Source organism: Shewanella japonica, from assembly GCF_002075795.1.
Lineage (GTDB): Bacteria > Pseudomonadota > Gammaproteobacteria > Enterobacterales > Shewanellaceae > Shewanella > Shewanella japonica.
In genome coordinates, this window is sequence record NZ_CP020472.1 from 3851317 (window position 1) to 3908987 (window position 57671).

50 protein-coding genes and 1 riboswitch (2 of these 51 only partly in view) are annotated in these 57671 nt (G+C 40.5%); of the genes, 25 read left to right on the plus strand and 25 right to left on the minus strand.

The genetic code is table 11. From position 1 onward, the window contains the following. From SJ2017_RS16540 to SJ2017_RS16545, 3 genes are all read right to left on the minus strand, one after another. Positions 1 to 788, minus strand: the 5' portion of a protein-coding gene (locus tag SJ2017_RS16540) for an ABC transporter ATP-binding protein (RefSeq protein ID WP_244899710.1). The gene continues 73 nt to the left of window position 1, outside the view; the window shows 788 of its 861 coding nt (coding positions 1–788); it begins with the start codon at positions 786 to 788; the stop codon falls past the left edge of the window. Beyond that, on the minus strand, positions 785 to 955 hold the full coding sequence (locus tag SJ2017_RS21515; protein ID WP_156003325.1) for a hypothetical protein: 171 nt from the start codon (positions 953 to 955) through the stop codon (positions 785 to 787). Before SJ2017_RS21515 ends, SJ2017_RS16540 begins: the two co-directional genes overlap by 4 nt. A 77-nt stretch (positions 956 to 1032) precedes the next feature. Continuing rightward, a riboswitch (cobalamin riboswitch) is annotated at positions 1033 to 1202 on the minus strand. A gap of 146 nt (positions 1203 to 1348) precedes the next feature. Further along, positions 1349 to 2122, minus strand: coding sequence for a histidine phosphatase family protein (locus tag SJ2017_RS16545; RefSeq protein ID WP_167692935.1), 774 nt, complete (start codon positions 2120 to 2122; stop codon positions 1349 to 1351). Positions 2123 to 2447: 325 nt separating this feature from the next. Here SJ2017_RS16545 and metH point away from each other — a divergent pair, with 325 nt between their 5' ends. Continuing rightward, complete coding sequence (gene metH, locus SJ2017_RS16550; RefSeq protein WP_080916471.1) at positions 2448 to 6164, plus strand: methionine synthase; 3717 nt, start codon at positions 2448 to 2450, stop codon at positions 6162 to 6164. 370 nt (positions 6165 to 6534) lie between these two features. On the opposite strand, the gene SJ2017_RS16555 is transcribed toward metH, so the two are convergent. The 6 genes from SJ2017_RS16555 to SJ2017_RS16575 form a co-directional block, all read right to left on the minus strand. Continuing rightward, positions 6535 to 8376, minus strand: a complete 1842-nt coding sequence (locus SJ2017_RS16555) for an AAA family ATPase (RefSeq protein ID WP_167692936.1) — start codon at positions 8374 to 8376, stop codon at positions 6535 to 6537. 467 nt (positions 8377 to 8843) lie between these two features. After that, entirely contained in the window at positions 8844 to 9470 is a 627-nt protein-coding gene (locus SJ2017_RS16560) for a glutathione S-transferase family protein (RefSeq protein ID WP_080916474.1), read from the minus strand. Positions 9471 to 9701: 231 nt separating this feature from the next. Then, complete coding sequence (locus SJ2017_RS16565; protein ID WP_080916475.1) at positions 9702 to 12839, minus strand: efflux RND transporter permease subunit; 3138 nt, start codon at positions 12837 to 12839, stop codon at positions 9702 to 9704. Beyond that, positions 12836 to 13723 (minus strand): efflux RND transporter periplasmic adaptor subunit, encoded by an 888-nt coding sequence (locus SJ2017_RS16570; RefSeq protein WP_244899711.1) that lies wholly within the window; start codon positions 13721 to 13723, stop codon positions 12836 to 12838. Before SJ2017_RS16570 ends, SJ2017_RS16565 begins: the two co-directional genes overlap by 4 nt. Continuing rightward, positions 13724 to 14092 (minus strand): efflux RND transporter periplasmic adaptor subunit, encoded by a 369-nt coding sequence (locus SJ2017_RS21750; RefSeq protein ID WP_244899712.1) that lies wholly within the window; start codon positions 14090 to 14092, stop codon positions 13724 to 13726. Between the two features lies 1 nt (position 14093). Continuing rightward, a complete protein-coding gene (locus SJ2017_RS16575; protein ID WP_167692937.1) occupies positions 14094 to 15476 on the minus strand; it encodes a TolC family protein in 1383 nt (460 codons plus the stop codon). 285 nt (positions 15477 to 15761) lie between these two features. On the opposite strand from SJ2017_RS16575, the gene SJ2017_RS16580 reads away from it, so the two are divergent. Next, positions 15762 to 16106 carry a TM2 domain-containing protein gene (locus SJ2017_RS16580; protein ID WP_080916478.1) on the plus strand — a complete coding sequence of 115 codons (345 nt, stop codon included), beginning with the start codon at positions 15762 to 15764 and terminating at the stop codon, positions 16104 to 16106. A 289-nt stretch (positions 16107 to 16395) separates the two neighbouring features. Further along, the gene (locus tag SJ2017_RS16585) at positions 16396 to 16692 is read left to right on the plus strand and encodes a hypothetical protein (protein WP_080916480.1); all 297 of its coding nucleotides are present in this window, start codon (positions 16396 to 16398) and stop codon (positions 16690 to 16692) included. 145 nt (positions 16693 to 16837) lie between these two features. On the opposite strand, the gene SJ2017_RS16590 is transcribed toward SJ2017_RS16585, so the two are convergent. Next, complete coding sequence (locus tag SJ2017_RS16590) at positions 16838 to 17056, minus strand: hypothetical protein (RefSeq protein ID WP_055026409.1); 219 nt, start codon at positions 17054 to 17056, stop codon at positions 16838 to 16840. Positions 17057 to 17153: 97 nt separating this feature from the next. After that, positions 17154 to 17924 (minus strand): outer membrane protein OmpK, encoded by a 771-nt coding sequence (locus SJ2017_RS16595; RefSeq protein ID WP_080916481.1) that lies wholly within the window; start codon positions 17922 to 17924, stop codon positions 17154 to 17156. Between the two features lie 367 nt (positions 17925 to 18291). On the opposite strand from SJ2017_RS16595, the gene SJ2017_RS16600 reads away from it, so the two are divergent. Beyond that, positions 18292 to 19203 carry a 2OG-Fe(II) oxygenase family protein gene (locus SJ2017_RS16600; protein ID WP_080916483.1) on the plus strand — a complete coding sequence of 304 codons (912 nt, stop codon included), beginning with the start codon at positions 18292 to 18294 and terminating at the stop codon, positions 19201 to 19203. Between the two features lie 463 nt (positions 19204 to 19666). Continuing rightward, positions 19667 to 20548 carry a TolB family protein gene (locus tag SJ2017_RS16605; protein WP_080916485.1) on the plus strand — a complete coding sequence of 294 codons (882 nt, stop codon included), beginning with the start codon at positions 19667 to 19669 and terminating at the stop codon, positions 20546 to 20548. Between the two features lie 129 nt (positions 20549 to 20677). On the opposite strand, the gene SJ2017_RS16610 is transcribed toward SJ2017_RS16605, so the two are convergent. Beyond that, the gene (locus SJ2017_RS16610; protein WP_080916486.1) at positions 20678 to 21523 is read right to left on the minus strand and encodes a delta-class carbonic anhydrase; all 846 of its coding nucleotides are present in this window, start codon (positions 21521 to 21523) and stop codon (positions 20678 to 20680) included. 380 nt (positions 21524 to 21903) lie between these two features. On the opposite strand from SJ2017_RS16610, the gene SJ2017_RS16615 reads away from it, so the two are divergent. After that, positions 21904 to 22491, plus strand: coding sequence for a NapC/NirT family cytochrome c (locus SJ2017_RS16615; protein WP_420876289.1), 588 nt, complete (start codon positions 21904 to 21906; stop codon positions 22489 to 22491). A 206-nt stretch (positions 22492 to 22697) separates the two neighbouring features. Here SJ2017_RS16615 and SJ2017_RS16620 read toward each other — a convergent pair whose 3' ends face one another. The 3 genes from SJ2017_RS16620 to SJ2017_RS16630 all read right to left on the minus strand — a co-directional run bounded on the left by SJ2017_RS16620 (position 22698) and on the right by SJ2017_RS16630 (position 25015). Beyond that, complete coding sequence (locus tag SJ2017_RS16620; protein ID WP_080916487.1) at positions 22698 to 23048, minus strand: HopJ type III effector protein; 351 nt, start codon at positions 23046 to 23048, stop codon at positions 22698 to 22700. Positions 23049 to 23146: 98 nt separating this feature from the next. Beyond that, on the minus strand, positions 23147 to 23809 hold the full coding sequence (locus SJ2017_RS16625; RefSeq protein WP_055026416.1) for a cupin domain-containing protein: 663 nt from the start codon (positions 23807 to 23809) through the stop codon (positions 23147 to 23149). Positions 23810 to 24025: 216 nt separating this feature from the next. Then, complete coding sequence (locus SJ2017_RS16630; RefSeq protein WP_080916488.1) at positions 24026 to 25015, minus strand: cytochrome-c peroxidase; 990 nt, start codon at positions 25013 to 25015, stop codon at positions 24026 to 24028. Positions 25016 to 25529: 514 nt separating this feature from the next. Between SJ2017_RS16630 and SJ2017_RS16635 the strand changes: the two genes are divergently transcribed. The 3 genes from SJ2017_RS16635 (at position 25530) to rpiA (ending at position 28456) form a co-directional block, all read left to right on the plus strand. After that, a complete protein-coding gene (locus SJ2017_RS16635; RefSeq protein WP_080916489.1) occupies positions 25530 to 26864 on the plus strand; it encodes an ATP-binding protein in 1335 nt (444 codons plus the stop codon). 11 nt (positions 26865 to 26875) lie between these two features. Continuing rightward, the gene (locus SJ2017_RS16640; RefSeq protein ID WP_080916491.1) at positions 26876 to 27700 is read left to right on the plus strand and encodes a mechanosensitive ion channel family protein; all 825 of its coding nucleotides are present in this window, start codon (positions 26876 to 26878) and stop codon (positions 27698 to 27700) included. 93 nt (positions 27701 to 27793) lie between these two features. Then, positions 27794 to 28456 carry a ribose-5-phosphate isomerase RpiA gene (rpiA, locus tag SJ2017_RS16645; RefSeq protein ID WP_080916492.1) on the plus strand — a complete coding sequence of 221 codons (663 nt, stop codon included), beginning with the start codon at positions 27794 to 27796 and terminating at the stop codon, positions 28454 to 28456. A gap of 121 nt (positions 28457 to 28577) precedes the next feature. On the opposite strand, the gene SJ2017_RS16650 is transcribed toward rpiA, so the two are convergent. After that, positions 28578 to 30443 (minus strand): methyl-accepting chemotaxis protein, encoded by a 1866-nt coding sequence (locus SJ2017_RS16650; RefSeq protein ID WP_080916494.1) that lies wholly within the window; start codon positions 30441 to 30443, stop codon positions 28578 to 28580. A gap of 198 nt (positions 30444 to 30641) precedes the next feature. On the opposite strand from SJ2017_RS16650, the gene SJ2017_RS16655 reads away from it, so the two are divergent. The 3 genes from SJ2017_RS16655 to SJ2017_RS16665 are packed head-to-tail and all read left to right on the plus strand — an operon-like array spanning position 30642 to position 32829. Beyond that, a complete protein-coding gene (locus SJ2017_RS16655; RefSeq protein WP_080916495.1) occupies positions 30642 to 31283 on the plus strand; it encodes an RNA polymerase sigma factor in 642 nt (213 codons plus the stop codon). Beyond that, positions 31280 to 31873: a hypothetical protein gene (locus tag SJ2017_RS16660; protein WP_080916496.1), complete on the plus strand. Its 594-nt coding sequence runs from the start codon at positions 31280 to 31282 to the stop codon at positions 31871 to 31873. Before SJ2017_RS16655 ends, SJ2017_RS16660 begins: the two co-directional genes overlap by 4 nt. After that, entirely contained in the window at positions 31870 to 32829 is a 960-nt protein-coding gene (locus tag SJ2017_RS16665; protein WP_080916498.1) for a DUF4097 family beta strand repeat-containing protein, read from the plus strand. The genes SJ2017_RS16660 and SJ2017_RS16665 overlap by 4 nt, the downstream gene beginning before the upstream one ends. A gap of 129 nt (positions 32830 to 32958) precedes the next feature. Here SJ2017_RS16665 and SJ2017_RS16670 read toward each other — a convergent pair whose 3' ends face one another. Continuing rightward, entirely contained in the window at positions 32959 to 33915 is a 957-nt protein-coding gene (locus SJ2017_RS16670) for a LysR family transcriptional regulator (RefSeq protein WP_065108726.1), read from the minus strand. Positions 33916 to 34301: 386 nt separating this feature from the next. Here SJ2017_RS16670 and SJ2017_RS16675 point away from each other — a divergent pair, with 386 nt between their 5' ends. Further along, on the plus strand, positions 34302 to 35087 hold the full coding sequence (locus SJ2017_RS16675; RefSeq protein WP_244899713.1) for a GlyGly-CTERM sorting domain-containing protein: 786 nt from the start codon (positions 34302 to 34304) through the stop codon (positions 35085 to 35087). 100 nt (positions 35088 to 35187) lie between these two features. On the opposite strand, the gene rsuA is transcribed toward SJ2017_RS16675, so the two are convergent. Further along, positions 35188 to 35877, minus strand: coding sequence for a 16S rRNA pseudouridine(516) synthase RsuA (gene rsuA / locus SJ2017_RS16680; RefSeq protein ID WP_080916499.1), 690 nt, complete (start codon positions 35875 to 35877; stop codon positions 35188 to 35190). A gap of 320 nt (positions 35878 to 36197) precedes the next feature. Between rsuA and SJ2017_RS16685 the strand changes: the two genes are divergently transcribed. The 4 genes from SJ2017_RS16685 (at position 36198) to SJ2017_RS16700 (ending at position 40470) form a co-directional block, all read left to right on the plus strand. Then, positions 36198 to 38267 carry a M13 family metallopeptidase gene (locus SJ2017_RS16685; RefSeq protein ID WP_080916501.1) on the plus strand — a complete coding sequence of 690 codons (2070 nt, stop codon included), beginning with the start codon at positions 36198 to 36200 and terminating at the stop codon, positions 38265 to 38267. A gap of 286 nt (positions 38268 to 38553) precedes the next feature. Beyond that, positions 38554 to 39348, plus strand: a complete 795-nt coding sequence (locus SJ2017_RS16690) for a RelA/SpoT domain-containing protein (protein ID WP_080916502.1) — start codon at positions 38554 to 38556, stop codon at positions 39346 to 39348. Positions 39349 to 39498: 150 nt separating this feature from the next. Then, positions 39499 to 39903: an SMI1/KNR4 family protein gene (locus tag SJ2017_RS16695; RefSeq protein WP_055026254.1), complete on the plus strand. Its 405-nt coding sequence runs from the start codon at positions 39499 to 39501 to the stop codon at positions 39901 to 39903. 66 nt (positions 39904 to 39969) lie between these two features. Further along, the gene (locus SJ2017_RS16700; RefSeq protein WP_080916504.1) at positions 39970 to 40470 is read left to right on the plus strand and encodes a DUF4447 family protein; all 501 of its coding nucleotides are present in this window, start codon (positions 39970 to 39972) and stop codon (positions 40468 to 40470) included. A gap of 67 nt (positions 40471 to 40537) precedes the next feature. Here the strand turns inward: SJ2017_RS16700 and SJ2017_RS16705 are convergent, their stop codons facing one another. Continuing rightward, positions 40538 to 41197, minus strand: a complete 660-nt coding sequence (locus SJ2017_RS16705) for a glutathione S-transferase family protein (RefSeq protein ID WP_080916505.1) — start codon at positions 41195 to 41197, stop codon at positions 40538 to 40540. Between the two features lie 545 nt (positions 41198 to 41742). On the opposite strand from SJ2017_RS16705, the gene SJ2017_RS16710 reads away from it, so the two are divergent. Continuing rightward, positions 41743 to 43011 carry an NRAMP family divalent metal transporter gene (locus SJ2017_RS16710; RefSeq protein WP_080916507.1) on the plus strand — a complete coding sequence of 423 codons (1269 nt, stop codon included), beginning with the start codon at positions 41743 to 41745 and terminating at the stop codon, positions 43009 to 43011. 160 nt (positions 43012 to 43171) lie between these two features. Then, entirely contained in the window at positions 43172 to 43636 is a 465-nt protein-coding gene (locus SJ2017_RS16715) for a YehS family protein (RefSeq protein WP_080916508.1), read from the plus strand. A gap of 60 nt (positions 43637 to 43696) precedes the next feature. Here the strand turns inward: SJ2017_RS16715 and SJ2017_RS16720 are convergent, their stop codons facing one another. Further along, positions 43697 to 44284: a C40 family peptidase gene (locus tag SJ2017_RS16720; protein WP_080916509.1), complete on the minus strand. Its 588-nt coding sequence runs from the start codon at positions 44282 to 44284 to the stop codon at positions 43697 to 43699. 318 nt (positions 44285 to 44602) lie between these two features. Here SJ2017_RS16720 and SJ2017_RS16725 point away from each other — a divergent pair, with 318 nt between their 5' ends. Beyond that, the gene (locus SJ2017_RS16725) at positions 44603 to 46291 is read left to right on the plus strand and encodes an NAD-dependent malic enzyme (protein ID WP_055026260.1); all 1689 of its coding nucleotides are present in this window, start codon (positions 44603 to 44605) and stop codon (positions 46289 to 46291) included. A 68-nt stretch (positions 46292 to 46359) separates the two neighbouring features. On the opposite strand, the gene SJ2017_RS16730 is transcribed toward SJ2017_RS16725, so the two are convergent. Together SJ2017_RS16730 and SJ2017_RS16735 are read right to left on the minus strand one after the other, a co-directional pair. Then, a complete protein-coding gene (locus tag SJ2017_RS16730) occupies positions 46360 to 47043 on the minus strand; it encodes a Crp/Fnr family transcriptional regulator (protein WP_055026261.1) in 684 nt (227 codons plus the stop codon). 30 nt (positions 47044 to 47073) lie between these two features. Beyond that, positions 47074 to 47508, minus strand: a complete 435-nt coding sequence (locus SJ2017_RS16735) for a DUF3069 domain-containing protein (protein WP_055026262.1) — start codon at positions 47506 to 47508, stop codon at positions 47074 to 47076. A gap of 404 nt (positions 47509 to 47912) precedes the next feature. Here SJ2017_RS16735 and SJ2017_RS16740 point away from each other — a divergent pair, with 404 nt between their 5' ends. Genes SJ2017_RS16740 through queG form a run of 4 tightly spaced genes read left to right on the plus strand, consistent with a single transcriptional unit; the run spans position 47913 to position 54892 of the window. After that, the gene (locus tag SJ2017_RS16740; RefSeq protein ID WP_080916510.1) at positions 47913 to 49748 is read left to right on the plus strand and encodes a sensor domain-containing diguanylate cyclase; all 1836 of its coding nucleotides are present in this window, start codon (positions 47913 to 47915) and stop codon (positions 49746 to 49748) included. Between the two features lie 46 nt (positions 49749 to 49794). Further along, positions 49795 to 51693 carry a diguanylate cyclase domain-containing protein gene (locus SJ2017_RS16745; protein ID WP_167692938.1) on the plus strand — a complete coding sequence of 633 codons (1899 nt, stop codon included), beginning with the start codon at positions 49795 to 49797 and terminating at the stop codon, positions 51691 to 51693. Further along, complete coding sequence (locus tag SJ2017_RS16750) at positions 51690 to 53603, plus strand: tetratricopeptide repeat-containing diguanylate cyclase (protein WP_080916513.1); 1914 nt, start codon at positions 51690 to 51692, stop codon at positions 53601 to 53603. Before SJ2017_RS16745 ends, SJ2017_RS16750 begins: the two co-directional genes overlap by 4 nt. 56 nt (positions 53604 to 53659) lie before the next feature. Then, positions 53660 to 54892, plus strand: coding sequence for a tRNA epoxyqueuosine(34) reductase QueG (queG, locus tag SJ2017_RS16755; protein WP_080916514.1), 1233 nt, complete (start codon positions 53660 to 53662; stop codon positions 54890 to 54892). A gap of 127 nt (positions 54893 to 55019) precedes the next feature. On the opposite strand, the gene SJ2017_RS16760 is transcribed toward queG, so the two are convergent. Next, complete coding sequence (locus tag SJ2017_RS16760; RefSeq protein ID WP_055026266.1) at positions 55020 to 55229, minus strand: dodecin; 210 nt, start codon at positions 55227 to 55229, stop codon at positions 55020 to 55022. Positions 55230 to 55676: 447 nt separating this feature from the next. Here SJ2017_RS16760 and SJ2017_RS16765 point away from each other — a divergent pair, with 447 nt between their 5' ends. Next, the gene (locus SJ2017_RS16765; RefSeq protein WP_080916516.1) at positions 55677 to 56588 is read left to right on the plus strand and encodes a LysR family transcriptional regulator; all 912 of its coding nucleotides are present in this window, start codon (positions 55677 to 55679) and stop codon (positions 56586 to 56588) included. A gap of 101 nt (positions 56589 to 56689) precedes the next feature. On the opposite strand, the gene SJ2017_RS16770 is transcribed toward SJ2017_RS16765, so the two are convergent. Together SJ2017_RS16770 and SJ2017_RS16775 are read right to left on the minus strand one after the other, a co-directional pair. Continuing rightward, entirely contained in the window at positions 56690 to 57445 is a 756-nt protein-coding gene (locus SJ2017_RS16770; RefSeq protein ID WP_080916517.1) for an HDOD domain-containing protein, read from the minus strand. Between the two features lie 182 nt (positions 57446 to 57627). Next, positions 57628 to 57671, minus strand: the 3' portion of a protein-coding gene (locus SJ2017_RS16775; RefSeq protein ID WP_080916519.1) for a TonB-dependent receptor. 1954 nt of this gene lie beyond the right edge of the window; the window shows 44 of its 1998 coding nt (coding positions 1955–1998); its start codon lies off the right edge, out of view; its stop codon occupies positions 57628 to 57630.

Genomic DNA, 57671 nt, shown 5'->3' on the forward strand with positions numbered 1-57671 from the left:
GTAATCAATGGCTTACCATGTTGGGGATGGCGATTAACTTGGCAGCAAACACCAAACACATCGCCGATAATCTGCTCGGTTAACACTTGATCTGGTAACCCTTGAGCTATACACGCGCCCTGATTTAACAATAACAACCTATCACACACTGCGCTGGCTAAGTTCAGATCGTGAATTGACGCTATAACACTGATCCCCAACTGGCGCACCAATTCTAAAATTTGGATCTGATAACGAATATCTAAATGATTAGTTGGCTCATCAAGGATTAACAACTGCGGTTTTTGTACAATAGCTCTGGCAATAAGTGCACGCTGCTTTTCGCCTCCAGAAAGCTGTTCATATTGTTGGCTTGCTTTTAACGCCAAACCGACTTTATCTAGCGCTTTCATCACATTATGTTTATCAGCTTGAGTATCTGTTTCAAATAGCCCTTTATGAGGCGTTAATCCCATTGCCACGATTTGTTCACAGCTCATTGCAAAATAATGCGGAGTCTCTTGTTGAACGACAGCAACTTTTGTCGCTAAATGCTTTTGGCTGATGCGGCTAATATCTTCACCAAACAAGGTGATCTGGCCTCTATCTGGTGAGATATAACGATACAAGCAGCGCAATAAACTGGACTTGCCTGCGCCATTTGGACCAATCAGTCCCAGCATTTCACCTTGTTGCAGTGAAAAGCTGACATTGGAAAGAATCGCCTGTTGTTGCACTGACCAATAAAGTCGAGTCACCTTAAGCGCCTCACCCATTGAGCCATCTCGTTGCTGCTGATTTTGAGTCATGAAGCCGTCGCCAGAAAAGCAGACTTAATACGTAAAGCACACACACTGACGCGTTGAGCATCTAATGCGACGTGACCTGACAAGCAATGACCTAATCTAGCTAGGTTCTGACACATAAGCGCAATACAATCTAATGCAGCGCCATGTATTACAGTGGTATAAAACATGAATTCTCCGCCTGAGTCACCCGCTCAGGTTGATTAAAGGCACTGGATAGTGAATAAATGCAGTGCGTAAAAGGCTGTGAACCATCATAAAAAAGCTAGGTATCTGACTTAGTTATTTGTAAAAAATAACATTACAGTTGCGGGTACAGTTCATGCTAATCAATCTGACCTTAAGTCAAGTTGAACCATGATTCCCTATTCATCCGTTAGTATGACAAAACAGATTAACTTTATTTATACTTAAACGATAGCGACAATAATCCATCTGCGATCGCGACCTATTTTATGCTTTCTTACAGATTTAGATAACACGTAAAAAAGTATGTAAAGATTGTACGCTAAATTAAGGGCTTGTTCAGCAAAAACGCGCTGATGTGCCCCCTATTATTGACTCTATGCAGACCAATGAAGTTGAAACTTAGGCTCGCTGCTTTCATCTGCCCAAAAAACTGAAATAGAAACCGTCGCGGCGTAATCAATGGATAAGGTGTTATATATGCCTTGGCATTGTTCAAGACCAAGCACCAAAGCAATAATGGTGCGTATGACACCACCATGAGTGACAATAATAGCCAACGGTTCAGGGGTATTTGTTGCTAACTCAGAACGATTTACGTTAAGCTCAGGGCTGTTACCTTTAAGCTCAGGGCTGTTCGCCACCTGACGTAATTGCTGACACACCTTGTTAAAACCAGATGCGACACGCGTTTCAAATTCACTCATCGACTCTGCATTCGGTGGTGTATGTTGCCAAGGATTGTCCCAGTATTGATTAATCTTATCGCCAAACTGTTCGTATAAAGAATCAAATGACACCCCATCCCAGTCACCAAAATCAATTTCGGCCAACTCAGGCATCAACTGCACCGCAGGTAATGGCGTGTTGACTGACTGATGAGCCTCATCATTCATTTCACTTAAGGCAGTGTTAGCAGTATTTAACTCAGTAAATAACCCATGAGTAAAATGCTGGCAGCGTTGTAAAGGTGAGCTTATCAAGCTTACTTTCGGAAAATGAGGCACAAAATCAATCTGCTTAATACGATTTAGCATCGTAGCCGCACCGAGTTCGCTCAAATTAACATCCGTTTTTCCACGCAATATATTGCCGCCTTCACATTGTCCGTGTCGCAGTAATACTATCTTAGCGTGTGATAATCTAGTCACTCTAGGCTCCCTTTTTATACATCCCTGCACGTTTACCGTTCACAAAACCTGTTATCTGCACCAAGTTCAGCATTATTCATCATACTGGACTGACTTAGTGCATTCTGACACTTGCTCTTGGAAACAAACTTCACGTATTATGGACGTCTATACGTTTAAATGTCCAAACAAATATTAATGCTGAATACTTTTACGAAGCGAGTTTGACTTAGGCCGCCTTTTATATAGTGCAAAACAAGGTATGCTAATTTCTCAAGTTTCGAATATTCACATAATAAGAAATAGCTAATAGCAACTGCTAGCATAGCAATAAAGGTACTCAAATATGGCGAAGTCGACTTCCTACAGTCAGGTTCTTGAACAACTTACCAATACGCTAAAAGAGCGTATCGTGATCCTCGATGGTGCCATGGGGACAATGATCCAAGACTATAAATTGGAAGAAGAAGATTACCGTGGCGAGCGCTTCAAAGACTGGCATTGCGATGTGAAAGGCAATAATGACATGCTGGTATTAAGCCAGCCTCAGATTATTAAAGATATTCACACTAAGTACATGTTAGCGGGCGCTGACATTATCGAAACCAACACCTTTAACGCCACAACTATTGCGATGGCTGATTACGACATGCAAAGCTTGTCGGCTGAAATCAACCTCGAAGGCGCTAGAGTTGCCCGCGCCGCCGCTGACGAAGTAGAAGCACAAACAGGCATTAAACGTTATGTTGCAGGTGTTCTCGGGCCAACCAACCGTACTTGTTCGATTAGCCCAGATGTGAATGATCCCAGTTTTCGTAATGTCAGTTTCGATGAGCTTGTTGATGCCTATGTCGAATCCACCACTGCATTAATTGAAGGTGGCGCAGATATCATTATGGTAGAAACCATCTTTGATACTCTCAATGCCAAAGCCGCCCTATTTGCCATTGAAACCGTGTTTGATACTTTAGGCGATCGCCTGCCAGTAATGATATCAGGCACGATTACCGATGCCTCAGGCCGGACATTAACCGGACAAACCACTGAAGGTTTTTATAACTCACTGCGCCACATCAAACCGATTTCTATTGGCCTTAACTGTGCATTAGGCCCTAAAGAGTTACGTCCATACGTAGAAGAATTATCTCGCATTGCAGAATGTCATGTCTCAGCGCATCCCAACGCCGGCCTGCCGAACGAATTTGGCGGTTACGATGAAACGCCAGAAGAGATGGCCGAGGTTATTATCGACTGGGCAGCAGAAGGCATGCTGAATATTGTTGGCGGTTGTTGTGGTAGCACACCAGCACATATCAGCGCGATTCGTGATGCCGTTATCACCCATGCACCTCGCACTATCCCTGACATCCCTGTTGCGTGTCGTTTATCTGGGCTTGAACCGTTAACCATCGATGGTGACTCATTATTTGTTAACGTTGGCGAGCGCGCGAACGTCACAGGCTCTGCTAAATTCTTACGTTTAATTAAAGAAGAAAAGTTTGAAGAAGCCTTAGATGTAGTACGCGAGCAAGTTGAAAACGGCGCGCAAATCATCGACGTCAACATGGATGAAGGCATGCTTGATGGCGCAGAGTCGATGAAAAAGTTCTTAAACTTAATCGCCTCAGAGCCAGACATTTCTCGTGTGCCTATTATGATTGACTCATCTAAATGGGATGTCATTGAAGCAGGCCTTAAATGCGTACAAGGCAAATCCATTGTTAACTCAATTTCAATGAAAGAAGGCGAAGAAGCCTTTATCAAACAAGCCACCTTAGTGAAACGCTATGGCGCTGCTGCTATTGTCATGGCCTTTGATGAAGACGGCCAGGCCGATACCCGAGCCCGTAAAACTGAAATTTGTACGCGTGCTTATCGTGTATTAGTTGATGTGGTTGGCTTTCCACCTGAAGACATTATTTTTGACCCTAATATTTTTGCGATTGCCACCGGAATTGAAGAGCACGACAATTACGCTGTCGACTTTATTGAGTCGATTAAAGACATCAAAGCCACGTTACCCTATGCGATGATCTCTGGCGGTGTATCGAATGTGTCTTTCTCGTTCCGTGGCAACAACCCAGTGCGTGAAGCCATTCATGCGGTGTTTTTATACCATGCGATTCAAGCAGGTATGGACATGGGGATTGTTAACGCGGGTCAATTAGCCATTTATGATGATATCGACCCTGAACTTAAAGAAAAAGTTGAAAACGTGGTGCAAAATTTACCTTGCCCCGTTGCTGATTCAACCAATACAGAACAACTGCTTGATGTCGCTGAAAAGTTTCGTGGTGACGGTAAACAAGTCGCGAAAAAAGAAGATTTAGCATGGCGAGGTTGGCCTGTTGAAGAGCGCTTATCCCACGCCTTAGTTAAAGGGATTACCGAATTTATTAACCAAGACACTGAAGAAGCACGCCTACAAGCAGTCCGTCCACTGGATGTGATTGAAGGGCCATTAATGAATGGCATGAATGTCGTCGGTGACTTATTCGGCGCAGGTAAAATGTTCTTGCCGCAAGTGGTGAAATCCGCCCGAGTGATGAAAAAAGCCGTGGCCTATTTAAATCCATTTATTAAAGCCGAAAAAGTGGAAGGTCAATCCAACGGTAAAATCCTCATGGTGACCGTTAAAGGTGATGTGCACGATATCGGTAAAAATATCGTTGGTGTGGTATTAGCTTGTAATGGTTATGAGGTGATTGATTTAGGCGTAATGGTACCCGTTGAGAAAATCATCGAAGTCGCCATTGCTGAAAACGTTGATATTATTGGCATGTCGGGACTGATTACCCCAAGCCTTGATGAAATGGTGCATAACGTTAAAGCCTTCCATAAAGCAGGTTTAACCATTCCATCCATCATTGGCGGCGCCACTTGCTCAAAAATTCATACCGCCGTAAAAATTGCCCCACACTCACCAACAGGGGCCATTTACATTGCCGATGCGTCTCGCGCCGTGCCAATGGTGTCAAAACTCATTAGTAATGACACACGCCAAGCCACCATTGATGAAGCGTATAACGAATACGACATGATGCGAGAAAAACGTTTATCACAGACTAAGCGTAAAACCATTGTGTCAATTGACGCTGCCCGTGAAAACCGCTGCCAGCATGATTGGGACAAGTACACACCATTCACACCTAATGTATTAGGTCGACAAGTATTTGATGACTACCCATTAGAAGACTTAGTTGATCGTATCGACTGGACCCCGTTTTTCCGAAGCTGGGAGCTACACGGCCGCTTCCCAGACATTCTTGATGATAAAGTCGTTGGTGAAGAAGCCCGTAAACTCTATAAAGATGGCAAAGCCATGCTTGAAACCATCATCAGTGAAAAATGGCTTACGGCCAAAGCCGTCATCGGCTTATTCCCAGCAAACACCGTCAATCATGACGACATTGAGCTTTACACAGACGAGACTCGCACCGAAGTTGAAATGACCACTCATCACTTACGCATGCAGCTTGAACGTGTGGGCAATGACAACTTCTGTTTGTCCGACTTTGTTGCGCCAAAAGACTCAGGTGTGGCCGATTACATGGGCGGCTTTGCGGTAACCGCAGGTCACGGTATCGACGAACATGTCGCACGCTTTGAAGCAAACCATGATGACTACAACGCGATTATGCTCAAATGTTTAGCTGACCGTTTAGCAGAAGCCTTTGCCGAACGTATGCATGAACGTGTACGTAAAGAATTTTGGGGTTATGCAGCAGATGAAGTGTTAGATAACGAAGCCCTCATCCGTGAAAAATACAAAGGCATTCGCCCAGCTCCAGGTTACCCAGCTTGCCCAGATCATACAGAAAAAGGCTTGCTGTGGGATTTACTCAAACCTGATGAAACTATTGGTTTGAACATCACAGAAAGCTACGCCATGTTCCCAACCGCAGCGGTATCAGGCTGGTACTTTGCCCACCCTAAATCACGCTATTTTGGTGTAACGAATGTAGGTAAAGATCAGGTTGAAGATTATGCTGCTCGTAAAGGCATGAGTATTGAAGAAACCGAACGTTGGTTAGCACCGGTTTTGGATTACGACCCTGAATAAGAGTGATCCAGAATAGAGAGTGATGTTGAGTAATCACTGATTACTCTGTTTCCAAACTTCGTTTGGATGATGGCGCTGCCATTTCAGCCTAACGGCTGGTTAACGTCGTGGCGCTTCGCCCACACCCGACGAAAGGGAAACAACAGCATTTCCCTTTTCGATATCCCTTGCCGCCCCAAGCAAGTTATTCTTTCAAAGCGAATAAGCCTCATACTCCAATAAAAATACCTAACGCCTCAGACGGGACATCCATGTCCCCCTGAGCCTTAGCCATCATCCATGATGGCTATACGGCATTTTTATCTGCGTATTTCAGCAACTTGGAATGGGGAATTAACTGTAGGCTGCAGCGAAGTTTGGACGTTCAGTATTAATAGTTACTTATTTCTATATGCTGCCATATAGCATTGCAAAGCTCACTTAATTCTTCAGTCAAATACCACTCCTCAGTTTTCATTAGCTCAACTGCTTTAAGGCAAAATTTAACTTTATCTTTAATCGTTCCACTTTTATCTTTAAAAAATTTTCGTTCAGGGTTTACGGCTTCTCCAATGACAAAGTTTTCTAGAAAGGTGCCTATACCAATATCTGATTTTTGATAATCACTTGAATTAATGGCGTCGATGATAAGCTTTGAGTCACCTCGTTCCTTGAAAGTATCCCAACGCTCTAAAGCTGTAGTTTCAAGAATCTTAGATGGTAAATAGTTTTCAATTTCTTTGAATTCTAGTAGGTAAAAGTTATCGCCTAGCTGGTCTGTAAGCTCTTTAACACGATCACCTTTATTTGCAATATCATTGTCGGCAATAAGAAGGATTTTAGAAGAAAATGCTGTGGCTGCAGTTTGAAGTTCACCTTTTATTATTTCCCTACCAAAGTTCCAATGAGTAATGTTACTTCCCTGGTACTCAGTAAATACAAAATGTAAATCCTCTTGGAAGCTTCTTAGCTTTTTTGATCGTGCAATATCATCAACTTCACTTGACTCAAGTTCTAACAGGTACTTTTCCATATATGCTTTTAGATATAACTTATCGGTAACACCTTCAACCCATATGGAACAATTAGCAAGAAGCACTGAAGATGCTCTGACGCCTAAATCTTCGAGCAACTGCACATTAGGTAAAATACTTTGAAAACGAGTTTTGTCTTCACCAGCCTGCCAAACTCGCTGAAGCCCAATCTCTTTCTTCTCGCGAGCGATATCAATGAAATGGTTTGAGTGTGTCGTCATGAAATACATATGTTGCTTATGTGAACTCATTAACTCTACCAAAGCACGCTGCATACCAGCATGAAGATGTTGCTCAGGCTCTTCAATACAAAACATCGTTGGCTTATCAGCCATAAAAATAGCGAAAGTGATAATAATTAATGCCTGTAGTCCATCTCCCAAATCATAAATAGGTCTCTCGTCTCTATCGCCTATTTTAAAATGCACAACATCATCATTGAATCTGGGGACAAGGGATAAATCAGTACCTTGAAAAAAACTGGTTGAAAGGTAATTTTCAAACCCCCTTACTTTCTCTCTTTCCGAGTAGCTACCTAACAACGCATTTTTTAAATCTTCATACAAAGAATGTCCAGTAAAAATTAACCCACCTTGCTCTTTCCCATCAAAGTAATCTTTCATCGTTCTAGCTTTATAGTGATCTTCATTTTCACTAAAATTTCTCAACCCTCGTAACATAGGAATATAGTACTTTTCGAAACTTCTATTTTCGAGAGCTACTAGTTTTGATAATGTTTCATTAGTAACCAGCTGATTCGAAATATACTCAATTGGAGCATCGACCATAACATTTCTATACCCGCCTTTTTTGGAAAATAGAGCCTCGAGCTCTCGCTTTAACTCTTCAATTAAAGCGGAATATTTAAACTCTCGACCTTCAGCTATCAATTTATCCAATATAGGTAAGACATGAGCATATTCTGTTGACTTAAAGTTCTTTCTCATTGATAAAATTAAGTCGCCGAAGCCATCAACGTCAGAATCAGCCTCTTGAAAATGATTCGAAAATATCTCTCTTAATAGCCTGCTTTTTCCTGAGTTATTAGACCCGATAAAAAAGTTAAGCGGTTTTAGATTATAAATGCACCACTGACTAGTATCTTCATCTACAACTTCAAAAGTTTCCGCCAAAGGTGTTCTGAACCTAAGTTTATTGATAATTTGAGCGTACTCGATATTTTTATTCGAAGAAGACATCCAATGGTCACTTATTAATACATGATTTTTAAATAAGTTAACCATAGAATTGTTGTACGTAAAGCAATATCAACAAGTTAAATAAATGGAGTCAAAACAAACTTATCCAAATTCCAAAAAATTGAAGCCAGACGCTGGATAACTCCCCGTTGGAAGTTGCTGAAGTGTATGCAGATAAATAGCGTAAACCTGACATAGATGTCAGGTTAGCTTTCGCGGGGCATGGATGCCCCATCGGAAGCGTTAGCTATTTTCAAAATACATAGAGGATAACTAGTACATCAGGGCAATGCGGGGGTGTTAAGGGGATTCGCACTATTTCCCTTAAACCCAGAGTGATTGAAGTATCACGGCTTTCTATAACAAGAAGCATCACGGCTTCTATTACAACAAGTGCGTGTCAGACAAGAAATGAGTGAAAATAATTCCTCATAGCACTCGCAAATGTCGTTTGAAATGAAATAGCCTTACTGGCTTTGCTCTATAGCTAAGCGACGCTGAAAGCTTGGCTTTGACTCTACTCTTTTTTGATGTGCTAAAAGCGCAGGAAAATCATCCAAAGAAAAACCGCCTCTTAACGCTCTTGTGTAGCACCAATGTAGATATACATCAACAATTGACCATTGTTCTCCGTACCACCAATTTGACGCTTTCAACCTTTTTTCAGCCTTCTCAAAATGACTGGTTAACATGTTACGACCACTGGCTACGACATCACAGACATCTTTACTAACGGTGTAATATGCGGGCATACAGACATGACGCACAGATGGGTGAACGGTACTGGAAAACCACATTAAATCTGAAGCATATACACACTTTTGATATTCATCTTCAGTTTCTGGCAGTAATTTAGAGCCTGGAACCAAACTATTTAAATACAGTAAAATAGCTGGGTTTTCAGTTAATAACTTACCTTCGATTACAAGCGCAGGCACCTTGCCGAAAGGGTTAATTTGTAAATACTCTGGCGACTTTTGTTCGCCAGAAGCAAGATTAATTCGCTTAAAATCACACTCTAGCCCCAATTCTTGGATCGCATTAATTGTGACACCAGAGCAAGCTCCTGGAGCATAAAATAACGTTAAAGCCATTGATATTACCTTTAATAAAATAAGCCGCGATGCTAATGGTTTAGATAAAGAACAACTGAATTAACCTAAGACACGGTTTTCAGTACATACATTACACAATTGATAAAATAAAACTAAATGGCAAAACCCATGCTTGTTAGCACCTAGGCATGGCCTTTCGCGATTGATAATCACATAAACAAAAAGGGTTAAAGCAATTGGCTTTAACCCTTCCCTGTATTCATTGCTTTATTAACTTTTAGCCATTCCAAAGGTGTCACCTAAGGACTTATCAAAGTGACTAATATCGACTTTGTTACCTTTTATACGTTCAACTACAAGGTAGTTTACTGGCACTAATATCAAGGTGATAAAGGTGGCGAATATAATCCCGAAACCTAATGAAATAGCCATTGGGATTAAGAACTGAGCCTGAGTCGATTTCTCTAGTAGCAAAGGCATTAACCCAATAAACGTGGTTAAACTGGTCAACATAACCGGTCTGAAACGTTTAGCTCCAGCGGTTAATACCGCCTCTGCGATTTCCATCCCTTGGGCACGTTTCTTATTAATAAAGTCCACCAGTACCAATGAGTCATTCACCACGACCCCAACCAGCGCCAACATACCTAATATACTGAAAATCGTCAGTGGTGAGCCCATAAACCAATGGCCTAACACTGCGCCAATCAAGCCAAATGGAATGACGCTCATAACAATTAGCGGCTGAATATATGACTTAAACGGTATCGCAAGTAAGCTATAAATCATAAACAACACAAATACTAAGCCCCATTGGAGCGAGCCAAAGCTGTCACGCTGCTCACGCGCTTCGCCTTCAAGTGAATGCCTTACGCCAGGGTACTGCTGCACTAAACCATCAAGAAACACTTTTAGGTCGGCTTGTAGTACGGTCATGTTGGTATTGTCTTTATCAACATCAGCAGTCACATTGAGCACGCGATAGCGATCGATACGTCTTATGCTAGAAGGACTTTTACCTGATGTCATTTTAGCCACGTGGCCAAGAGGAACCTGCGTACCTTGGCTTGTTGTAATCAATACTTTTTTCAAATCGTCTAGTGATTGGCGTTCATTTAATGGTAAACGTAGCATCACCCGAACATCATCACGACCACGCTGGATGCGTTGCACTTCAGAGCCAAAATAGAAACTTCTCACTTGGCTTGACACTTCTTGGCGAGTCAATCCGAGTGCTTTACCTTGCTCTGTTAGCTCAATTAACAGCTCTTCTTTACCGTTAGATAAACTATCTGCGATATCAAATACTGTTGGGTAGGTTTTGAGATGTTCTTTAACCTGATCTGCAATTTCGCTTAACGTCTCTAATGAGTTTGCACTGAGCTGTACATCAATTGGATCTGAACTACGGCCAATTTCAGCACGATAGGTCATCGACTCTGCCCCAGGGATTTCACCCACACTCTTTCGCCACTCGGTTAACAATTCTCGAGATGTGATATCAGACTCACGCTTTTCAGCAGGGGTCATTTCAAAACGAACACTACCCGCATTTGAAGCACCACCTCGGCCACCTGTTGTGGCTAAAATATTAATAATGACGCTTTCGCCGGTGTCTTCATCACGATACTTTTCCTGCAATGCCTCAGCTTTGGCGGCAATGCCAATAATATGCGCATTGGTCACTTCAAATGGCGTGCCTGCAGGCATCGTCAGACTCAATCGCACAGTTTCACTTGGAATACGTGGAAAGAAAGTAAACTTAGTCCAGCCCGTTGCTAACAAAGCAGCTATGACTAACAACACACTTAAAAACAAGCTCAAAGTTGCTGTCTTATGTTTTAGAGCAACACGCAAGAAGGGTTGATAAAATTGAATAATCGCACGCTCAAACCCATCGGCAAACTTCTGCTGAAAAATCTCAAATCGATTGTATTTTTCTTTCTCACTTCGCAACTTAATGTGTTTTAAATGAGCTGGTAATACAAACTTAGACTCAATTAATGAGAACATTAATACGGGGATCACCACGATGGCAATCTGCCCAAATATCGCCCCACGTGTGCCCTCAATAAACAACATAGGTAAAAAGGCGGTGACAGTGGTTAAAATCCCGAAGGTAACAGGCGCTGCAACTTCTTGAGTACCTAAAATAGCGGCCTGCTCGCCACTTGGTGCTGTCTTTAAGTGGGTATATATATTTTCACCAGTCACAATGGCGTCATCCACCACAATCCCCAGCACTAAAATAAACCCAAACAAGCTCATGACATTTAGAGATACACCAAAAAATGGCATAAAAATGAAGGCCCCCATAAATGACACTGGGATACCAATAAACACCCAAATGGCAATTGATGGACGTAAGAACAAGGTCAGTAATAACAGCACCAATATACCGCCTTGCAACGCACTGCCAGTTAAGGTTGCAATACGGTTTTTAACGATTTCAGAATCATCATCCCAGTAACTTAAGCCATAGCCTTCTGGCAATGTCGCTTGTCGTGAGTCAATGTACCCTTTGACTTTATCAGCCACATCAATAGCGCTTTGCTGGCCAATACGGTAAACATCAATAAATGCTGCTTGCTGGCCATTAAATCTTGTTCTTACTGGGGTTTCTTCAAAGCCATCATCCACATCAGCGACATCGCCTAAGCGGATAATCGTGCCATCGGCAGCTGATTTAATCGCAATATTGGCAAACTCATCTTTATAATAAGCTTGGCCTTTTGAGCGAAGTAAAATGTCACCGCCTTGGGTTTTTAGGTTACCAGCAGAGATATCGGTACTGGAGGCATTAATGGCTTTTGATACTTCGCTCAACGTTAGGTTGTATTGGCGTAACTTGTTTTGCGATAAGGCTAATGACACTTCATAGTTACGTACTCCGCTTAAATCTAGTTGGGTAACACCTTCAAGACGTAATAACTCATCACGCACGACTTCGGCAAATTCAAGGGTTTCTTTTTCACTGTATTTACCCGTTACCGTTACAGCAATCACTTCACGCTTACGTTGGGCCAACGCAATAACCGGCTTTTCTGCATCGGCAGGAAAAGTATTAATCGCATCGACTCGGCTTTTAATATCTGCCAACATCTCACGAGGATCATAACCACTTTCCACTTCGATGGTCACTTGCGAAGATGATTCTGATGAGCTTGAAGTAATTTTCTCGATACCTTCAAGATCTTGTACAGCTTCTTCAACTCGAATAGTAACGCCTTTCTCGACATCTTCAGGCGTTGCACCACGCAGCGAGATGCTGACCGAAACGCGTTCAGATTCAACCGTTGGAAATACTTCAAGAGGAATGCGAGTCGATAGTGAACCTAACCCCAATACCAGCAGCATCAGCATTAATAGGTTGGCTGCGACATGATTTTTAGCAAACCAAGCAATCATGGTTGTGCCCCCTCTTTCGCTGCTGGTTTGTTGTGTTTGCCGTCAGGTTTAGGGCGGCGCTTTCCATCAAGGTTAGCTTTAGGTCCACCTTGAGGGCGGCTTGTTGTTGGCTCAGACCCCATTATCGTAACAGGAGTACCAGAGCTGACTTGACCAAGTGAGGTAGTGACTAGTTCGTCGCCATTATTAAGCCCCGCTCTCACAACTGAGTCTTGACTATTTTGCCATCTGATTGAGACGTCTTTACGTAATAACACGCCATCATTGACGACATAAACATAAGAGCCCTGATAAATCGATTTCGTAGGAATAACTAATACCTGACTTAGCTTTTTACCCGCAATGTTTGCTGTTAGGTATTGGCCAATTTTCAATGGCATTTTTTGATTACTTTGATAATCGAATGGGTCATCGATTTGCGCTACAACATAAAGCTGCTGTGAGTTACTATCAATCGCACCTTCAGTGCGGATCAGCTGTCCTTCCCATTTTTGTAGTCCAATTAAATCAGACTCAAAAGAAACTTTAGCCACCGCAGACTTACCTTGCTCAGGCAATTCGACTAAGGCCAAATCGCTGTTATTGATCGGTAGGCGAATTTCTACATAATCGGTTGCATAAATTGTCGCAAGTTGGGCGTTGGTTGATACAACACGGCCGACATCGACATGCTTTTCTAAAATACGGCCAGAAAACGGTGCGACAACTTGGGTACGCTCAAGCGCAAGGTTGGCTTTTTCAAGTGATGCTTGGTTTGACAACATTGCGGCTCTTGCTGCGGCAAGTTGTGGCTCGCGCAACACCAATGCAGTTGGCTCACGGCCATTACTGAGACGTTGCCAATCGACTAAAGCTTGATTGGTTCGGGCTTGCTCTTCCAGCAATTACTGCCTTGCAAGTAGTAACCCTGCTTCGGCTATTTTCACTTCTGCTTGGTAATCTCGATCATCAAGTTGCACCAGCACTTCATCTTTTTCAAAAAAACCACCCTCACGGAAATTAGGGCTAATGGTCAGGATTTGCCCTGATGCTTGAGTAACCAAAGAGCTTTGAGTTCTAGGTTTAACCACACCAAAACTGCTCACCTGAATTTGATAATCTTGTGGTGTTAACGTTAATGTTTCAACCGACATCGGTGCTATTGCCATAGGCTTGCCACGTTTGGTTGAAGGCGGGTTAAATGTAATCGTCGCAATAGCAATCACAGCTACAGCAATTATGCCAACAGGGATAAGGTATTTCTTGTTCATCATATTATTCTTCTTCTGTAACACTCGCATCCAGATCGCCACCTAAAGCAAGGTGCAATCCAATACGGTTGGCAATGATTTGATTTTTTAAACTTATGACTGAGCTTTGCGCGACAAAAGCACGGTTCTGAGCGTCTAACACAGTCGTGTAGCTCACAAGTCCGCTTTGATATTGCTCAAAAGACAAAGTTTCAGCTTGTAGCGCATTCTCCTGAGCCTTTAACGTTGAGCGATATTGTTGCTGTAAACTTGCATCTAAATCTAAGTTATTTTCAACCACTTCGAAGGCGTTAAATAAGGTACTTAGATACTGCTGCTCTTGTTGCTTCAATTTCAGTTTTTGTTGTTCAGTTTGCGACGCTAATCGGCCCGCATTAAATATCGGCGCGGTAATGCCACCAAAGACTGACCACGAGCTGTAATCACCGCTCAGTAAGTTAGCAATGTCGCTGCTAGACGTGCCAATATCAGCACCTAAGCGAAGGGCTGGGTAACGTTGTTTTTGGGTATATGCCACTAAGGCGTCTTGAGATAACAGCTGATACCACGCAGCTTGTAATTCTGGCTTGCGTTTAACTAACTCACTTGGCACACCAATCTTGATCCCTTGAGGCAGTAATGGCAGCTTTTCATCAATGAGTAATTTACCCGCAGGATATCCGCCCAGTAACCTTTCTAGGGTTCGGATATCTTGGTTATGCTGGCTTCGTTGGGATAACAGATTGGATTTTTCACTGTGATATTCATTTTGCGTCAGGTAGACATCAAGAGATTCGTTCAATCCCTGTAAATATCCTGACTCAATAATCTCAAAGTTTAACTTGGCATTTTCAGTTCGGCGTTCAAATAACTTCACTAACTCAGCTGAGGTTACCACCTTGTAGTATGCAATAGCGACGTCAGCTACCAAGGCATCTCTTGCTTGTTGGTAATTGGCTTCCGCTGTAAGTAAATTGAGTTTAGAGGCTCTAGCATTGTCAGATAATTTGCCCCAAATATCCAACTCATAACTTAGGTCTAAGCTCAGGTTATTGAAACTGGTTGAGTCATCACTGTCACCACTACGACCACTATTAGCGGACAAATCAAGTTCTGGCCAAAAGCTGGAGTCACTGACATTGAGTTGCTGCTTTTTGACCTCAACTTCAAGTGCTAACTGCATCAATTCTTGGTTGGTATTTAGGCCAATACTGATAAATTCGAGTAATTGATCTGTTGCAATCGGCGTCACCCAGCTTTGATTATCTTTTAACGATTCAGCATCAGTGTGCCAAGACGCTGGAAGTTGCGGTGTCACCAAAGGTTCGTCCAGATATGAGGAAGAGCTGCAAGCAGATAAAATGACTATCGAAGTTGCCACAGCGACCTTGGTAAAACGTCTTTTCATTAATGGGAAGTCCATTTTCATTTATTATTTTGTCGAATTGTTACGTAATTGATTTTAAATAGTTCACTATTTAATTCAAATAGCCACGGGGCAACTTTGCACAGTTTTACACTAGAGTTGTGATGTCTCTCGGTTAAAGCATCATCCTTATGCATCCATTGGCGATATTTGTATCATTTTATGTATTTTTAGCTTTTATTTTAATTCTGTGAACTATGCACCTACTTTCAGCGAACACTTGTACCCATAATAAGCCAACAGCAATTTTGACTATTGGAGTTAGTGATGCAAGACGTAACCTGCCCTCAATGCAGTAACAATATTGACCTGAACATTATCACTTGTCCACATTGCCAAGCTGCTCAAGGATTAGATGCGCTTAGTGGAGTAGACCCAGATATTCGTATTAAAAATCAAAAACTCGCAATACTCTTTGGTTTTGTACTAGGTGGATTTGGCCTGCATAAGTTTTACTTAGGGCAGCACATAAAAGGAAGTGTATACCTTTTATTCTGTTGGACATTGGTGCCAATGGTCGTTGGTTGGGTGGATGCTATACGTACCTTAAAAATGAGCCCGTTTAATTTCCAGCAACGATACAGTCGTAAACCAAATCACAGCTATATTTAACATCTAAGTCATTACACGACTGTCGGCGCTGACTTAAATCACTCTAATAAACGTGGCTGCTCTGCCACGTTTATCTATTTTTCATAAAGACTAAGCCTATTCAATATTATCGAGTAAACGACTCAACCTGTTTATATTTGATCTCTCTTTTCGGCTAAGTTTAGCAAACCTATTGTTAACTTTTTATTTCAACAGACTAGACATCACCTGGTAACTCCCATAACCTAAGTGTGATATAGATCACATTTATATAAATGATATCAGTCATGATAATGAAAAGGAGATGTCTATGAATAAGTTACCTTTAAAGGCACTTGCCACAGTGATGTGTGTGTTCAGTGGAAGCGTATTAGCTGAAAGTAGCGTTATTGAATGTAATGACTGCACTGCTATGCAAAAAGTTAATGCTGTAGCAGGCTACGAAAATGGTGTGGTATTCGTCGCAGACTTTGTGAACTATAAACTGAATAAGTTTGTCATATCTGACGACAAGAAAATCAAACAGGCTCAGCTTACTGCCAGCGAAGTTCAACAAGTAAATCAGCAGTTTGATTACCGTAAAACCACACTTATTGCAGCAAAATAAAAAGCCGCAAACAAATAGAAGCAAAGTGGTTAATATTTCAGTCGTTAGCAAGCGACAAACGACTTAATAACAAAGTCACTTTTGTTGTTTTATAAAAAGCAGCCTGACTACAGTTTGGCTGCTTTTGGTTTAAATGAAGGCATGTTTACTTATTAAGGTGCTTGACTATGGTGTCTTGTGCTTGTTGCTGAGTCGCGACTTTTGCAGTGGTTTCAATTTTAGCTGTCGCCTTATGGCCTGTCATATCTTCAGCAATATGCAACCAATCAGGATGCCAATAAAAAGAATTACCCGAAACCGTATTCCAGTTATGTACGCCTGCTTTCTCACCTTGGTAGATGAGATCGCTCATTGAGTATTTCATCACGTCTCCTTATCAAACGAATAAAGCCATATATTCACTTGTTAATTGTTCATATCTACAAGCAGAAAAGTTGCTTATATTACGTTCAATTAAAGCATTAGAAGTGATACTTCACCAATAAATTAGTCACGCTTTGATCGGTATTAAATCCTGAACTGCTTTTAATGCCGTATTTATTCTTCCAATAGTCATACTCAATACCCACGAATAACGCGCTATCTCGCATGCCGACTTGTTTACCTAAATCATATTTAAGCTGCGGGTTAAAATGGATGTTTTTTTCGTAACTGCCATCAGAATCAACCACCCAATCAATAAAGCCATCAAACACAATCGTCGACTCGCCAACTGGCCAACTCATCTTCCAAACTGGGGTAATTTGCCAAGTGTCACCATCGCGCCCATCGGGCAAACGTTTGTACATATTGAGTTGGAAAAAATCGAACCCTGGAATGGCTAAATCTATCCCCGCACCAATTAAAAATGACTCAACATCACCTTCACCAAACTCTATAGTTGTTGCCAGTAAGACATCTTTAATCATGCCAGCTTCTACGGGTTTATCTAGCATTTTACTGAAGCTAAAACGCGGACTAAACTCGCCGTAATAGGTGTTTTTACCGTTTAGGAAATCTTCTTCACCGTTATATTTAGTGAAGTCGACAAACATAAATAAGTCACCAACATTCCAACCACTTGCGTGCTCATAAGTAATAGTTTGCTGAATTTGTGGGTTAACTTTAAAGTTATCGCCATAAAGGTAAGACAGGCTATTATCTTGCCAATGCACTATATCATTTGAAGTCATATCATTTGCTGCAACAACAGGAGCCTGACAAAGCAGTATCAGGGCAAGCAAGCGTTTCATATTCAGTCCTTGTAGGTATCATTGTTATTAATTATCAACGTAGCTGTTTCTTCAGAAGATAAAAAACGATGTAGATATTATTATCCCCATAACAAAACAGTGGTAACTATTATGACAGTTTGTTTACAGATAATTAAGGAATAGATAACGCCTAGGGCACGTTTTATTGTTTTATTGAAGCAATTATCTCAATGAGTACCCCTAGCCCATGAACAATTCCTTCCCTTCTGGCTCGTTTAGTTCTAAATAAGACAGCTTTCAACTATATACAAATCCTTGATTCTGTTTCATTGCTGATGATATTTATCTCAAAAACCAACTGTACTAGATTTGGACTCATGAAAGATTCACCCAAGGAATGAATATTATGCGACCTAATCAATTACAGCGCGCTCGCGCCACAAGCCTACCTTCTCGAGAAGACATGCTTCAACGTTCGCCTTCTGTACAGCAGTTTTGGGATGACAATACCGAATTGTTCAGTGAGGCTTGGCATGAATGGGAAGCGAGCGAACAGACTAATCTGTTACCGCTCAATGATGCTTTGCTCGATAGCAAACTGCGCGAGGCTGTTACTCAAGCATGGCAAGATCCCAACAAAGAAAAAGCCGTTCGTGAACTCCTGTATGAAGTAGCGCCAGGTGTGTTTAGCTTCCAGCTGTTTGCGCCTGAAAAACTTGCCATATTGCGCGACTTTTTAACTAAAGCGGCCGATGCTGAGATCCCATTACGACCTCCATATGGCATAGTGCTCAACCGCGGAGGAGCAATGTTAGATCCTCGCTCTGAAGGTTATCTCGCAGCGCCAGAATTTCAGCACTTTTATCGCAGTCTGTTAGATAACTACATGCGCCCTATTGCACGCTTGTTATTTCCAGAAGTCACTGGCTACGACACGCAAACATTTGGGTTTTCAATTCAGTATCAGCCCAATAAAGATACCTCGTTGCGTATGCATTCGGATGCATCTTCCGTCACACTGAATATCAACCTCAACTTGCCTGAGGAACATTTTACTGGATCTGGCGTGAATTTTTACGATGCCAATACTGGTAAAATGGTTGAACAAGTATTCGAGCCTGGCATAGCGTTGATCCATCGAGGTCATGTACCTCATGCAGCGCAGCCTATCATCAGTGGTGAACGTACTAATATGGTATTGTGGTTATACGGTGACAATGGCCAAATTCCCATGCAAGGTATCAATAATACCCAACACGATGCAAAACAGCGTTGGACTACGCCAACAACAAACTTTGATCGTTATGCGCCCTTTTAATCACAGTAAGCAGATGCTTAGGTGATCCCCCAAGCTCATGAATATTAAAAGCGCTAGAAGTTCTGGCTACTAGCGCTTTTTGATCAATGCCAGTTAATCGACAACTCAGTAGAGTGATTTAGCCAATTCAATTAGAGCAAGTCGGTTAAATTGATTTCAAGTAGACTCAAGTCGACAACAAGGTTCAATTAAGCGCACCCTATAAAAACCAGCTCTTTAGAACTGAAAAATCTAATCAAGTTTTGTGGCACAACCCCAAATATGAATAGATGCTCTGACATCTACAAACGACAAAGCAACAATAAAAGTGAATCTTAATTCACAAAAATGTAGATTAATAAATCAAAGCCTTGTATTCTCTTTGCCCAAAAGTAATCCGCTTACTCAAAAATCGCAGGTTACTCAAAAATAATAGCTAATTCAGCTACACATTTGCTTATAAAATGAATAACAAAGGCGAGTCATGATAAAACCAATAATAATCACAACTTGTTTAACCATAGTGTCCACCTCAGTATTTGCCAATCCAGCCTATCATAATGAAGCTGCAGCCAATAAAGCCGTGGAGTTCGCTCCAGGGGTGATTTCAACAACTGAGCACTTTGAAATTAATACCGTGTTTAATCAATCTGGCGATAATGTCATTTTTGCCCGTTGCAATGATGATTTTAGCCATTGCACTATGATGCAGTCTTCATTTGATTCAGGTAACTGGCAATCCCCTACACCACTAGCGATATCAGGCGAATACTTAGATGCCGATCCTTATTACAGTGCTGATTACTCACAGCTATACTTTGTGTCTAAAAGGCCATTAAAGGGTGAGAAAGAGGAAGCAAAAGAAGTCAATATATGGCGCTCAACGTGGAAAAATGATCAATGGCAGCAACCTGAGTATCTCGATATCAATTCAAATGCCGCCGATCTATATCCATCACTAACAGACAAAGGCGAGCTTTACTTTCCTTCATTTAGGGACAATGGCCGACATATGTTTGTTGCTCAGCCTAAGGGCAATGGATTTACGACACCAAAACCTTTACCAAGCCATATTTATGGCGTGAACGGTAATATTGGTGACTCAGCAGTCTCACGCGATGGAAAAACCATCGTATTCAGTATAAAAGATCGCCAAGACAGTTTAGGAAAAGGCGATCTTTATATATCACACCTCGTGGGCAATGAGTGGACAGTCGCTAAAAGCTTAGGCGATAAAGTTAACACAGCAGATCATGAGTTTACGCCGATTATTTCTCCCGATGGTAACTACTTATTTTTTACTCGTATTGAGAACGGTAAAGGCAATTTATATCAAATTCGTTTATCTGCATTAATGGCTGATTAGCCATCACAAGTTTTGATTTTATCAATCAATAATTAAGGCGCCATATGGCGCCTTAATTATCGCAAAAATCAGTTCACACGCATTAACCATATGGCGTGAATACGCTATATTTTATTTTTTATCAGAAACTTAGTTAATATTTGATAACAAAGCAGGATTAATAACCAAATTCCTCACGCCATGAGCATGGTCTTCTTTAAACTCATTCCCACGACACCATTGGCCCACAGAGTCGATATTGACCTTAGCCACCTTTGGCCTAACACGCCAAGAAACCTGCAATGGCGATCCTTTTTCGTTATAACCCGGCCCTGTTGTCGAACCGCTATATTCAATAGGATCGCCCATATTGTTGAGCATATTAATCGCTTGGTATTTACCTTGTGCTTGTTCAACTTTCGTCAACTGATTAAAGTCTAAACCTTGACCGCCGCCAACAAGCACAAAGACTTGGGTTTCAACTCTCAACTGCGGGTTAGCAATGGCTTCATTCATGCAAGCAGCCAAACTTTCTCCTGGAGTGACCTGTGCAGTTGAATGAACATAATGTAGCTCGATAGTATCACCTGCGTTTAACCCACCATTTTTACTTGGACATACAGCCATACGTGTTTGCATCATTTCTTTGTCAGTTAAAACACCATTATATTTATAACCTGACTGATACCCTTTGCCATCTCCATTACCCGCATAAGTCGTAAACTCGCCACCTGAATGCTCTGCATTTTTATGAAAATGAATATTACACAGATTCATCTTGCTATAACTTGGGGCTGCGCTAAAGTGAATGGGGTTATTGCCTTTGACTTGATTGAGATCTCTTGGCGATTGCGGACCAAATCCCTGCCCTTGAGTTTGACTTGCAAGTTTTGCTCTTTGATCGCTAATAACCTGATCTGATACTGCCGCTGTCACCCCACATGTATGTAGCAATAAACCACTCGCTGCGAGTGTGACAATTAACCTGTTGTTCATAGAATATCCTTTTCAATAATTAACCAAAATATCGAAGTCAGTTCTGCATCCATTTGTAGACTTTGGCCTCTGCAGCACTCGTCTAACAACCAAATTCAGCAATCACTAATTAAAGGTAATAATAGTCACAAGTTCAAAAAACGGTCAACTTTGGAAACATACTGCTCGATCTATTTTTAGCTTCACAACGTATGAAGATTAATCAATTAGGTAAAACATTCATGTCACCTAGTTAATTTTCACTTTACTGCTATCTTTACAACATCAAGCAGTAAACATGCACTGGTATTAACCAGTTGGTATCTCAGTCACTTTTATACTCAATCGTGATTCAACGTTCAGCTATATAGTGACACCGTCATTATCAACAGGGTGAAACCATGCAAAAACTCAAGATGTTACTTAACACCGTCTGGCAGACAATTAAAAAGCCCAGTGTGCATTTCAGTTTAGGTTTTTTAGTTATCGGTGGATTTATTGCAGGGATAATATTCTGGGGAGCTTTTAACACTGCCCTTGAAATGTCGAGCACTGAGGAGTTTTGTAGTAGCTGTCATCAAAATGTTTATGAAGAAATGAAGCTCACAATTCATTACACCAATCGTAGCGGCGTGCGAGCCACTTGTCATGATTGCCATGTCCCTCATAAATGGACCGATAAAATTGCCCGTAAAATGCAAGCATCTAAAGAGATTTGGGCACACCTTGTCGGCTCGATTAATACACCGGAGAAGTTTGAAGCTAAACGACGTGAACTTGCCGAACATGAGTGGCGCCGTTTAAAAGCAAATAATTCATTAGAATGCAGAAATTGTCATGAATTTGATTATATGGATTTCACCCGACAATCTGAGCGGGCAGCAAAAATGCATTCAACCTACTTAGAAAGTGGTGAGCAGACCTGTATTGATTGTCATAAAGGGATTGCGCATCATCTGCCTGACATGGCTGGAGTGGAAGGCTTTTAACTAGGCTGAGCAGTCAAAATGACTGATATAAAATAACTGGCATTATCTTGCGTTACTTTTACGTTAATCTATTAAGGCTCTAACTTTCAAAGTCTTAAATAGTTAAAGCCTTAAATAGTTAACGTCCTAAATAGTCAAAGCCTATTATGACTCAACAAAATTAGTTTTTAAACTAACAAGTTTTTCAGTAAATAGCTTTTCTATGATTAGCTTTTCAAAAGCAGCGGCGTTCCAGTAAAACGAATACCAGCCCATCCATGTTGCATAAACTGGCGAATATTCTGATGATCCGCACCTTGAGGCGTGGCTAACACATCTTGGTAGTATTGGCCAAAAAGCTTAAGCGTTTGCGATTCCGACAATTGATGTCGCATTGCAAATGAAAACACTTTGCAAGATCCTAAGTTTTGTTCTGCACTGTTTTGCTGCTGACCATTAGTAAATGCAGTCGGAGTAAACTCATAATACATGTCGATGATCGCCATTGTATCTTCAAAACGGCGCTCTTCTTGGCGATCAATACCGCTAATAAAACGGACTAACTCTGCTTGATGCATTAACGCTTCCTTATAAAGTAGGTTAACTTCATTGTATTCATCATTGAATTAACTGCAGCTTAAAAGGAGGCTATAACAAGGTCAACTGAAACATTTTCTTATTCATCAGCGTTTAAATGACCAACTTTAACTAGAATAACAGTGTCTTGTTCAACATACGGATTATGCTGGCTTAAATGCGGGCTTCTAATCCAACTTCCAGCAGGATACCGTCCATGCTCATCGATAAATTCACCGCTAATCACGTATATTTCTTCTCCGCCAAAATGACGGTGGGGCTGAAATTGACATCCAGCTGGCCAAAAGACTAAAGCGGTAGATTCAGTTAAATGTTGATGCAACGGCATGACCTGTAATTCGCCTTGGCCAGGCAGCCAATCAGTATTACGAGTATCAACTCTGACTTGCTCTTTATCACTTGGTAAAAATTGATGTAACTTTACTAATAACTCACAGCCTTGCTCGCTAAAAGGGGCATGACTAAAACCTTCAGGATTACGAATATACGTGCCAGCAGGATAGTCACCTGTTTCATCTGAAAATACCCCTGACAATACAAAGATTTCTTCACCTAATGGGTGTGGGTGAGATTTAAAACTTGCGCCAGCATCATACTTAACCACACTGGTAGCATGACCTCGCTCGGCTTCCTCGCGAGCCAAACGTTTACGCCAAACGCCTTTAGCTGGGCTTTTATCCCAATTCAGCTCATGAGTATTTACCACGACGCGTTGGCTAAAATCCATATTGATAGTGTTCATTTATAACCTATTAAACCTTGTATTGTATCTCTAGGGTTATCATAGGGGGATTAGCCAATAAAACCTAGTGGGCACAAAACCGTACGCTAGGTACTTTTTGGTACTATTTATTGATTAATAAGATAAAAAATAAAAAGCCTGTTCAATAAGTTGAACAGGCTTTGCTGGGGGAGTGCAACAATATTCAATTAGGCGATGAAACTAATTGAAAATTCCTTACTTAAACGGCACTGGGCGTGGCGTATTTTCATTTGAAGGCGGTAAAATCGGTAACATAATTTGTGGCTGTTCACCGGTTAAGCTCTTCAAGAAATCAACCATTTGCTTGGTTTCTTTTTCACTCATTTCCTGACCTAATTGGATATCAGCCATGGTGTTAACCGCTTCTTCAAGTGTCCAAACACTGCCATCGTGGAAGTATGGATAGGTCAGCTCAATATTACGTAGTGTTGGTACTTTAAAGACGAACTTATCCGCTTCTTTACCTGTTACGCCTTTACGGCCAACGGCTGGGTTATCGGTATGGAATGGTTTAACTAAGCCCATTTTCATGTACATAGTACCGCCAACAGCAGGACCGTTATGACAAGCTACACAGCCTTTATCTATAAATAATTGATAACCCGCTTGAGCGTCGGCTGTAATGGCTTTCTTATCGCCTTCTAAATACTTATCAAATGGGCTGTTTGGTGTTACTAACGTCTTTTCAAATACCGCAATGGCGTCTGTAATTCTGTCGATGTTAACTTCTTCAGAACCATAAATTGCTTTAAAACGTTCAACATAGCCAGGCATTGAAGCAATAGTACCAACAGCGAGTTCATGGGTATAACCCATTTCTTTAGGGTTATCGATAGGACCCGCAGCTTGCTCTTTTAAGTTTGCCGCACGACCATCCCAAAACTGCGCTAGCATGTAGTCAGCATTTAATACTGTAGGCGAGTTAATTGGACCTTCTTGCCACTCATGACCGATAGACGTTGGCAATGCATCCACACCACCTAACGATAAGTTATGGCAAGAGTTACAAGAAATAAAACCAGACATAGATAAACGTGGTTCAAAGAACAACATTTTACCTAATTCTACTTTTTCAGGTTCGGTGATAACAGCAGGTTTAATCACCTCAATTGGCTCACTTGCTTGAGCTGTAGAAATTGAACAAATTGAAGCAATAATAAAAGCAACAGAGGTTAGCTTGAACATAACGAATAACCTTTTAAAGTATGTGGTTTAATTGCAGCTATCTTATCCTCGCTTTTTTAAGAGATAAAATGACAAAATCCGATTGAGTCTATCGCAGATTTGGATAATAAAAACGAGACTTAAATCACTGTTATTTTTAGCAAATAAGGTAGGTTAACAACTAAATTGATTAGCATTGCTAATTAGGATTAAAATCTCGATTAGAATGGAATGAGATCACACTAATTTGTATCAAAAAAGTGACTCATTTAGCCCCAATTATGACAATTATCTTCTAACTTACAGCGCAAATACGCCCAGCCTTTCCAATTTCCGCCCCAATCAAGCTTGTTAAAGACGGTTTTCCAGCGTTAACTCCACCAGCATAGCTCAACTAAAAACAACATCATTGTGCATTTTGCTTTCAGCATATTAGCCACTTTAATGAAACAACTATGCTAGAGTTAAGAAGCCTTTAGAGACTAAATAAATGGAATAACTCGCTTTTATTAAGCGTGACGAGGTAAAACGTAAAATGGATGTGCAACTACCACAAATCACCCAGGCTTGGACCAAACTGAAAGCCCTGTTAATGGGTCAGCCTGCTATTATTGCTGATGCAGAAAGTGCTGAAGGAAAGTTGTCACTGAAGGATATCGCTAGAATTTACCCCCACCACCATCCAAAGGCGACAGTGGAAAAAACCTTACTGTATAACCCTATAAAAGCTGATCTGGCTATAAATTATCATGCAGCCGATAAAGACGTAGCGGCGCTACCTGAAGCAAAAAATGCTAAACATAGGATAAAACAACAAGTCGATATATCGACATTATCCGAGCACACTCGCTTTATTGGTCGCGAACATCAATTTATTCAATTAACCGACTCAGTTACTCGTTGGCAGCAAAATAAAGGCGAGTTAACTGCTGTTACAGGCCCTGCTGGTTCAGGTGTTAGCTCTTTTCTCAATCAGTTTCATCATTGGTTTTTAACCCAGCAAGCAACTCGCCAAACAGAAGCGGTACATATCACTTATCTTAGTTTTTACCATGCAGCATTAACCACAAAAGAAACCATTGCTAACCTTTGTTACTGTTTCAATATTAACGATGCTCCAGCATCGATTACCGCAGCGATAGCCTTAATAAACAAACAGCCTGCACATGTGATCATTATTGATGATCTGCATAAGCTAATGCTCAGAATGATGGGTAATTATCAAGCCTTAGTCACGTTTGCCACCATATTAATGGAAACCCGACAACGTCATTGCTGGGTACTGGGTTGCGAAACCTATGTTTGGCACCGCTTATCATCACAGTACGCGATTACCAATTTTGTAAAGTTCGTCATTAAGCTCGACTATTTTGGCCTGTCAGAATTTCGCGATGTGATACAAAGCAGGATTGCACAAATCGGACTGCACATTACTGATAATCAAGATGATGACGCTGAAAAGTTAGCATTTGAGCAACTCACAAAACAATTGCACCAAGCCACAGGTGGCCATAGTAAATTGGCTTGTGTATTGATATTTCATGCCTTGATTCAAGACGACAACCACCCGCTAACAATAGCCCCGCTTTGCCTGCCAGATTTAACCAGCTTAAAACAATGCAGCGACGACGATCTGTTTAGCCTTGCAGAATTATACGTTCACGGTGGGTTACGGATTTTTCAGCATGCTGAAATTTTTGCCTGTAGTATCGAGCAAAGTGCACTTAAGCTTGAGTATTTATGTCGCCAAGGATTGATAAAAGCGCATTATTCAAAACAAGATTTTGCCCAACATTATTATGTTATCACTCCCACTTTAACACGACTGATTGCCAGCCACTTAGTCAATCACAATAAGCTCTACCTGTAGGAGATAGTATCATGGAAGACTCACGTAAAGCCCTGCAAGCCATATTAGATATTATTTCATTCGATAAGTTATTCGCCTTTGCCTTGGTGTGTTTCTTTGCTTGGTTATTGCTCGTGGTTGTGCAAACTTTGCTGACTCATTTAACCGTAAAATTACCCAAATACCGCTTACTGTGGAGCCGCTTATACCCATTTGTAAGGCTATTTATTTGGGCTACAGTCATTATCTACACTATTGCCGAAATCATTAACCCACACGAAAACCTGGTACTCGCAGTGATTGGCTCCATTGGTATTGTGCTCGGTTTAGCAACCCAAGAACCAGCTAAAAACATGATTGCTGGGCTGATAATCATGATAACTCCACCCTATCGTGTAGGGGATATGGTGACGTTATCAGGCCATTACGGCGAAGTGATCCAACTCGATTGGAGCGTCACTTGGCTTAGAACTTTTGATGATAATACTGTGATGGTGCCTAACGCTGAGGCGCTTAAAACTGCCGTATCAAATGCCAATAGCGGCGCATTAGATGAAATGGTTGTCGTTAAATTCACTTTACCGATACAGGTTGATCATCAACAAGCGACTCGATTAGCAAAAGAAGCGACACAATGCTCACCTTATACTTTTTTAGACAAGCCTATTACGGTGAATGTTGCCACTCGCTATGAGTTTGGCGAGCACCTTATTAAGCTAACTGTCAAAGCCTATGTTATGGATATTCGCTTAGAACGTAAGTTTGCCAGCGACATTAATTTGCGCGTCATCAACGCCTTTAAACAGGAAAAATTCTATCCTATGTCAACTTCTGAGACCGCAGAGGTCATTAATTAAATCTCTGCCATATCTTGAACAGCTTGGCATTTGCTATACTCTTGCCAATTTTACTACTTATCATTGCAAAAATAGCCAGCTTAGGATGTTGATATGACTCAAGATGAAATGAAAAAAGCCGCCGGTTGGGCAGCACTAGAGTACGTTGAAGAAAACAGTATTGTTGGTGTAGGTACTGGCTCAACGGTTAATCACTTTATTGATGCATTAGCGACAATGAAACACGACATTCAAGGTGCGGTTTCTAGCTCTGAAGCGTCAACTCAAAAGCTAAAGCAATTAGGCATTGAAGTATTTGATTTGAATAGCGTGTCTGATTTATCAGTGTACGTTGATGGTGCTGATGAAATTAACGCCCACATGGACATGATCAAAGGCGGCGGCGCAGCATTAACACGCGAAAAAATTGTTGCGGCAGTTGCAAAGAAATTTGTCTGTATTGTCGATAACACTAAGCAAGTTGACGTATTAGGCGAGTTCCCACTTCCAATTGAAGTGATCCCTATGGCACGTTCTTATGTGGCACGTGAATTAGTAAAATTGGGCGGCGACCCTGTGTACCGTGAAGGTGTAGTAACGGATAACGGCAACGTTATTTTAGATATGTACAACTACAAAATTCTTGACCCTAAAGCGCTTGAAACTCAACTAAACGCTATTGTAGGTGTGGTGACTAACGGCTTGTTCGCAAACCGTGGCGCTGACGTATTGCTTGTTGGTTCACCAGATGGTGTTAAAACCGTTTTGCCAGAATAAGTCGTCTGAAAGCAAACAGTGTAAACAAATGCGTTTTTAAACAAATACGTTTATTAAACAAAAGCCCAATCTTTGATTGGGCTTTTTTAAATGCATTTTATTAAAGCAGCTTAACGTTAAACTAGCCCACTTTAAATAGGCTCACCGCCTCATGCAGCGCCTCTGCTCGTTGCCTGACATCTTGAGTTGCTGCAGAGTTTTCTTCAGTTGCATTGGCTGTTTCATCGGCAATATCACGGATAATAACCACATTCTTGTTCACCTCTGCAGCCACCATACTTTGCTCTTCAATGGCGGTAGCAATTTGTGTACTCATATCTGAAATAGTTTGCACATCTTGAGTAATAGAATGCAATAACTGCCCAGCACCACCAGCTTGCTCAACACTGTCTGTTCCTTTTTGCTGACTAGTGTCCATTAACTGCACAATCGAATGTGTACGGGACTGTAGTGTGGTAATAATTTTTGAAATTTCCTCGGTGGACTCTTGCGTACGCATGGCTAAACTTCGGACTTCATCAGCTACAACAGCAAAGCCTCGCCCTTGTTCCCCTGCCCTTGCAGCTTCAATGGCTGCGTTCAATGCCAGTAAGTTAGTTTGTTCTGCAATCCCTCTGATCACATCAAGCACACTACCAATCGTTTCACTGTCTCGCTCTAATTCACCGACCACTTCAGACGAGTCACTAAGTTGACTTGCCAAGGTTTGAATTTTTTCAATAGTTTGCTCAACACTCACTAACCCTTGTTGTGCATGTTCATTGGTTTCGTTAGCCTTTAGCGCTGCTTGTTCAGTATTGCTGGCAATTTCTTCAATCGTTGCGCCCATCTCAGTAATCGCTGTAGCAACCATATCGGTTTCGCTGAGTTGCCTTGATACGCCATCAGAAGCGACCACGGCATTTTGAGTCAGTTCTTCACAGGAAATATTCATTGCTTCGACAGACTCATTAACTTGCTCAATTAAGGTCTGAAAACTGAGCACCATGGCGTTAAAATGTTTTGCAATTCTGGCGAGTTCATCATTTCTGGTTTCATCACAACGCAAAGTAAGATCTTTATTTTTCTCAACCTCGGATATCACTTTATTAATGTCATTAATCGGCACCACAATACTGCGTAAAATCAGGTAAGCAAATACGCATAAAATGAGGGTGATTAACACAAAAATAGTAGCGCCTAATATGAGTGCATTATTTTCAGCTTGGCTAATTTCTTGGTGAGTTTGCTGTTGAAGCGTAGATAAATCAATCGCGGTTTTCTTAATCGCTTCTCGCAATATCAACATGTCGCCATCGTAAGCACTTAAGCCAAACTCTTTTTCTTTATCTGTCAGTTGTACAAAACTGCGTTGATAAGCATTCACCAATTCAGTAATCTGCTTTTTTGTTTGATAATCTAATGTGGATGCGTTTAATTGCGTTTTAAACAAGCTAATATTTTTATCAAACCTATCTAAATAACTTTGAGTGCGTCTGAGCATAAAGTCTTTTTCATTTCGACGAAGCTGCAGCATAGTGACCGACAATAGATTTTGATTTTGCTGCTTTAATATGGTTTCAACATTATGGACAGATTGTCTTAAGTCGCCATACAAACCAGTTTTTGGTGTTAAGCCTATCTCAGTTTGTAATGTCACCAATTCGGCAAACAGCCCTTTATATGTTCGTAAACTCTGATTAAAACTAGACAGGCTTTGGGTAGGTAAGCCACGTTCAATTAAAGTCTGATCAAGTTCAGCAATGATGTTATTGATGTCGTTGTAGATATCATCGTGATCTTGAATGTATTTAGTATCTAAACGGGCAAAAAAATCTTTTTCAATCACTCTCAGGTTTAATACTTCTCGCTCAATTTCGGTCACATGATTAGCTGCGCTGGCTAATCGAGACTTCACTTCGCTAGTATAAAGTTGTAAGCCAAACATTGCGGTAAAAGCCACTAAAGACACCACCACGCTCAATATTAACTTGGTACGAATTAACATATAAATCCCTAATAACCTTAAGGTACATTAAAAATATAGATGCACATTTGCTCTTTAGACAATGTTTGCACAAACTAATTTTTCCCAATCAAATTAAGCGATAACTACATTAGCCAACATCGCTATAAATATTTATCGGCTCAAATAGCACGAACTTAATTTATTTTATTGTGCAGTAAACCTTTTGCTAACTTGCTAATGTCTAATCTAGTAACTCACACCCAAACGGATAAAACGGTGAACTTGAATACCAATAACATCACTGACATTGCACCAACGCTTCAAACAAATGCGAATGAAGTGAATGTTGCTATCGACGGGAATACACCCGACGAACAGTTAGTGGCGCAGGCATTGGATGGGAATAAAATTGCTTTTAAGCAACTTTATCAACGTCATCAAGGACGAGTGTATGCGATTTGTTTTCGTTTGAGTGGCAGTCACGATCATGCAGATGAAATTTGTCAGGATTGTTTTGTCAGACTGTGGCAAAAATTAGGACAGTTTAATGGTGAAAGCCAATTCAGCACTTGGTTACATAAATTATGTGTGCATCAAGCCATTAACAGCATGAAAGCTAAGCAACGTTTTTGGCATCGTTTTTTACCCGAAAGCAACTTAACTGAACATGCTGAACAGCAAACCAGCACCCATTATGAATACCATAGGTTAGACAAATTAATACTGACCTTACCTGAACGAACCAGAGTGGTGTTTGTGTTATCCGCAATTGAAGGGTATCAACACCAGGAAATAGCAGAGATGTTGAATATTGCCGTGGGAACCAGCAAAGCGCAGTACCACAGAGCAAAGCAAATGTTACAGGATATGCTGGTATGAAGAATTTATCTCCACAACAAAGCAAAGCAGAAAAACAACTTGATGAGTTGCTCACAAGCTTACCGACTGAGATCAATCCACGCGTAGATCTTTGGCAATGCATTGATGATCAAATCAGTGGTAAAACAACTCATAAATCTTCCTCGGATCAGCAGCAATGGAAAACACTTGCTATCGCTGCAAGCCTCGCTTTTGTGATGGTACTAGGTTGGCAGTTATCTGCTCCAAATATGACTTCAGAACAAGAAACAATCACGGTTGATAACGCTTTATCAAATCAATCGACTGAAGACTTAATTACCTTGGTAGATCAAATTGCAACGACTCATCAGCAACAATTGGCCTCATTTGAAGACAATAAATTCACTGTTGGTATGCAGCTTGATAATCAAATTAACCCATTTAATAAAGGGTTTACTGAGCTTCAACGTGCATCAAAAGAAATCCAACAAGCATTAAAAAATGATCCCAATAACAAACAAGTCTGGGACTTATGGTTATGGGTAATGAAAAGAGAAATTGAATTGTTGCAACAACAGCAACGTACACCAACGAATTCGACTCCATCAACGCAAGGAAATGTAATATGAACACCAAACTTAATCACCTATTTAGCCGTATTGTAATCGGTTGCAGTGTGCTGCTCACTCCGTTGATGGCCCAAGCAATTGAGCAAATTGACCGTGAAATGACCGTGCCAGCGAATCCTCAAGTTGAGCTAAAAGTGCAACGTGGCAAAGTCGAAATTGTGGGCTGGGATAAAGATATCATCAGTGTTAAAGGCCATTTAGATGAACTGTCACAAGGTTTTATATTTGAGCAGAAAGGTAATGAGATTGTCATTGAAGATAAACTACCAAGCAGTTATCGAGGTAATAATAAACAAGGTTCAAATCTTGTTATTCGAATTCCAACCAATTTAATGCTTGAAGCAGAAGGTGTATCTGCTGATTACGAAGTAGAAAAGCTCAACGGAAAAATTCAGTTATCTTTGGTCAGCGGCAGCATGGAAGTTGAAGAAACTGAAGGTGAAATCAAACTAAATACTGTCTCTGGCGACATTAAAGCAGATGAGCTCAACGGTAAAATTGAACTAGAAACAGTATCAGGTGACATTAAAGATAAAAATATCCAAGGCAAAGTACAATATCGCTTAGTCAGTGGCGAGCTTGAATCTGAAAATAACCGTGTAACAGATTTAGCAATTGACCAAGTCTCTGGCGATATTGAAGGTAGCTTTACCTCAGCGCAAAAAGTCAAAATTGTTACTGTGAGTGGTGATATTGAAGTCAAACTCAGTGACGCTGTTAGCAAAGTCGTATTCGATACCGTGAGTGGTGATATCGATGTGAGGTTTTCAGCGATGCCAAACTTATCGTTTGAAATTGATGGCGGCCCAGGTGGGAGAATTGATAACCGCCTAACAAGTGATAAACCAATGAAAACAAAATACACCTCAAGAGAGTCAATTCAATTTAAAACTCAGCAAGGTGATGGCAGCTTTAACGCAAGCACTGTGAGTGGCAAAGTCAGCTTAGAGAAATAGTCCAGCTAATTATAAGATGTATTAGATTTAAAGCCCTTCGTATCCAAATTTACGAAGGGCTTTATTGTTACTAAAACCAGTTATGTTTTTTATTATTAAGATTGATTGAGCAAAAACCTAAAGCAATCTCTAACCTAACGCCGCCTCTTGCTCAAGCTCATTATCTACCGGAGTAAGCCTAACATCCTCGGCTCGCTTAACCAGAAAATCAATAAAACCCTCTGCGGCATTAGAGTGAGACTTTTCCTTTAACGACACCACGCTAAATCGTGCATAAATCAGTGGCATGACATAGGGTGACAATTCAACCAGAACGCCTTTTTCAAGCTGGCTTCTTACCGAAATCTCAGGAGTTAACGCAACTAAATCACCATTAATGATGGACTCTTTAATGGGATGAAATTGATCGAAACGCACCATACCCGAAAAGTCTTCTCGTTGTTGCTTAAACAAGTCCTCAAACGCATCGGCAATAGATTGCGGCATATGACGCGGGATAGCTAATGGATAATCTCTAAATGAAGGCAAAAATAACCGTTGTAGTTGCGTTAATGGATGCTCGGGACGACAGCAAAAAATCACTTTAAATGGCGGTAATTCGGTGACCTTTAACAACTCACTTTTTTCGAGTTCAGTGACCTTGGTTTCAGAAACAAAAAAATCAATATCGCCATATATCAACTGTTGATATAAGTCTTCCCATGGGGCGACCTTTAACTCAACGCTCATATCTGCATAATGGCGTAAAAATTGACCGACAATTGGTCCAACAAGGCTGTTTGAGGGTATTGGACTGGCACCTACTCGTAGTTCTTTATCATCAAACCCTTGAAACAAGGTTACCTCTTGTTCCATTTCTTCGAATTCTTTTAAAATTTTCTGGCCATGTTTGAGTAAGACTTGCCCTAATGCAGTTACCGATACCGATTTGGAGTCTCGGTTAAGTAACTGTCCACCAATCAGAAGCTCCAAACGTTTAATGCTTTTTGATAAAGAAGGTTGAGTGATATTGAGTATTTCAGCCGCTTTATTAAAGTGTTTTACTTCAGCAAGCAATACAAAATGCTTAATATGCCTCAGCTCCATATGCTTGTTCTCCCCGATATTGAACCTCTAAAAATCATTAAATTCAGCTCTAATTTTCAAAATTCAAAACACATTAATTTATTGTTATTTGAGTAACACGACCTTAGCAAAAGCAAATAACTAATCAATCACAAACCAACCTCCAACCTGTGACCATTTGTATCATAAAGAACACCTTAAAATAAAAAACAACATTAACAACAAGTTTGTAACAACCCAAAAACCCTTAAATGCTGAGACAGTTAACTTATTCAAAAACATAATGTTAAACCTGAACAAATCAAATTAACAAGCAGTTAACAACCGTCATTTTGTATCTAGAATTCCATTTATGCATTCCTTGTGAGCATTTATGCATAGCCCAAAGACATTGGATGTGAATTGTTGTGAACGTTAAAAAAGAAACAACAGGATTGTGTTTGACCTGTTCAAACAACAATAATAGGGAAGATATCAATGCAACTAAAAACGACCACTTCGGCTCAATTGGTCTACACGGTTATTGGGGTGAACGTGGTGCATTTGGACCTTCGTTCGGTTACTTGAACGATGGCTTTGCATACAACGATGTTGATGAAAAAGTAAGTGAAGGTATGGTTGTATGTGCAGACTATCGCGGACCTGAGCAAACTGCGGTAACGCTTAAGTTCTCAGCTCGAGTGTCAGCCAATTCGATTGGTACAGACAATATGCTGTCTGTAGAAACACAATACGCTGACTCTGAGTTAGTGTCTGTTTCTCAAACTATCTCTACGCCAAGCAACATCACAATTGCAGATATGGCAGATATGATGATGGAAGAGAATACTACGCTTGAAGGTCTAACAGTGATGTATAACGATGTGAAAGGCACAGCAAATGGCATGATGGTTTCAGGTGAAAACATCACCGCTGAAGTAACGGGTGAAACCTTCTCTATTACACCGGATGCTGACTGGTACGGCACAACCGAAGTGACAGTGACGGTTCATGACATGGCCTACCCTTCAGATAGTGCATCAACCAGCTTTATGCTCACTGTAAACTCTGATGGTGTTGATTCAACTCCACCAGCAGAAGAAGTAGCGCCAGATGAAGCGCCAGCTAAATCTGACTCAGGCGGTAGCATGGGGATCTTTAGTCTGATTTTACTTGGTTTACTAGGCGCAAGTCGTCGCCGTAAACTACACTAAAATAGCGTTCCAAAACTAGTGTTTGGGCCTTCTTTAAAGAAGGCCCTTTTTTATGTTCGCGATTAAATTAGCGGAACCTGTTCAAACAAATCAACGTGGATTAAACTGATTTCACTTCTTCATCAGTAAGGTAACGCCACTCACCTTCTAACAGGTCATCTTCCATTTCAATTTTACCTATGGCTTCACGATGCAGATTAATCACCTTATTGCCCACAGCTGCAAACATACGTTTCACTTGGTGATACTTACCTTCACTTATAGTTAGTCTGGCATGAGTAGCATCAATAATGTCAAGTATCGCTGGTTTAGTTAGGCCATCTTCATTTCGTAATTGGACACCTTCAGCAAAAGTCTCAATTAACGCTTCATCCAGTGGTTCAGCGACTTCAACATAGTAGCGTTTGCCACAGTCTTTTTTAGGTGAGGTAATCTTGTGAGACCACAAGCCATCACTGGTAATTAATACAAGGCCAGTTGTGTCCACATCCAAACACCCAGCAATGTGTAACGTCTCAACTTTTTCGATATCCATTAAACTCAAAACAGACTGGTACTCTTCATCAATAGTTGAGCAAATCGTATCGACAGGCTTATTCATCATAATGTAGCGTTCGCCAATAACCTCGATTTTGCGTCCTTCAATGCAAACCTCAGTATCAGTGCCCACTTTAAAGCTGGCATCTTTAATCACGACGCCGTCACAGGTCACTTCACCTGACTTCAATACTCTTTTTGCTAATGAGCGAGTCAGCTCAGTACTTTCACAGATAAATTTATCTAAACGCATTACTACAACCAATTACCAAGTCTAATGGGTCACTATTATGAGGGCTCAATGAATAAATGAACATCAAATCTTCCACAACCTGTGTTGAGCGGTAATTTTTAGTTACATATCTCCCTGCTAAAAGCTCACATTTTATCAACAAAAGTGGCTAATCCACTTGTTAATTGCCCTTTTGAGCACTTAACATGGACTTCACAACTATAAAGACTGATTTTCTATTTGCACTTTCTTGTTTTAACTCCAATAAACAGAAAGGGTAAATGAAAAGTCAGCATTCAAAGTCCATGAAGGGCTTATTATTACAATGCAAAGGAAACAACATGAAAAAGCTTGTTACTGGAGGGCTTTGCGCCTCTTTGATCGCTGGACTCAGCGCATGTACAAATGAAGTTGAAAATACATCTAAAACGGCGACAGCAGAAGCTGTTCAAGCGGCGTTAACTTCAGGGATTGATTTTCAAAATATCGACAAGTCAGTTCGTCCTCAAGATGACTTTTATGAATACGTAAACGGAACCTGGTTAAAAACGGCTGAGATCCCAAGTGATCGTACTAATATTGGTGCGTTTTACGATTTACGTGAGAATGCCCGTGAAGACGTTAAAGCCATTATTGAAGAAGTAGCAGCAATGCCAACCCTTAAAGCGGGAACTGATGAGCAAAAAGTGGCTGATCTTTACCGTGCCTTTATGGACGTTGAAACCCTCAATAAATTAGGTGTAACACCAATTCAACCTGAGTTCGATAAAATCGCAGCGATTGATTCTAAAGCTGACTTAACCAACTACTTCGCATACAGTCAAGTCAATGGTTACGGCACTCCGCTTGCGTTTTACATCAATGTTGATGCAAAAGATTCAACTCGTTATGCCACACATATTTGGCAATATGGTTTAAGCCTGCCTGAAAAAGACTACTACTTTAATACCGAAGAGCGCTTCGTTAATATCCGTAATGAATTCGTCGCCCATATTGAGAAAATGTTCAATTTAGCAGGTCTTGAAAATGGTAAAGCGGCAGCTGAATCAATTTTAGCCCTTGAAACAGCCATTGCAGAAAAGCATTGGGATGTGGTTGAAACTCGTGACAGTACCAAAACATACAACAAAATGATGGTGTCTGAATTAGCTGAAATAGCACCAAACATTGACTGGAAGCAATACTTAGCCACTATGGGCGTTGCTGAGCAAAAAGATATCATTATCAACCAACCAAGCTATGTTAGCGGCCTAAGTGACGTGATTGGTGAAACTGATTTAGCAACACTTAAAACCTACATGACATGGAATGTGTTAACCCACGCAGCAAGTAACTTATCTGAAGAAATTGACGCCGAAAACTTTGCCTTTTTCTCTAAAACCTTAAATGGTCAAGAGCAACAAGAGCCTCGTTGGAAGCGCGGTGTAAATACCGTGAGCGGCACTTTAGGCGAAGTCGTTGGTAAAGTGTATGTTAAGCGTCACTTCACCTCTGCAGCTAAAGAGCGCATGAGTGAGTTAGTTGAAAACCTTCGCGGCGCATACGGCACAAGTATTGATTCACTGGATTGGATGAGTGCAGATACAAAAGTTGCAGCAAAAGACAAACTGGCCAAGTTTAACCCTAAAATTGGCTACCCTGATAAGTGGAAAGACTACAGTAAGTTAACCATTAAAGGTGATGATTTAGTAGGCAATGCACAACGTGCAAGCGTTGAAAGCCACAATAAAGATATCGCAAAATTGGGCGGCCCAATTGATAAAGGTGAGTGGCACATGACGCCGCAAACCGTTAATGCTTACTACAACCCAACCATGAATGAAATTGTATTCCCAGCGGCAATCTTACAACCGCCATTTTTCAATATGCAAGCTGATGATGCTGTTAACTACGGTGGTATTGGTGCAGTAATTGGTCACGAAATGGGTCATGGCTTTGACGATCAAGGTGCTAAGTTTGATGGCGAAGGCAACATGCGTGATTGGTGGACAGAATCTGATTTAGAAGCCTTCACTGCGAAAGGGAAAGCGTTAGTATCACAATACAACGGTTATCAAGTATTTGATGACTTACACGTGAACGGTGAACTCACCTTAGGCGAAAACATTGGGGATTTATCCGGTGTCACTATTGCCTATAAAGCTTACAAAATGTCGCTAGATGGCAAAGAAGCACCGGTCATTGACGGTCTAACAGGTGATGAGCGTTTCTTCATGGGCTTTACTCAAATTTGGCGAGTAAAAATGAAAGAAGAAGCATTACGTAACCGTGTTGCGACAGATCCTCATTCACCTGGTCATTTCCGTGCATTAGGTGCACTGTCAAACATGCCTGAGTTTTACAGCACTTATGACGTAAAAGAAGGCGATAAAATGTATATCGAACCTGCTAAACGCGTCAAAATTTGGTAATGCTATAGAGCAATTGTTATTCATAAAGGAATAGTAGAATATCTAAAGGACATCTTATAGATGTCCTTTTCTTTTTCTAGAAAATAGAAATTAGATCCCTACGAAAATCCTCCTTCACACTATTTACATTGACTTTGTAAAGAAGCGTAAACCATCCGAAACTCGGCAAAATATTCAGCATTGATTCAGCTTCAACCAGCTAAAGTAATCCCATATCTCAAAAGGGTTAGATGATTAACTCCGTTTACTGAATGCACTCAATGTTATCGAGTCTGTGGTATTGCAAATGAATAGAATTTTTCGAACTTTTTTTATCTTTTTATTATTACTAACAACCCGTAATGCTATTGCTGTAACGGTTGATACTAGCGCAGAAAAACCAATTTATGATGTTAGTCATGCTCTAGTCAATGATTTAGACAGTCTATTTAATTTAGCCAGCACAGCAGGTGCAGCCCCAATACAATATACCGATAACCTAGACCAACTGTATGAACGCGCTCCGCTAGCACAAAATGAACTTAGCCGTTTATTAAACGACATCAGCCAAACTTGCCATACACAAGTGATAATCCCTGAGATAAAAACCTATCAACGTGCGCAACAAAAGATTCAACGTAAATTTGAGGGTGATGCGAGTTATATTACCGATATTGCCAGAGCCACACTGGTTGCAGATGATGTCAGCACCCTGATGCGCAGTTATCACGCCCTTAACCAAAGCACTGAAGTTGTTCAGGTTAAAAACCGCTTTGCTGAGCCAAAAGCATCTGGTTACCGCGACGTAAACCTGCTGGTTAAACTGCCAGAGTCTGAAATGATCGTAGAAGTGCAATTACACTTAGCTAAAATTGCAGACATCAAAAGTGGTCCAGAACATCAGGTATATCAGCAAATTCAACAAATTGAGGATATTGCTCAAGCCGAGCACCGCCCATTGAATGACTTCGAAATGATGCAAATTGTGCATTTACGTCAGTCATCTCACAAGCTTTACCACAAAGCATGGCTTAGCTATAAACGCCAAAGTCTTGCTCAATTTGACCCAACTCATATAGGAGACCAACCCCAAGCGGCTTAAGCCCACTATTTTCCAGTTTCAACGTTTGCCCCCTTCCTTTCGCACCTTACTTTAAGGTGCATTTTTTTGCATTTTTGCCAGTGAGATAATTGGTTAACAGCGTTAATCAAGCTATACTCCCGCCATTATTGCCGATAACGGGAAAGACTGATGAATGACGTCATCGAAATGCTTCAAGAGTTAAGTGAAACGGTTCCTGTGCCACTTGAATTACCGACTTTCGAGCAACTGGTTGAAGTGGAAGAACAGATATTAATTTCACTACCAAATGATTTAAAAGAATACCTGCTTTTTGGCAGTGATGTGATTTATGGCGCCATTGAAATGGTGACAGCATCAGACCCTTACTCGCACACTTACTTACCAGAAGTCACGAGCTACGCATGGTCTGTAGGTATGCCAAGAGAATACATTGCTATCTGCCAGCAAGGGGATAACTTTTACTGTATCGACCAAGAAGCCAATATTCGTTTTTTCAAAAACGGACGTATGGCAGACATCATGTGGGAATCGTTATGGGATTGGATTCAAGACATCTGGCTTAAACGCAAATAGAGACTTGTTGGTGAATACTTTTCCCTTGCAAATTAAGACTGCAAAACAGATTAAATAGGAAATACCATGGCTAAATCAAACGCCCTAAACGCAATTGAAATGAAGTGTTTACGCTTATCATTGGGCTTAAACGTAGAACAAATTGCTGAGCTAACTAAAACTACAGCAGATGCTGTCACTGCATGGGAAGCGGGTGAAGCCGATGCGCCTGAAGTTGCGCAAAAGAAGTTGCTTGAAATCGAAGATACGATTGAAATGCAGGTCCTTAATACCACTGACGGTATTGAAGCTTTATTTAAAACTGAGCCTAAACGCCGTTTAGCGTTTGTGGTCTACCCAACACAAGCGATTTATACTCAGTATAATCCTGAGTTTTTAAGCTCACTGCCTTTCACAGAGCTTTATAATACTGCCGCTTGGCGCATCAAAAAAGAGTGCCAAATTGTACTTGAAGTAGAAGTGAGCCTCGTACCGCTTGAGGTTGAAGCTTACAAAAGCTACCGCACTGACAGCGGCATGAGTGAGTCTCGTGAAAGTCGAGCTAAATGGGCTGCAACGCAACTTTAGTCAGTCTGTGGCATGTAAAAAGGAAGCAATTGCTTCCTTTTTTGTTGTCATTTATTCATGTTAATCGCTACTCTTCTTGCGCAGCTTTAGCAATCTGTTCTGACTTTTCTAAAGCGGATGTCATTGCAGGGCGCTGCTTCACTCTATCGCGATAAGCTGCAAGTTTTGGCGGAATCGTTTGCTCAAATACGGTTGCCCACAATAAAGTTTGCGTCAGTAAAATATCCGCAATAGTTAATTCATCCCCACAAACATAACCAGTCTCTGGCACCCATAATTCGGCAATGTTGGCGGCTTTATCAAATTCAAATTTGGCCACGGGGAGCATCGCATCTAATCGCTGCTCTTCTGGCAATGCAAAACGGTGTTTACCCATACTCCATAACGGCTGTTCTAACTCACAAATCACAAAGCTCACCCACCGATGGTGCAGTCCAGCTTGTTTACTGCCGGGTTCAGGTAAAAATTTACCCTTGCCATATTTTTCAGCAAGATATTGCAAAATCGCAGCGGACTCAGTCATAACAAAGTCACCATCCGAAATAACCGGCATTTTGCCACTTGGATTAAGGCTTAAAAATGCTTCACTCCGATTATCACCTTTGGCAAAATTAAGGAATCTAAACTCCCATTCAACACCTAACTCTTCCAGTAACCATGATACTCTCAGCGCTCTACTTCGGGGCGTGCCATATAAGATGATGCCAGTGCTTACTTCTACGTTCATGTTTTATCTTCCTATGATGAGTTGTCGGTCCGCTTAACAAATGATTGAAAATCAGCTTTCATTAATAGTAAATAAAATAACAGTGCCAGATAGTCCACTTAAAGTAAAAGACGAGCCTGTGGCTCGTCTTACTATTTTCTAGTTTTAAGCTAGCATAAGATCATTAAGTTAAAACTGAAATGCGTTAAAACTGATACGTCACTTTACCGTACCATAAAGCCCCAATGGCCGAATGAGTCGCCTGTTCGTATCCCATGAAATCAGCTGCACTAAATAACGTTTGTAATGACTTGTTCGACCTTAACCAAACTGAGCTAAACCACTCCCATGTTTGTTTGCAATTATAGTTAAACTTTCCAGTAGACTATGCTTTATGATGCATTACTTCACAAGATACTAAACCCAATCGCGCCTCTCCATTTGTTGCGCAAGAGTTTCAAAATTATTTGTAAACATAATGTTACTTTTCCAGTTAAGGAAAATATGACATAGTCGTAAGCTAATATTTATTAACGTTTTATTTCTATTAATTAAAAAGAAAAATCATGCAAAAAAATAAAACCATAACCGATAGCCAATTTTCTACATCGACATTATTGGCCAGTTTAGGCCCTGGAATATTAATGGCGGCAGCAGCAATCGGCGCGTCACACTTGGTTTCTTCTACTCGAGCTGGCGCAGAGTTTGGCTGGCAATTGGCATGGGTGGTTTTACTGGTTAATCTGCTTAAATACCCGTTTTTTGCTGCTGGCGCCCGCTATACCGCAGCGACAAACGAAAGCCTACTACACGGCTATTTAAAACAAGGTCGTGGTTATTTATTGATGTTCACTTGCCTCAATACCATTGCAGCTATTGCCAGTACTGCAGGGGTGTGTATGTTAACCGCTGCCATGTTGACTCAATTTATTCCTTTACCCATCGATATCCTGGCATTTTTAGTTCTTATCAGTTCCCTTGCATTATTAATCCTTGGCCATTATCAACTCCTCGATAAATTGACCAAAGTCATTATGCTAGCACTAACTTTAACGACCTTAGTGGCAGTTGCACTGGCGTGGCAACACTATCAAGGCCCGATAGTCACAGAGCAAACGGTGAGCCCATGGCAATGGGCTTATGTGGGTTTTTTAGTGGCAATGATGGGTTGGATGCCTGCGCCAATTGAAGTCAGTGCGTGGAACTCCCTTTGGTTACTTGAAAAGAAAAAGACCCAAACTATTTCTAGTAAACAGGCTATATTTGACTTCAACTTAGGCTTTGTTGTCACTGCAATTTTAGCGATTATTTTCCTCGCATTAGGTGCGTTAGTCATGCATGGAAGCGGCGAAGTATTTTCAAGTTCTGGTGCTAAATTTGCCAGTCAGTTAGTGGATTTATATAGCGATGTCATGGGCGAAGAAACACGATATTTAATTGGTTTAGTCGCTTTTTTATGTATTTTCAGTACAACAGTGACCGTTATTGATGGTTATAGTCGCACCTTAGATATTGGTTGGCAGCTGTTAAATAACAAGCAGGATTGTACTAAAAGATTAACCAGAGTCATGTTATTGGTGTCCTCATTAGGGCTAGTATTGATTTGGTTCTTCAAAGGGGCACTATTGCCTTTACTTGAATTTGTCATGACATTGGCATTTCTAACCACAGTCATTTTTGCTTGGTTAAATTTAAGATTGATGACCAGTGAGACACTTCCCGAGCAACACAGGTACGGTACAAAAATGAAAATACTCGCTGGGTTAGGCTTAGTCTATCTCGTTGGGTTTTCGTGCCTATTTATATATTGGAAACTCGCCATCCAGTCGTCGTGACCACAATAAATTTTTGTCTATAATGAATGATGTCAATCTCATTGCAGATAATCTGAACTATTTGGCCTTTTTCAGGTATAATCCGCGTCCGATTTTTATTTAACGGCGAAATAACTAATTTTGCCGTTAAAAAACTGCGCAGCCGCGCCCAGAGACTTATATGATTAACAACGATATTATTCGCCGTCTACGTTTTGTATTTGATTATTCAAATGCAAAAATGATCAAAATTTTCGCTCAAGCCAATGTTGAAGTCAGCACAGATGAAATAATTAGCTTATTAAAAAAAGAAGCGGAAGAAGGCTACAAAGCCTGTAATGACAAGGTTATGTGTCAGTTCTTAGACGGACTAATTATCGAAAAGCGTGGTTTACGCCCGGGTAGTAAAGTCCCAGCACCAGTTAAAAACCTCACTAATAATTTAATTTTCAAAAAATTACGTATTGCACTAGAGCTTCGTGAAGATGATATTATTGAAATTTGTGGTTTAGCGGACTTTGTCATTGGCAAGTCAGAATTAGGGGCGTTATTCCGTAACCCTGACCACAAGAACTATAAGACATGTGGCGATCAGATCCTGCGTAATTTCTTACATGGCTTATCAATTAAACACCGTGGCGTGTAATCAAATTAGATAAACATTTACCTTGAAAGCACAGCATTGGCTGTGCTTTTTTGTGGCTTTTTACCTCTTGTTTAATGCCACTTCATCCCAATAAACAACTTGTTCAAATGCTTGAGCTAATAGCGTATTAAGTTGCTCAAAACTTCTCACTTCTGTTTCTTCACCGCTAATACATGACCAAACAAATCGATGACAGTTATTTGTAAATAAATCATAGTCCCGATATTGATAGATGGCTTGCTCTGCTCGAGCCAATGCTTTTGGCGCGACAAGGGGTTGATGTAAATGGTTACCCGCTTGAAAAATACAACTACCGGTTCGTCCTTGTAAAAATCGCTTAGCCGATATCACTCGAATCAAACCGCTTCCGTGCAATTCAACTAAATGGTCATCCCCCACCCAAATACCTGTATGCTCAATCACACCAAAGACGAAACAACATACAATAGCCCCAGGGGCGGCATCAACTTTGGCGTCACCTTTATGCCAAATACTAGGAGTTAACGGGCTCACTGACTTACCATTAGGCACTTTGGGCGCGCGCCCCATACGACGTTCATGCTGAATTGTTTTTCGCTGCTGACGATCATCTGCCAGCATGATTGCACCAATAGCGGCAGTACCGAGCCAAATAAGAGGAAGCGCCATTCTCACCCCATAAAGTTACCATCATGTCTATACACAGCATGGCACTTAACGACCATAATGTCAGAATCAAAAATGTTACGACATTTTGCAATCTTAATACTGCTGAATATGCCTATGCTTCATTTAACAAACACCAAGATGACTCTGACGTCACTATTTTGCTGAAAAAAAGTGTGAAATAGCTCACTTAACAGACCACAAAAAATCTTAGTTGTGTTAACCTTCATCGATAATTAAAAACGTCTATTTTTAGGCAGTCACAATTGGCTATTTATAGATAAAAATAACAGTCATTCGACACTGACAATAAGGTTTCCAATGGACGATAATAAACGCCCCCTCTATCTTCCTTTCGCAGGTCCAGCCATTCTTGAGTCTCCTTTGCTAAATAAAGGCACAGCCTTTAGTGAAGAAGAACGCATTTACTTTAACCTCGAAGGGCTTATTCCTTGGGTCATTGAAACCATTGAAGAACAAGCATCACGTGCTTACGAGCAATATAAAAGTTTTAGTAATGATTTGGATAAGCACATTTATTTGCGCAACATCCAAGACACTAACGAAACCTTGTTCTACCGATTAGTTCGTAACCATATCAGTGAGATGATGCCTATCATCTACACCCCAACTGTGGGGCTCGCCTGTGAGCGTTTTTCAAAAAACTATCGTCGTAACCGTGGATTATTTATCTCATACGATAACAAAGATCGTATTGATGACATTCTCAATAATTCGACTCGCCATAAAGTAAAAGTCATTGTGGTAACAGATGGTGAGCGAATTTTAGGCTTGGGTGACCAAGGCATTGGCGGCATGGGGATCCCTATCGGTAAGTTGTCGCTGTATACCAGCTGTGGCGGTATTAGTCCGGCTTATTGTCTCGCAATCACATTAGATGTGGGCACAGATAATCCTAATTTATTAGATGATCCTATGTACATGGGGTCGCGTCATCCTCGTATTGGTGGCGAAGAATACGCCGACTTTATTGAAGAATTTATGCAGGCGGTGAATCGTCGCTGGCCTGATGCACTGATCCAATTTGAGGATTTTGCGCAGAAAAATGCAATGCCGTTACTTGAGCGTTATAAAGACAGATTCTGTACTTTTAATGATGACATTCAAGGCACCGCTGCAGTTACCGTAGGCTCACTTCTCGCAGCATGTAAGGCAGCTGGAACCCAATTATGTCAACAGCGTGTTGCCTTTTTAGGGGCTGGCAGCGCAGGTTGCGGTATTGCCGAAGCCATCGTGGCGCAAATGGTGGCAGAAGGTATTTCTGACGAGCAAGCCCGTTCACAAGTGTTTATGGTCGACCGTTGGGGCTTGTTATTAGATAACATGCCTACTCTATTAGATTTCCAGAAAAAACTGGCTCAAAAAACGGTGAATGTTCAGCAATGGGATGGGTTTAGCGATCATATTTCATTATTGGATGTGGTTAATAACGCTAAACCAACTGTCTTGATTGGGGTTTCTGGCGCACCAGGTTTGTTCACTGAAGAAATCATTCGAGCAATGCACAGCCATTGCGAACGCCCAATTGTGTTCCCATTATCTAATCCAACAAGTCGTGTTGAAGCAACACCGAAAGACGTTTTGCATTGGACATCCGGTCAAGCACTCGTTGCCACAGGCAGTCCGTTTGAGCCTGTTGTCATCGAAGGTGAAACCTATGAGATTGCTCAATGTAATAATAGCTTTATTTTCCCAGGCATTGGCTTGGGTGTATTAGCCAGCGGAGCAACCCGGGTTTCAGATGAAATGCTTATGGCATCAAGCCGTGCGCTTTCTGAATGCTCTCCTCTAGGTAAAAACGGCACAGGTTCATTACTCCCCGCCCTTGAAGACATTCAAGAAGTGAGTAAATACATTGCTTTTGCAGTTGCTAAAAAAGCCATTGAACAAGAACTGGCATTACCTTGCCCTGATGAGCTATTAACGCAGAAAATTGATAGTAATTTCTGGGAGCCTGAGTACCGTCGCTACCGACGCACTTCTTTCTAGTGCTGCAAATCAGCCACAAAAAAGCCTAGCTAAATTAGCTAGGCTTTTTTATATCTTCAATGGTAAATTTACATCACCACTCTGTCTTCTAAAGACTGAGCTAAGGCTGCATAGTCATTGATATACAGCTTACCTCGAACCAATTCAATTAACCCTTCTTGAGCTAATTTATTCAATACTTCATTGACTCTTGGTCGGCTAACGTTAGCGATTTCGCTAAGTTGTTGCTGGGTAATTTTAATTTCGATTCTAGGAAGATTAGTCGACTTCTTACTTCGTACTAATTCCAATAAAAAGAACGCAATACGCTCTTCAATTCCATAGAAAGACAAATGCATACCTTGAACAATTTTGGGGCTATTTGTACGCATAATACTGTACAAAAGTTTATAAACCTCATTGTTTCTTTTAGCCAACTCATTAAGTTCACTTTTTGGAAAAAACAAACTTTTGAGCGGCTCAAGCTCACAGGTGTATAAATTGATTTTGGGGTATATCTCAATAGCAACAGCACCCACCCACATTTGCTTACCAAAAATAAAGCTCGCTAATGGTCGGTTATCAATACTTGTCGTTGCAAATGTTCCTAATCCTTGAACACAATAATAAATACCGCGTTGTTGGTCACCGTCGATCAAAGTGGAATAACGATCAATTCCATCAATTTCGATAGCCAGATCCATGATTTCAGCTTTAGTGATTTCACTTAACTCACAAGGCCACTGGATCTGCTTAGTTGATAATAAAGACATTTACACTCCCAAAATGCGTAATCACTTGTCTTAAATAGCCATCACTTGTTTAAAGCTATTTAATAAAGAACGGTCAGTTCTTGCTTTCTTTAATTTCTTAATACTTTCTTTGAGTGACTGTTCGGCTAATCGGCCAAACACCCCATCATATTCTTTTTCATCGATCGCTTCGTCTGAGTCTGCTTCATCAGCAATTTCTTGAGCAACACGACTCAACTGCATCCAAGCATTGGCAATATAAAACCCATGAAACTCAGCTTGCGGCATCAATTTTTGCGCACTTGCAGGCAAACTCTGCCAACTTTTTTCAAATAAGCCTGCATTGTCTTGGATCAGTTCTTTAAATAAGCCTTCATAAGCCTCTAAAAGAGTTTCTGGCAACTTATCCATAGGCAAAACTTTATTTGCCACATTAAACGAAATCGCTTTTGCAGTAGCTTGATATTCAGCAGTTCTTTCAATCATTAATTATTTCTCAAGTTAAGATTTTTATTGTATTGCCGAGTAAAAATTCATCTTGCCACCCCAAATTCATCTAAAAAAATCTACTACCATTATTTTATTTTGGTATTTTTTCACAATTATTTAAATGATGTTTGAGAAGGTTAACAAAGTGAATAGACACCTGACTAGTACATTTGTTTTAGTTTATAATAATTTAACTATTATAACCAAAACAAATGTTATTAAAGTAACACTAAGCAACTAATTTAATTAGTTTTAAACACAAACGACATACACTGCATTTACTTTTAGCCACTTGATTGAACAATTATAATTATATGCCATAATGGAATAATATTTATAAACAATATGAGAAAAACCTAATCAACACTCTGCTTAAATATGCACTCGCTTTCGCTATTAGCGTGTCTTTACTAACTCAAGTAGCAACAGCCAGCAGCACCCCTCAACAACGCATAGATCAGTTATTTGAGATATTTTTTTTGGGAGAAGAAGGCGATCTTGAGTTATTAAACAAGTATCTTGCAGAGCTTGATCAATTAATCCCAGCTGACGATATAAAGCAACGTGAAAAGCTTATCCCACTCCAATGTTGGTACCATCCTTCTGAAACGACCGAGGAGTTTCAAAAAGCCATCAAGCATGCCGAAGTATTAATGGAGGCGCATCAAAAAAGCTATCCTTCAGAGCTGCATGCAGATTTATTATTATGTCGCGGTTCACATTACCAATATTCAGGTAAACCGGAACAAGCGAAATTGGATTATGACGCAGCAATTAAAGAAGCGTATTTGATTGAAAATATGCGCTTAATAGCAGATGGCAGAAGCATGAGAGGCACCATGTTATCTTATGAAGGTGACTACACTGGTGCCCTTGAAGACCTAATCCCTGCTCAATCCATGTATGAACAACTCAACCTAGCTTACTGGGCACGGGTTAATTTAAGTGAAATAGCCAATAGCTATCGCCGTTTTGGCGACCCGCAAATGGCACTGACATATCAACTCAAACTTGAAAAAGCATACCTAGACAATAATCAGCTAGTAGAAGCGTTTGATACCAATACGCAAATAGCGTACTCCTATGAGGCATTAGGTGATAATCAATTGGCTTTAGAGCGACATCAAAAAAGTTACCAATATTGGCACCAACAAAAGAATTCACTTTCAGCTGCTGCTTCTGCTGTAGATATGGCAGGAATATTAATCAAGTTGAATCAAGTAGATGAAGCTGTTGAAATTTTAGAGCAAGCAGAAAATACAGTCACAATTGAATTTGATGGCCTTTTTAGTTTCATGAAATTATTCAGTGCTCAAGCTGCACTGATTAAACAACATCCCGAAAAAGCGCTGGAATATGCTGAAGAAGCTGAATCAGGATTTAATGTTAGCAATAACGATCGTGGGTTAAGCCAGCTATACACTCTACGAAATCAAATCTATTTATCCATTAAAGATTACCAATCTGCTCATCAAGCACTAACAGATTATCTCAACGTTCATCATAAGCTTGATCAACTCAGTCTAACGAGTCGAAATAGTGAAATGAGAGCACGGTTTAACACCGATAAAATTGAAGCTGAAAATCAAAACTTACTCTCAATACAGCTCATAAAGGAAAAAGAATTAGCAGCGCTTGAGCAAAACAAACGATTGCAAAACATTATCATTATATTGGTCGCGATCATTTTAATCATCGTGACCATATATGCGGTAAAACAAGTCAAGCGCAAACAAAAATTCAAAGATCTTGCATTGACTGATGAGCTCACGAAACTGGCTAACCGACGCCATACCTACGCGTTAGCTAAAACATATATTAACCAAGCAAAAACCGAGCATAGCCAATTTTCGGTTATTTCTTTTGATGCGGATCATTTCAAGAAAGTCAACGATACGCTAGGACATGACATTGGCGACAAAGTGTTGATAAAACTTGCTAAAATAGCAAAAGAGTTGATGCGTAAATCCGATACTGTTGGTAGAGTCGGAGGGGAAGAGTTCCTGATTTTATTACCTGGGGCAAATGAACAACAAGCTTATGATATCGCAAGTAGGCTTATTGTGAGAATTGCTGACGCTGATTGGGATACTATCGCGCCAGAGCTTAAACAAACGGTCAGTGCAGGCGTCACGCATTATCAAAATGGCGATAATTTTGAAAACATGCTTTTGCGTGTCGATAATGCACTTTATCAAGCAAAATCTGCAGGAAGAAACTGCGTTAAAACGGTATAACACATTGCTGTGTCAACGACATTATTGGCCTTTTATAAACAAGATTATGAGTCCAATTATTAAACTCACTTTTTGTCTATGTTTGATTTTATTAGGTTGTTTTACCCAACACGTTTTCGCTAACCCTATACAAAACCAAGCTGCAGACGATATTTTTAATCAGTTCAATAATGATGAACTGACAGGCACGTTATTCACCGATGAAAAATTGCTGGAGCTTAAAGCCCTTATTGCTCCTAATGACTTACCTCGCCTTCAAGCTCTTGAGACGTTTACATGTAAACAAATTCGTGCACATGAAACTGATAAGTTGCACGCCTTAATCAAATCAACAGACTCAATATCAAACGGTCATTATTATGCGAAAAGCACCCCGATATTATTGAACCTGTGCCGCTCTAAAGCACTACGTTACCTCGGTAAGCATAAGCAAGCTAAAGCAATCAACCTAGCAATGCTAGCCTCAGCGACAGAGCTTAACGATGAAAATGTATTAGCGAGTGTTCATAACTCTATTGGTCAACAGGCGTTATTTGAAAACCAGTTTTTTAATGCTATAGAAAGCATTAGCAAGTCCTATGAGCTTCACCAAAAAATCGGCCATACAAACTCGGCTAATTTGAATATTATCGAATTGGCGAGTGCTTACAGACGCTTAGGCGATAACGATAAAGCACTATATTATTATGGCATTGCCGAACAGCGTCTCATTGAAAACCAAAGTCACATTTTACTGGCGATTGTTCAGCATTCATTGGCTTACATAAAACTTGATAATGGTGAATATCAAACCGCTTTAGCGTATTTTCAAGATGTATTAAACGTCGCCAATAAATCGAACAACCAGCTGTATCAAACGCGTATTAAAGTCGATATGGCTGCACCGTTAATCAAACTGTCACGATTAGAAGAAGCGGATAGGATTCTGACTGATGCACAAACCATTATTGATGAAGAAATGTTCTCTCATTATGGCTATATGCATGCTTATCTATTTGAATTACGTTTCTTGCAATCACACAATGAGCAAGCATTACGTCATTTTTTAGAAGCTGAAAGAAGCTTTAAAAAATACAATAATAAAAAAGGGCTTTCCCTTATTTACCAACTCATTAGTGAATACTTTGCCCAACAACAGGATTACAAAACGGCTAATCATTGGCATCATCAATTTCTGACTATCCATCTTGAACTGGATAAAGCAACACAAGAAACCTATAACTCTGAAATGCGAATACGATTCGACTCTAAACAACTCGAAGATCAACAAGACCAATTATTGCAGTTTCAAGCATTGAAAGAACAACAACTTGAAGCTCTAAAAACAAAGCAGCGATTACAATACATAGCGTTAATGTTAACTGCGGTATTTTTTATTATTCTTGTGACGTTTTTAATAAAGCTAATAAAAAAATCAATTCAATACAAAAGTTTATCATTAACAGATCCCCTCACTGAGCTGCCCAATCGATTATTCGCTTATCAAGTGTTAAATAAGTTATTAGCACAAAAAAACCAATTTTCGATTTTACTTTTAGATGTTGACCACTTTAAATCAGTCAATGATCAATACGGTCATGATGTGGGAGATCGTGCTCTTCAACTCATTGCTAAGCAATGTTTAAGCATACTGAATAAAGATTACACCTTATCTCGTATTGGTGGCGAAGAGTTTTTAATCATCATGCCAAGTACCGATAAAGCGCAAGCTATTCGTTTTGCTGCCAACATTAACCAAAAAATAAAATTAATAGACACGACCTCCTTGGCAATGAATAAACCTTTTACCGCCAGTATTGGTATCAGTAGTGTGACGTCATCAACCACAATTTCAGCTCAGTTAAAGCAAGCCGATATTGCACTTTATAAAGCGAAAAATAACGGGCGTGATAATACGGTTCATTTTCAAGATTGCTCCTCTCATGAAAGGGAGGAACAGCAATGAAGCATTTTTTAAGGCTGCCCGCGTTGCTAATGAGTTGCTTGAGTTTATTAAGCTTATTGGTATCAATCACATCTTTGGCCAATACACTGGAAGCCAATGAATTCAGTAACCCTGAATTTGATGCGCTGTTTACCATCGTTGATCATGGCGATATCAATGATGAACGCTATCCACAAACCATAGAGCAACTCACGCAAATGATCACTAAAGGTGACATGGTTAGAACCCATAAACTGTTACCTAAACAATGCTTAGCTTTTAACTTTTTTGAGCCAGAACAAAATGAGCAGGCAGCAAGTTTCATTATCAATGCCTATGAAAATTACCCAGAAATGCCACACGCCATTCGCATTGAACTATCACTATGTGAAGCAACGCTCCTGCGCTACCGTGGTGAAATAAACAACGCAAATAAATTAATAAAACAAGCGCTAGCTGACGCTAAACAAATCGAACACTTACACTTAATAGCTGACGCTTACTCCATGCTAGGTCAAATTGCTTCTTATACTGGTGACTTTGCTATTGCGTTAGAAAACTTGCTGCAGTCTTATGAAATCTACCAAGGGCTTAACTTACCAACACTTGAACATTTAGGGTTACTTGATTTAGCGATTACCTACCGCAGATTAGGTGAAACTGACACAGCACTTAAATACTACCAGGAAGTTGAACGTCAATTTAGTTCAACAGGACAAACGGCCTTAGTCATGATCGTAAAAAACGATATGGCTTACGCCTATGAAGATTTGCAACAATATCAAAAGGCAGCAGACAACTATTTATCGATTTACAATTATTATCAAAAAGTGCATACCGACCCCACATTCGTCGCCCGGGTTGCTGTTGATATGTCATCGGCACTTATACACCTAGGTCAATATCAGCAAGCACTCAACTATTTAAATCAATACGAAAACATCGTCAGTCCAGCTGTTGATACCCACTATAGTTTCTTGCAACTACACCAAGCCCAAGCTAAACATGGACTCGGTCAAACACAAGCAGCATTACCCCATTTAGAAAAAGCCATTGCGGGATTTGATAAAAATAACAATAAACGTGGCCACGAGATGTTGCTCAAACTACAAGTTGAAATTTATGAATCACTTGAATGGTGGCAACAAGCGTACGAAGCACAGTTAGCCTTATACGACATTCATGTATTGTTAGATAAAGCCCTTAAAAACCAAGCTAGTATAGAGATGCGCGTTCGATTTGATAGCCAAAAATTAGAAGCAGAAAACGCAGAGTTAGTCGCCTTTCATCAACTTAAAGATGAGCAACTTGTTATCAGACAGGATAATGAACGCTTACAGGTTTTGGCATTGATGTTAGGAGTAGCATCAGTACTCACATTAGTGTTATTCAGCGTATTTCTCAATAAAAAGTCTAAGCAATTAAAGTATTTAGCGCTAACAGACTCATTGACTCAACTCCCCAATAGATTGAGCTTTTATCGTAGAGCCAACAGTTCATTTGATAAGCATATTCAAGATAAAACCCCTCTTTCTATTATTTCGATTGATATCGACCACTTTAAAAAGGTTAATGATAACCACGGTCATGTATGTGGTGATAGAGTATTAAAAGCTGTTGCTAATATTATTCGTAAACACATCAAAGAGGATGATATTGCAGGGCGTGTTGGAGGAGAAGAATTTATCATTTTGCTCCCCAAAGCCCGTTCTCAAGCTGCTGTTAGCTTAGCTCAGGAAATTTCAGCAAGTGTTAATTTATACCAATTCTCCAATTTTAGTGACAACCTTGAGGTCACAATCAGTGGTGGCGTCAGCACTAGCCACGGAGAAACCACCTTATCTCAGTTAGTCAAAAAAGCTGATTTGGCGCTTTACAGAGCAAAACACCAAGGTCGAAACCAAATCGTTTACTTTCATGATGATGACTAATGCATAAACACGTATAATATCGATATCATCACAGTTGCAAAGCGTGTTTATGTCATATGTCTAATCTACCTTCGGCTACGAACACTCAGCCTGTTCCAGATCCCCAAGCCACCAGCATACCGCCAGTGTTAAGCCGTGCCCTCACCACACAAGAATCAACCAGCCTTGCGCGGTTAATTAAAGCATGGGCTATCGAGTTAGGGTTTGCTCAATTAGGCATCACAGACACAGATTTAGCAGAACAAGAACCTAAACTACAACACTGGCTAGACCAAGGTTACCATGGTGAAATGAGCTATATGGCCAACCACGGAATGATGCGGGCAAGGCCCCATGAATTGCACCCAGGTACCGTTCGAGTATTGAGTGCTAGAATGGATTACCTTCCTCCGCAGGCCGGATTTGCAACCAATCTTGCTAACCCAAATCTAGGTTATATTTCTCGCTACGCTGGTGGTCGTGACTATCACAAACTCATTCGAAAACAGCTGAAAAAGCTTGGCGATAAAATTGTCGCTCATTGCCAAACACTTGGTGTTACAGGAGTCGACTTTCGACCTTTTGTCGACTCAGCACCTATCCTTGAGCGCCCACTCGCAGAGAAAGCAGGTTTAGGCTGGACCGGTAAGCATTCATTGTTGTTACATCCTGAAGCGGGCAGTTGGTTTTTCTTAGGTGAAGTGCTCACTAATGTGCCATTACCCATTGATATTCCAATAGAGCAAAGCTGCAATACCTGTGTTGCCTGTATTAAATCATGTCCAACCAATGCCATTTTGGACAATAATGTTGTTGATGGTAGTCGCTGTATCTCTTATTTAACCATCGAGCTTCAAGGCGCTATTCCGCTTGAGTTCCGTAAGGCCATCGGCAATCGCATTTATGGCTGCGATGACTGCCAACTAGTGTGCCCTATTAACGCAAGAGCACCGCTGACAGAACAAAGCGACTTTCACATTCGCCAGCAATTAATACAACCGGATTTATTAACTCTATTTTCTTGGAGCGAAAAGCAGTTTTTATCACTTACTGAAGGTAGCCCAATACGTCGTATAGGCCACAAAAATTGGTTACGTAATATCGCTATTGCCCTAGGCAACGCACCTTTAAGTGAGAATATTATTAGCGCACTTAATGCTAAAAAGCAGTCTGAAGAAGTTGATGAAATGGTCATTGAACACATTGAATGGGCACTTCAAGAGCAGCAACAAAACCATGAAAACGCGGTTAACCGTAAAACACAGCGAGTGGTGAGAAGTATCGAAAAAGGCTTACCAAGAGATGCATAGTCACCATTAATAATGGCGCAATATCATCACTGAAATGCATAGCCTCATTAAAGATGAGTAAACAAAATCAGCGACAAATGAGTATAAGATTACCATCCACATTTGCGCTGATTACAGATAAAAACCATTAACTTTGATCTAAGGTAAAGCCCACCTTAATTGTCACTTGCCAATGAGCAATTAACCCTTCTTCTAAATGCCCTCTTGTCTCTACGACCTGAAACCAACGCATATGCTTGATAGATTTATTCGCTGCAGCTATCGCATTTTTAATCGCATCATCTGAGCTAATGGGAGAAGATCCCGTTAATTCAATCAGTTTGTATGTATGGCTCATTATCACTCCGTTACTTAAATAAGAAGATTTATTCAGTATAGGTAATCTATTAAAGTCTGCTTAATTTCAGCATTATCAATGCTACTTCACTCAGCTTAATCAGCATTTGTCACCTACGACATTAGCTTCATAGAACTGTCCAAATTGCTCCCCCTATACAATTCAACCGTCAACAAGCTCAACCATCTGGGTGATGAAATTCATATCAAATGTTATTCAGTGCTCATCTCTTACTCAAAACGGCAAATTATTAAACATTGTAGGGACTTATAAACATTAATCTTGTAATTCTCATATCAAAAACGCCATTTAATTAACAAAAAACACACATTTCTGTAAATTAATTACACAGGCGTCTGGACGTCTAGAAGTTTATTGTGATAGTCTGTCATTAAGCAATCGAATTGATTTCACCCGTAAGTTGAGCAAAATTCATGTGAGGATAATATGATAGAGCTGAGACATCTTCGTACTTTGATGGCACTAAAAGAGAGTGGTAGCCTTGCTGGTGCTGCCAAAAAACGGTTCGTTACCCAATCAGCGCTATCACACCAAATTAAAGAATTGGAAACCCGTATTAATTCAGCCATCTTTATCCGTAAAAGTAAGCCATTATCGTTTACCCAAGAAGGGGCAAGATTACTGAACCTTGCCGAAGAAATTTTACCTAAAGTGATGGTCACCGAATCTGATTTGAAAAAAGGTTTAGATGCAGAATCTCAGTCATTAAAATTGGGGATTGAATGCCACAGTTGTTTTCGTTGGTTAATGCCTGTCACTGAAGCATTTAAACAATTAGCACCTGATGGTCGTATCGATTTGTCGAGCCGTCACTTATTTGATTCTTTAAATGCTTTAGAGCTAGGCGAACTCGATATTGTGCTCACCTCAGATCCTGTGCCAGGACATGCATTAGCGTACCAACACTTATTTGATTTTGAGGTAAAGTTGGTTGTTGCTAACGATAATCCATTAGCAAAAGAAACGTTTATTAAACCTGAACAACTGGCTAAACAAACCCTAATTTCATACCCAGTACCGCTGCAACGCTTAGATATTTATAAGCACTTTTTAGAGCCTGCTGGTGTTGAAGCGGGTGAGCAGAAACAATGTGATTTAACCGCAATGCTGTTACAACGAGTTGCATGCAATGACGGTATTGCCGCATTACCAAGTTGGTCAATTAACGAAAGCCATGGGCTAAACCTATCCTCTGTGAGACTAGGAGCAGAAGGCCTTAAACGGCCATTATTTGCGGCTTACCATCGTAACGCCGCTAACACCAACTTAATTCAAAAGTGGTTGACCCTAGTTGCTGCTGAAGGGTTAAAGTTGCAAAGGTTAGCTCAACAACACTAAAGCAAGAAAGTGTTAGAGACACCATAAAAAATGCCACTGATACAGTGGCATTTTGTTATTTAATAATTGATATTTAAAAACCAGTTGATGAACGAGTTACATCACGAATCGATATCAGATAGTGGATTTATCAAAACATTACGTTTCGCTAAAACATGCCTTAACACCATGCCCGCAGAGTTTGCGTTATCTGTCTGCTTGATATTATGAGCAACCATAAACTCATTACGTAAATCATCATCAAGCCCTAATGCTTCAAATGCTTCTATAGACAGACTTTGTTGTTGAGTATCAATGAGGGTTTTAATCACTTGTAGTGAGATAGCTTTTTCTGATGCGGCATTTAAAAACGCAAATGCACTCAAGGTTATTACCTGACCAAAAACGCTGAATAAGGCTAAGGTTTGTACTTCATCAGCATCAATATCAATCGGTTGATCGCTTTCTTCAATATCACGTAGATGCTGCACCGCATCGACGGCGATACTTTCAGTTAACGCCCAATAGCCTTTGACCAATTTACTGTATGGTTCTTTAAGCTCATCAAGACGTTCTTTTAAATAAAATGAAAACGCGTAACGATAAATATTCACTTGACCTAAACGGATAAGTGCATCTTTAATGCTGCGATTTTTAGTCGAAATAATACCACCAGCTTGAGCCGTATTACTGCGCCATAATAAGTGTGCAGCTAACGCAGGATCGCTAGAAACGATATCAATTAACACACGGATATCAGCTTCATTAATGAGGGCTTTCTTCAAAGGGATCAAAATACCGCGACGACCAATCACTTGTTCTTCGTTACCGATAATAGCTTTGACTTGAGTTAACACTTGTTGCTCAAGATAGGTCATATTGTACTGCTTCCCTTTCAAATTTTTATATTTCTCTAACGAGATTTATCCACATAAGCAGCATAAAGGTCAAGTAATTAATCCTTAATCAAACAAAAAGCCGACAAGCGAGTTGTCGGCTTTAATTTTTCTAGTGTTTTATCCTGTTTGGATTTTTCCCACCGTTTAAAAAACAATCACTTCTAAAAACGGTATCCAGCAGTCAAACGTACAGAGCGGCCATTCC

Excerpts from the sequence above, each read along its gene's own strand:
- SJ2017_RS21515 (WP_156003325.1), bottom strand. The coding sequence starts at position 955 with ATGTTTTATACCACTGTAATACATGGCGCTGCATTAGATTGTATTGCG.
- metH (WP_080916471.1), top strand. The coding sequence starts at position 2,448 with ATGGCGAAGTCGACTTCCTACAGTCAGGTTCTTGAACAACTTACCAAT.
- SJ2017_RS16555 (WP_167692936.1), bottom strand. The coding sequence starts at position 8,376 with ATGTCTTCTTCGAATAAAAATATCGAGTACGCTCAAATTATCAATAAA.
- SJ2017_RS16560 (WP_080916474.1), bottom strand. The coding sequence starts at position 9,470 with ATGGCTTTAACGTTATTTTATGCTCCAGGAGCTTGCTCTGGTGTCACA.
- SJ2017_RS16565 (WP_080916475.1), bottom strand. The coding sequence starts at position 12,839 with ATGATTGCTTGGTTTGCTAAAAATCATGTCGCAGCCAACCTATTAATG.
- SJ2017_RS21750 (WP_244899712.1), bottom strand. The coding sequence starts at position 14,092 with ATGATGAACAAGAAATACCTTATCCCTGTTGGCATAATTGCTGTAGCT.
- SJ2017_RS16575 (WP_167692937.1), bottom strand. The coding sequence starts at position 15,476 with ATGAAAAGACGTTTTACCAAGGTCGCTGTGGCAACTTCGATAGTCATT.
- SJ2017_RS16580 (WP_080916478.1), top strand. The coding sequence starts at position 15,762 with ATGCAAGACGTAACCTGCCCTCAATGCAGTAACAATATTGACCTGAAC.
- SJ2017_RS16585 (WP_080916480.1), top strand. The coding sequence starts at position 16,396 with ATGAATAAGTTACCTTTAAAGGCACTTGCCACAGTGATGTGTGTGTTC.
- SJ2017_RS16590 (WP_055026409.1), bottom strand. The coding sequence starts at position 17,056 with ATGAAATACTCAATGAGCGATCTCATCTACCAAGGTGAGAAAGCAGGC.
- SJ2017_RS16595 (WP_080916481.1), bottom strand. The coding sequence starts at position 17,924 with ATGAAACGCTTGCTTGCCCTGATACTGCTTTGTCAGGCTCCTGTTGTT.
- SJ2017_RS16600 (WP_080916483.1), top strand. The coding sequence starts at position 18,292 with ATGCGACCTAATCAATTACAGCGCGCTCGCGCCACAAGCCTACCTTCT.
- SJ2017_RS16605 (WP_080916485.1), top strand. The coding sequence starts at position 19,667 with ATGATAAAACCAATAATAATCACAACTTGTTTAACCATAGTGTCCACC.
- SJ2017_RS16610 (WP_080916486.1), bottom strand. The coding sequence starts at position 21,523 with ATGAACAACAGGTTAATTGTCACACTCGCAGCGAGTGGTTTATTGCTA.
- SJ2017_RS16615 (WP_420876289.1), top strand. The coding sequence starts at position 21,904 with ATGCAAAAACTCAAGATGTTACTTAACACCGTCTGGCAGACAATTAAA.
- SJ2017_RS16620 (WP_080916487.1), bottom strand. The coding sequence starts at position 23,048 with ATGCATCAAGCAGAGTTAGTCCGTTTTATTAGCGGTATTGATCGCCAA.
- SJ2017_RS16625 (WP_055026416.1), bottom strand. The coding sequence starts at position 23,809 with ATGAACACTATCAATATGGATTTTAGCCAACGCGTCGTGGTAAATACT.
- SJ2017_RS16630 (WP_080916488.1), bottom strand. The coding sequence starts at position 25,015 with ATGTTCAAGCTAACCTCTGTTGCTTTTATTATTGCTTCAATTTGTTCA.
- SJ2017_RS16635 (WP_080916489.1), top strand. The coding sequence starts at position 25,530 with ATGGATGTGCAACTACCACAAATCACCCAGGCTTGGACCAAACTGAAA.
- SJ2017_RS16640 (WP_080916491.1), top strand. The coding sequence starts at position 26,876 with ATGGAAGACTCACGTAAAGCCCTGCAAGCCATATTAGATATTATTTCA.
- rpiA (WP_080916492.1), top strand. The coding sequence starts at position 27,794 with ATGACTCAAGATGAAATGAAAAAAGCCGCCGGTTGGGCAGCACTAGAG.
- SJ2017_RS16650 (WP_080916494.1), bottom strand. The coding sequence starts at position 30,443 with ATGTTAATTCGTACCAAGTTAATATTGAGCGTGGTGGTGTCTTTAGTG.
- SJ2017_RS16655 (WP_080916495.1), top strand. The coding sequence starts at position 30,642 with ATGTCTAATCTAGTAACTCACACCCAAACGGATAAAACGGTGAACTTG.
- SJ2017_RS16660 (WP_080916496.1), top strand. The coding sequence starts at position 31,280 with ATGAAGAATTTATCTCCACAACAAAGCAAAGCAGAAAAACAACTTGAT.
- SJ2017_RS16665 (WP_080916498.1), top strand. The coding sequence starts at position 31,870 with ATGAACACCAAACTTAATCACCTATTTAGCCGTATTGTAATCGGTTGC.
- SJ2017_RS16670 (WP_065108726.1), bottom strand. The coding sequence starts at position 33,915 with ATGGAGCTGAGGCATATTAAGCATTTTGTATTGCTTGCTGAAGTAAAA.
- rsuA (WP_080916499.1), bottom strand. The coding sequence starts at position 35,877 with ATGCGTTTAGATAAATTTATCTGTGAAAGTACTGAGCTGACTCGCTCA.
- SJ2017_RS16685 (WP_080916501.1), top strand. The coding sequence starts at position 36,198 with ATGAAAAAGCTTGTTACTGGAGGGCTTTGCGCCTCTTTGATCGCTGGA.
- SJ2017_RS16690 (WP_080916502.1), top strand. The coding sequence starts at position 38,554 with ATGAATAGAATTTTTCGAACTTTTTTTATCTTTTTATTATTACTAACA.
- SJ2017_RS16695 (WP_055026254.1), top strand. The coding sequence starts at position 39,499 with ATGAATGACGTCATCGAAATGCTTCAAGAGTTAAGTGAAACGGTTCCT.
- SJ2017_RS16700 (WP_080916504.1), top strand. The coding sequence starts at position 39,970 with ATGGCTAAATCAAACGCCCTAAACGCAATTGAAATGAAGTGTTTACGC.
- SJ2017_RS16705 (WP_080916505.1), bottom strand. The coding sequence starts at position 41,197 with ATGAACGTAGAAGTAAGCACTGGCATCATCTTATATGGCACGCCCCGA.
- SJ2017_RS16710 (WP_080916507.1), top strand. The coding sequence starts at position 41,743 with ATGCAAAAAAATAAAACCATAACCGATAGCCAATTTTCTACATCGACA.
- SJ2017_RS16715 (WP_080916508.1), top strand. The coding sequence starts at position 43,172 with ATGATTAACAACGATATTATTCGCCGTCTACGTTTTGTATTTGATTAT.
- SJ2017_RS16720 (WP_080916509.1), bottom strand. The coding sequence starts at position 44,284 with ATGGCGCTTCCTCTTATTTGGCTCGGTACTGCCGCTATTGGTGCAATC.
- SJ2017_RS16725 (WP_055026260.1), top strand. The coding sequence starts at position 44,603 with ATGGACGATAATAAACGCCCCCTCTATCTTCCTTTCGCAGGTCCAGCC.
- SJ2017_RS16730 (WP_055026261.1), bottom strand. The coding sequence starts at position 47,043 with ATGTCTTTATTATCAACTAAGCAGATCCAGTGGCCTTGTGAGTTAAGT.
- SJ2017_RS16735 (WP_055026262.1), bottom strand. The coding sequence starts at position 47,508 with ATGATTGAAAGAACTGCTGAATATCAAGCTACTGCAAAAGCGATTTCG.
- SJ2017_RS16745 (WP_167692938.1), top strand. The coding sequence starts at position 49,795 with ATGAGTCCAATTATTAAACTCACTTTTTGTCTATGTTTGATTTTATTA.
- SJ2017_RS16750 (WP_080916513.1), top strand. The coding sequence starts at position 51,690 with ATGAAGCATTTTTTAAGGCTGCCCGCGTTGCTAATGAGTTGCTTGAGT.
- queG (WP_080916514.1), top strand. The coding sequence starts at position 53,660 with ATGTCTAATCTACCTTCGGCTACGAACACTCAGCCTGTTCCAGATCCC.
- SJ2017_RS16760 (WP_055026266.1), bottom strand. The coding sequence starts at position 55,229 with ATGAGCCATACATACAAACTGATTGAATTAACGGGATCTTCTCCCATT.
- SJ2017_RS16765 (WP_080916516.1), top strand. The coding sequence starts at position 55,677 with ATGATAGAGCTGAGACATCTTCGTACTTTGATGGCACTAAAAGAGAGT.
- SJ2017_RS16770 (WP_080916517.1), bottom strand. The coding sequence starts at position 57,445 with ATGACCTATCTTGAGCAACAAGTGTTAACTCAAGTCAAAGCTATTATC.